The sequence below is a fragment of the Rhodococcus sp. NPDC054953 genome (assembly GCF_053609225.1).
On the sequence record NZ_JBSGXD010000026.1, the window covers coordinates 1 to 56,682 of the forward strand.

Here is a 56,682-nt window from a genome sequence, read left to right on the forward strand (position 1 = left end):
AAAAAAAAAAAGAATGGGGGGCCGCTGGTGTGGGCTGGTTCCCCCGCGTCGTGGGGCGCGTGCCTACTCGGCCGAGAGGCTGCTCAGCGAGCCGGTGCTGCTGCTGCCGCTGCCGCCGCCGTTGCTGGAGCCCGAGGAGATGTTGTCGAGAGCGTCGAACACCGTGGCCAGACCGCCGAACAGATCCGCGAAATCAGAGGACATGACTTTAACTCCTGGTTTGCTGGTACCTACATTTGTGGACGCCTGGACAAGCGTTCGCGCTATTTGTACACGATGTGACCAGGCTGTGACCAGACCTTCGTTTGGAGATAACGGGCAGCGTCCGCTGTTTGATCGACGTTCGCCCCGGTGCGCCCGGGATGGTGCGGGGTTCCGGATTTAGCCGAGGCCGATCGACCCGAGTCCCACCGAGGATCCGCCGGCGCCGAGGCCGAATTCGATCGAACCGACCCCGATGCCGAAGACCGGCTGCGGCGGGGGCAGTAGCGAGAGCAGGAGGCCGAGCGGGTCCGAGGGCATTTCGATGGACATGTGACTCCTTGGTGTGGGGGAAGTGGGCCCTGACGCGCGTCAGTTGTACAGCAACCCGGGTCGGTCCGGGGTGGAATCGCAGGGCGATCGTAGGGTTGAACATTATTGCGGCACAGCGATATTCGATGTCCGAAGCGGGTCGGGCTGCTGCGGCGGCGGAAAATAACAATCAGGCGTGCTTGATTTTTTCCCGCACCACGGTGATCCTGGACACATCACCGTGGAGGGAGAGGTATGGCGGAACTGGACGCCGTGGTCGCCGACCTGCTCGCCGAGGGGAGCGAGCTGGACGCGATGGTCGATGCACTGGGGGAGGACGGCTGGGCCACCCCGACCCCCGCACCCGGGTGGACCGTCGCGCACCAGATCGGGCACCTCGCCTGGACCGACCGCGCCGCGCTGCTCGCCGTCTCCGACCCGGCCGCCTTCGCTGAGTCGCTGACCGCGGCCTGGGCCGACCCGGCGGGCTTCGTCGATGCCGGGGCGGAGGCGCAGGCGCGGCGCAGGCCCGCCGACCTGCTCGCGGACTGGCGGACCGGACGCGCCGCGCTGGCGCGGGCGCTGACCGAGACGCCGCCCGGTACCAGGCTGCCGTGGTACGGGCCGCCGATGAGCGCAATGTCGATGGCCACCGCCCGACTGATGGAGACCTGGGCGCACGGGCAGGACGTCGCGGCCGCGCTCGGCGTCGAGACCGAACCGACGAGCCGCCTCCGGTCGATCGCGCATCTGGGGGTGCGCACCCGCGACTTCGCGTTCACGGTCCACGAACTGCCCCCGCCTGTCGAGGAGTTCCGGGTCGAGCTGACCGGCCCGGACGGTGCCCTCTGGGTGTGGGGTCCGGACCGCGCGTCGCAGCGGGTGACCGGCCCCGCGCACGACTTCTGCCTGCTGGTGACGCAGCGGGCGCATCCCGACGACCTCGCCCTCGCCGCGGTGGGACCCGACGCGCACACCTGGCTGGGCATCGCCCAGGCGTTCGCCGGCCTGCCCGGTGTCGGGCGCGAACGAAAGGCGCAGCAGTGACCAGCACCATCCGGATCGGCAACTGCTCCGGCTTCTACGGTGACCGGATCTCCGCAGTGCGCGAGATGCTCACCGGTGGCGACCTGGACTACCTGACCGGGGACTATCTCGCCGAGCTGACCATGCTGATCCTCGGCCGAGACCGGCTGAAGGACCCGGGCCTCGGCTACGCCAAGACGTTCCTGCGGCAAATGGAGGACGGTCTCGGTCTTGCGATGGACCGCGGCGTCAAGATCGTCGTCAACGCGGGCGGCCTCAACCCGGCCGGGCTGACCGACCGGCTCCGCGAGCTTGCGGACCGGGTCGGTGTCCCCGCCCGATTCGCGCACGTGGAGGGCGACGACCTGACCGCCCGGGCGGGCGAACTCGGGCTGGGGCAGCCGTTGACCGCCAACGCCTACCTCGGCGCGTGGGGCATCGCCGAGTGCCTCGGCGCGGGCGCCGACGTCGTGGTGACCGGGCGGGTCACCGACGCCTCCGTTGTCGTCGGTCCCGCGGCCCACCACTTCGGCTGGAGCCGAACCGACTACGACCGCCTCGCCGGGGCGGTCGTCGCGGGGCACGTGATCGAGTGCGGCACCCAGGCCACCGGCGGCAACTTCGCGTTCTTCACCGAGATCGCCGACCTGGGCCGACCCGGCTTCCCGATCGCCGAGGTCCGCGCGGACGGCACCTCGGTCATCACCAAGCACGAGGGCACCGGTGGCGCCGTCACGGTGGACACCGTCACCGCGCAGCTGATGTACGAGATCCAGGATGCCCGGTATGCGGGACCCGACGTCACCGCCCGGATCGACAGCGTTGCCCTCACCCAGGTCGGGCCCGACCGGGTCGAGATCTCGGGTGTGCGGGGCGAGGCGCCGCCGCCGCGGCTCAAGGTCTCCCTCAACACGCTCGGCGGGTTCCGCAACGAGATGGCGTTCGTTCTCACCGGACTCGACATCGACGCCAAGGCCGACCTCGCCCGGACCCAACTGGAGGCCTGGCTTCCGGAGCGCCCGGCCGAACTGACCTGGAACCTCGCCCGCCTGGACCGGGAGGACGCGGACACCGAGGAACGGGCGAGCGCGATCCTGCGCTGCGTGGTCCGGGATCCCGACCCGCACCGGGTCGGTCGCGCCTTCTCCAACGTGGCCGTCGAACTCGCGTTGGCCAGCTACCCGGGGTGCACGTTCCTGTCGATGCCCGGCAACGGCGCGCCGTACGGGGTGTACACGCCCGGATACGTCGACGCGCACCAGGTTCCGCACGTCGCGGTGCTTCCCGACGGAGCCCGGTCCGAGATGGCCCCGCCCGACGACACCCTGGCCCTCGCGCCGCTGCCCGACCCGGACCTGCCGCCGCCGCTGCCCGTCGGCGCGACCCGGACCCGGCCGCTCGGCGCCGTCGCGGCCGCCCGCAGCGGGGACAAGGGCGGCAACGCGAACATCGGCGTCTGGGTGCGCACGGACGACCAGTGGCGATGGCTTGCGCACACGCTCACCGTCGACGAGATCCGACGCCTGCTGCCGGAGACCGCGAACCTGACGATCACCCGCACCCTGCTGCCCCGGTTGCGGGCGGTGAACTTCGTGGTCGAAGGCATTCTCGGCATGGGTGTCGCCTATCAGGCCCGCTTCGATCCGCAGGCGAAGGGACTCGCCGAATGGCTGCGCTCGCGGCACGTGCCGATACCCACCGCACTGCTTGACCCGAACGACGCGCAGGAGGCCGCCTCGTGACCGACGCCTGGAACACCCCCGAACGACGTGAACTACGCGAGACCGTACGACGATTCGTCGAGAAGGACGTCCTCCCGCAGCAGGACGCGTGGGAACGCGCCGGGGAGTTGCCCCGGGACCTGCACCGCAGGGCCGCCGAACTCGGCCTGCTCGGGGTCGCGTTCCCCGAGTCGGTCGGCGGTGGCGGCGGCGACCCCGTCGACGCGATCGTGATCTGCGAGGAGATGCACTACGCGGGATGCTCGGGTGGGCTGTTCGCGTCCCTGTTCACCTCCGGGATCGCGCTGCCGCACCTGGTCGCGGCGGGGGACCCCGGTCAGGTCGAGCGGTGGGTGCGGCCCACCCTGGCCGGTGCGGCGATCGGTTCGCTCGCGATTACCGAACCCGGCGGCGGCTCCGATGTCGGCCACCTGACCACCCGGGCGGTCCGCGACGGCGACGACTTCATCGTCAACGGCGCGAAGACGTTCATCACGTCCGGGTGCCGTGCCGACTTCGTCGTGACCGCGGTCCGCACCGGAGGCGACGGCGCAGCCGGGGTGTCGCTGTTGGTGATCGAGAGGGGCACACCGGGATTCACCGTTGCCCGCAAGCTGGAGAAGATGGGCTGGCTCGCCTCGGACACCGCGGAACTGTCCTTCGTCGACTGCCGCGTCCCCTCGGCCAACCTGGTCGGCGCGGAGAACACCGGTTTCGCGCAGATCGCCAAGGCCTTCGTCGCCGAACGGGTCGCCCTCGCAGCGCAGGCGTATTCCAGCGCTCAGCGCTGCCTCGATCTGAGCCTGGACTGGTGCCGGGACCGCGAGACCTTCGGGCGGCCGCTGATCAGCCGCCAGTCGGTGCAGAACACCCTGGCCGAGATGGCACGGAAGGTGGACGTCTCGCGCGTCTACACCCGCTCGATCGTGGATCGCTACACGGCGGGCGACGAGAACGTCCTCGCCGAGGTGTGTTTCGCGAAGAACACCGCGGTCGAGGCGGGGGAGTGGGTCGCGCATCAGGCGGTGCAACTGTTCGGTGGTCTCGGCTACATGCGGGAGAGCGAGGTCGAACGGCAGTACCGCGACATGCGAATCCTCGGAATCGGCGGCGGGACCACCGAGATCATGACGTCCCTTGCCGCAAAGCTGCTCGGATTCCAAGCCTGACACTGAGGGGACAACTGATGACACTGATCGGATCGACGCTCGACACCGCGGGCGAGGGTTTCGTCGCCGCAGCGGAGTCGATGCGGACCAAGCTCGACGAGGTGCAGCGCGAGTTCGACAAGGCGCTCGCCGGCGGCGGAGCCAAGGCCGTGGACCGCCATCACACGCGGGGAAAGCTGTTGGCGCGGGAGCGGATCGAGCTGCTGATCGACGAGGATTCGCCGTTTCTCGAACTGTGCACCCTCGCCGCGTGGGGCAGCGAGTTCCCGGTGGGGGCGAACGTGGTCACCGGCATCGGGGTGATCGAGGGTGTCGAGTGCATGATCGTCGCCAACGACCCCACCTCCCGCGGTGGCGCCAGCAACCCGTGGACGATCAAGAAGAGCTTCCGGATCAACGAGATCGTCGAGCAGAACCGGCTGCCGGTGATTTCCCTTGTCGAGTCCGGGGGTGCCGACCTGCCGACGCAGAAGGAGGTCTTCATTCCCGGCGGGCGGATGTTCCGGGACCTCACCCGTGCGTCGGCAGCGGGAATCCCCACCGTGTCACTGGTGTTCGGCAATTCCACCGCCGGGGGCGCCTACATCCCCGGCATGTCCGACCACGTCGTGATGATCAAGGAACGTTCCAAGGTGTTCCTCGGCGGGCCCCCGCTGGTGAAGATGGCGACCGGCGAGGAGTCCGACGACGAGTCGCTCGGCGGTGCGGAGATGCACGCCCGCACCTCCGGACTCGCCGACCACTACGCACAGGACGAGTACGACGCGATCCGGATCGGCCGCAGCATCGTCCGGCGGCTCAACTGGCGCAAGCAGGGGCCTGCCCCCCGCCGCGAGGTCATCGAACCGCTCCTCGACGCCGAGGACCTGCTCGGCATCGTGCCCACCGACCTGAAGGTGCCGTTCGATCCGCGTGAGGTGATCGCCCGGATCGTCGACGGCTCGGACTTCGACGAGTTCAAGCCGCTGTACGGAAGTTCGCTGGTCACCGGATGGGCCGAACTGCACGGCTATCCGATCGGGATCCTCGCCAACGCGCGCGGGGTGCTGTTCTCGGAGGAGGCCAAGAAGGCCACCCAGTTCATTCAGCTCGCGAACCGGGCGAACACGCCGCTGCTGTTCCTGCACAACACCACCGGGTACATGGTCGGCAAGGAGTACGAGCAGGGCGGCATCATCAAGCACGGCGCGATGATGATCAACGCGGTGTCGAACTCGACCGTCCCGCACATCTCGGTCCTGATGGGCGCCTCCTACGGCGCAGGCCACTACGGCATGTGCGGCCGCGCCTACGATCCGCGCTTTCTGTTCGCCTGGCCGAGCGCGAAGTCCGCGGTGATGGGACCCGCGCAGCTCGCGGGGGTGGTGTCCATGGTGATGCGCGGAAGCGCGGAGGCCAAGGGCGTCCCGTTCGACGAGGACGCGGACAAGGGTATGCGGGCGATGATCGAGGCCCAGATCGAGGCGGAGTCGCTTCCGCTGTTCCTGTCCGGCCGCGTCTACGACGACGGCATCATCGACCCACGCGACACGCGCACCGTGCTGGGAATGTGTCTGTCGGCGATTGCCACCGCCCCGATCGAAGGCACCGCGAACTTCGGTGTCTTCAGAATGTGAGCCACCCGTGACCGTCACCTCCAACGCGATCACCGCCGTCCTCGTGGCGAACCGCGGCGAGATCGCCCGTCGGGTCTTTGCGAGTGCGCGGGCGGCCGGAATCGCCACCGTCGCCGTGTATTCCGACGCCGATGCCGACGCTCCGCACGTCCGGGAGGCGGACGTCGCCGTGCGCCTGCCCGGGAACACTCCCGCCGAGACCTACCTGCGGGCGGAGGCGCTCGTCGCCGCCGCCCTCGCCGCGGGCGCCGACGCGGTGCATCCCGGATACGGATTCCTCTCCGAGAACGCGGAATTCGCCAAGGCCGTCCAGGATGCCGGGCTGACGTGGATCGGACCGCCGGTCAAGGCGATCGAGCTGATGGGCTCGAAGGTGGAGTCGAAGAAGATGATGTCCGCCGCCGGTGTCCCGGTGCTGGCCGAACTCGATCCGGCGCAGGTCACCGACGCCGATCTGCCGGTGTTGGTCAAGGCGTCCGCTGGCGGCGGCGGACGCGGCATGCGGGTGGTGCGGACGCTCGCCGACCTGCCCGGACAGATCGAGGGCGCCCGGGCGGAGGCACGATCCGCGTTCGGCGATCCGACGGTGTTTTGCGAGCGGTATCTCGAGACCGGGCGGCACATCGAGGTGCAGGTGATGGCCGACGGCCACGGCACCGTCTGGGCCGTCGGCGAACGCGAGTGCTCGATCCAGCGTCGCCACCAGAAGGTCGTGGAGGAGGCGCCGTCCCCACTTGTCGAGCGCCTGGAATCGGCAGGAAAGGGCATGCGTGACAGCCTGTTTCAGGCCGCGGTCGACGCCGCATCCGCGATCGGCTATGAGGGCGCAGGCACGGTGGAGTTCCTCGCGGACGAGGCGGGCGGCTTCTACTTCCTCGAGATGAACACCCGGCTGCAGGTCGAGCACCCGGTCACCGAGCTGACCACCGGACTCGACCTGGTGGACCTGCAGTTCCAGGTGGCGTCCGGGACCGCCCTGGACGAGCGGCCCCCCGCCCCGCACGGGCATGCCATCGAGGTCCGGCTGTATGCCGAGGACCCGGCCCGCGACTGGCAGCCGCAGTCCGGGACGATCCACGCCATTGAGATCCCAGGCGTGGACACCGAATTCGGGGTTCCGTCGGATCGGAGGGGGCTGCGGCTGGACTCCGGCGTCGTCGACGGCTCGGTGGTCGGGGTGCACTACGACCCGATGCTCGCCAAGGTCATCGCCTGGGCGCCGACCCGCAGGGATGCGGCGAGCCGGCTGGCGGCGGCGCTGGCCCGGGCGAGGATCCACGGCCTGGTCACCAACCGGGACCTGCTGGTGAACGTGCTGCGGCATCCGGCCTTCCTGGCCGGTGACACCGACACCGCGTTCTTCGACCGGCAGGGTCTGGGCATGCTCGCCGCTCCGCTCGCGACGCAGGCCGCGGAACGGATTTCGGCTCTTGCCGCGGCGCTGGCGCAGGCAGCCGCCAATCGCGCATCGGCACGGGTGATCGGTGCGTTGCCGAGCGGATGGCGCAACGTCCCCTCGCAACGACAGCGCAAGGTGTTCGAGAGTGCAACGTGCACACATGAAGTCGAGTACCGGATCGGGCGGGACGGCGCCCTGGACACCGACGGCGTCGGCGCCGTCGACCTGGTGTCGGCGACCCCGGATCGGGTGGTGCTTGTGGTTGACGGGCTCGGTCGCGCCTTCGACGTGGCGCGCTACGGGGACCTCGTGTGCGTCGATTCGACGCTGGGCGGGTCCGCGTTCCGGGCGGTGCCGCGGTTCGTCGACCCCGCGACCGCGGTTGCCGCCGGGTCGCTGCTCGCCCCGATGCCGGGCACGGTGATCCGGCTCGGCGCCGCGGCCGGGGACCGGGTCACCGCGGGCACCCCGATTTTGTGGCTGGAGGCCATGAAGATGGAGCACACCATCACCGCGCCGGCGGACGGTGTGCTCACCGAACTGAACGTCACCGTCGGCCAGCAGGTCGACGTGGGTGCCGTTCTCGCGATCGTCGACGACACCACCGGGACAGGGGAGTGACGCACATGGGTTTCATCGAGACCGACGAGCAGAGGGAATTGCGGACGGCGGTCGCCAGCCTCGGCGAGCGCTACAACTACGTGGACTACGTGCTGCCGCGGGCCCGCAGGGGTGAGCCGCTCACCGAATTGTGGAACGAGGCGGGCAAACTCGGCTTCCTCGGGGTGAACCTGCCGGAGGAGTACGGCGGCGGGGGTGCGGGCATCTACGAGCTCGCGCTCGTCCAGGAGGAACTGGCCGCGCAGGGCGCGGGTCTGCTGCTCGTCGTCGTGTCCCCGGCGATCTGCGGCACCATCATCGGCAAGTACGGCACCGAGCAGCAGAAGCGGACGTGGCTGACCGCGCTCGCCGACGGCAGCAAGATCATGGCGTTCGGGATCACCGAACCAGATGCGGGCTCGAACTCGCACCAGATCAACACCACCGCACGGCGGGATGGTGACGGGGCGAGCGGAGCGACGGGGGATCAGCGGGACTGGATCCTGTCCGGGAACAAGATCTTCATTTCCGGGGTGGATCAGGCGGACGCCGTCCTGATCGTCGCCCGGACCGAGGACCACAAGACCGGCAAGCTCAAGCCAGCGCTGTTCATTGTTCCCACCGACGCCGCCGGATTCGAGCGGACGCGGATGGACATGGACATCGTCGCACCCGACCACCAGTTCGCCCTGTTTCTCGACGAGGTGCGGCTCCCGGCGGACGCGCTGGTCGGATCCGAGGACGCGGCGCTGATGCAGCTGTTCGCTGGCCTCAACCCGGAACGGATCCTTGGTGCGTCGATGGCGATCGGGATGGGGCGCTACGCCCTGAACGCGGCAACGACGTACGCGAACGAGCGGTCGGTCTGGAAGACGCCGATCGGCGCGCACCAGGGCATCGCGCATCCGCTCGCGCAGTGCAAGATCGAACTCGAGCTCGCGAAGCTGATGATGCAGAAGGCAGCGGTGTTGTACGACAGCGGCGACGACTTCGGTGCCGCGGAGGCCGCGAACATGGCGAAGTACGCGGCGGCGGAGGCGAGCATCAAGTGCCTGGACCAGGCCGTCCAGACGCACGGCGGTGGTGGCCTGACGAAGGAGTACGGGCTGGCCGCCATGCTCGGTGCGGCGCGCATCGCGCGGGTCGCCCCGGTGAGCAGGGAGATGATCCTCAACTTCGTTTCCCAGCATTCCCTCGGGCTGCCGAGGTCGTACTGACGATGGGGACCGAACCGAGCTCCGGGCCGTACATCCGCTACGAGGCGGCGGACGGCTTCGCGACCGTGACCCTGGACTCGCCGCACAACCGGAACGCGATCTCGTCGCGGTTGGTCGGGGAGCTCCGGGAGGCGCTGTCCCGTGCCGCCTCGGACGATTCGGTGCGGGCCGTCGTGCTGGCCCACACCGGGGGGACGTTCTGCGCGGGCGCGGACCTGTCGGAGGCGAGCGGCGCGGCGGAGGCGGCCGACCCGGCGGCGCTTGCCGCCAGGCGCACCACGCAGATGACCGACCTGCTGCGCGCGTTCCTTGAGCTGCCGAAACCGATCGTCGGCCGGATCGACGGCCACGTCCGGGCGGGCGGGATGGGGCTGGTCGGGGCCTGTGACCTGGTCGCGGCAGGCCCGTCTGCGACGTTCGCGCTCACCGAGGCCCGGCTCGGGCTTGCTGCGTCGATCATCTCGCTGACGGTGCTGCCGCGGATGTCGTCGCGTGCGGCGGGCCGCTACTTCCTGACGGGGGAGAAGTTCGGCTCGGCGGAGGCGGCGGCGATCGGGCTGATCACGGCTGCCGCCGAGGACGTCGACGTCGCGGTGGCGGGGTGGTTGGCGGAGTTGGCGCTGGCGTCGCCGCAGGGGCTGGCGGAGTCGAAGCGGTTGACGACGGCGGGGATGCTGGCGGGTTTCGATCGTGGTGCGGCCGGGCTGGCCGCACAGTCCGCGCGGCTGTTCGGCACCCCGGAGGCGATCGAGGGGATGACGGCGTTTCTGCAACGTCGGCCGCCCGCGTGGGCGCCGACCCGATGAGCTGGGGAGGTGGTGACAGCATCGAGCCCGTGCCCGCCGGGCGGCGGACACGGGCTCGATGCTGATTGTGTGGCTTGTCGCCTCAGGCCTTGCCGAAGGCCTCGTTCGCGGCGTCGGCCGAGCCAGCGAAGAAGCTGACGGCGCCGGCGAGGTCGCTGACCGCGCTCGCGAGGTCGGCAACGAAGTCGAGGCCGGGGATGATCTCAGCGGAACCCATGAGTACTCCTAAAGTCTGGATGTAACGGTCGTACAACGCTCGGCCCCCCTCTAGGAGCCGACTCATTCGTACCGCAGGGCAATTTGTGATTGCAATGTGATCTACATCCGGAAACGTGGAGTTTCCCTGTGTGTTACATAGGGCCGCTCGGAAGGGGCGAGGTAACCGATGCGTGAACCGCAACAGGACCGCAGCAGGCTGACGCGGCAGCGGTTGCTCGAAGCAGCGATCGACTGCCTCGCAGAACAGGGCTGGGCCGCAACCACCGTCGGCGTGGTCGCCGCGCGCGCCGGCGTCTCGCGCGGGGCCGCACAGCATCACTTCCCGACCCGTGAGGACCTCATCACCGGCGCGCTGGAGTTCATGTTCGATTCCCGGATGCAGCAGGCGCGCGACGAGGCGGTGGACCTGCCCGTCGGTGCGGGACGGACCGCCGCGGTGGTCGGCCGCCTGGTCGACTACTACACCGGCACCCTCTTCAAGGCGGCGCTGCAGGTGTGGACGGCGGCGTCGTCGGACCCGGCCCTGCGCGAGCGGGTGCTGCCGCTGGAGGAACGGTTCGGCCGCACCGCGCACCGGGTCGCGGTCGACCAGCTCGGCGTCGACGGCTCCGACCCACGCGTCCGGTCGCTGGTGCAGGCGACCCTTGACCTCGCGCGCGGGCTCGGGCTCGCCGACATCCTGACCGACGATTCGGGTCGCAGGCGGGACATCGTCCGCAGCTGGTCCGAGCAACTCGACGCCGCGCTGGCGGATGCGTCCACGACGCGCACCCCGCGCCCGAGCTGACCGCGGCACGTCGACCCGCGCGATCGGCCCGAGCCCCATAGGATGTCCATTTCGAGGGGTTCGCGTGTGTGTGCGCCGCACCGGCGCCGGCGAGGCGGAGGACACGGACCGATGGACCAGCTGACTCCCACCGATGCGACGCACATCCTGGTCGAGACGGGTGCGCACGTCTCACGGATCGTCGACGCGTACATCTTCGACCCCGACGGGCTGCCCGCGGATCTCGATCTCGACGCGGTGCTGGCGTGGGTCGGGCCCCGGATCCGTCACTCGCCGATGTTTCGCAGCCGGATCCGGCGCTACCCGGCCGACGTCGACCTCCCCTACTGGCAGCCGGATCCCAACTTCGATCTGCGTGCCCACGTCGCGGTCGAGGCGGCCCCCGGTCCCGGCTGGCCCGCGGTGCGGGACCGGATCGCCGAACTCTGCCGGACCCGGGTTCCACTGGAGCGTCCGCCGTGGTCACTGCTGGTGATCACCGGCGTCACCGGGGTCGATGGCGTGCCCGACGGTGCCTGCGTCGTGGTGTTCAAGGTCCACCACGCGGTGGGCGACGGGGTGGAGGTCGTCGCGCTGGCCCGCGACCTGTTCGCCCCCGAGCCGCCCGCGCCGGGCGCGTTGCCCGCGGCGGTGTCGCCCGGGGGCGCCGCCGCGCGGGCGGTGCTGCGGCTGCCGGTGGTCGTGTTCCGGTTCGCCCGCGGCGGCGTGCGGGCCCAGATCCTGACGCGGGCTGCCCAGCGGGCGGCGGCGCGCGGCGAGGTGAGCGCGCCGCGCTGGCGGTGGCCGTCGACCCGATTTAACCGCAGGCCCGGTCCGGGATTCGCGTTCGACGCGGTCAGCGTCGACCTCGACGAGATCGACCGGATCCGCTCCCGACTGCCCGGCGTCACCGTCACCGAGGTCGTGTCCGAGGTGATCGGGGACGCGATGGTCACCTATCTGCGCGAGCACGGCGAGCAGCCGCCCGCGTCCCTCGGCGGCAAGGTGGCGTTGTCGATGCGGGGGACGCTCGCGAGCCGGTCCCGCAACAACTTCGTGGTGCTGTCGGTGGACCTGCACACCGACCTCGCGGACCGCGTCCGGAGGGTGGCCGCGATCCACGAGTCGATGACGGCGGAGAAGGTCAGGTTCCGGCATCCGGCGATCGCGGAACTGTCCGCGGTGCTCGACTCCGCTCCCGCGCCCTACGTGCGCAGGCTGCAGGCGGTGGGGTCCCGACTGCCGATCGGGGAGGGGGACACCGTCGCGCTCGGCAACACGATGATCTCCAACGTCCCGCGCCGGGCGGAGGGGGTGCGGTTCTTCGGGAGTCGGGTGATCGGCGGGTTCGGGATCCTCGGGATCGGCGCAGGCTCGTGCCTGAACCACTACATCGTGTCCACCGGTCGGACGCTGACGGTGACCTTCGCCGTCGACCCGGACCGGATGCCCGACATCGACCGGTACGCGGCGCTGCTGCGCGGCTCGTTCCGGGAACTGGCCGCGGCGGCCGCCCGCGTGGAGACCCACCCGGTCGAGCCGCCGCTTTGACCTGTCGCGGCGGCGGCGGGTATCGTTGTGGGTCGTGCCTGGACGTATCGGGCCGATTTGTGTGCCTAGCGAGGCAATGCCGCGCGCGTAGCCGTGTCTCCCGAGACCGAGTTGCGAGCATCCGGCTGCCTGCGTGGGGGTATGCGACACGCCCGACCTCGTGGTCGAGGAACGGGTGAGGAGCAGCGTTTTCTTGCTCCAACTGCTGGATCCCTGAATACACAAACGCCAGGTTGCCTCCGGGTAAACGGCGAAGAAGAAGAAAGCCGGTATATGCCAACCATCAACCAGCTGGTCCGCAAGGGGCGGCGCGACAAGCCGTCGAAGCAGAAGACCGCTGCACTGAAGGGCAGCCCGCAGCGTCGTGGCGTGTGCACCCGCGTGTACACCACGACCCCGAAGAAGCCGAACTCCGCGCTGCGTAAGGTCGCCCGCGTGCGCCTGACCAGCTCCGTCGAGGTCACCGCGTACATCCCCGGTGAGGGTCACAACCTGCAGGAGCACTCGATGGTGCTCGTCCGCGGCGGTCGTGTGAAGGACCTCCCGGGTGTTCGCTACAAGATCATCCGCGGCTCGCTTGACACCCAGGGTGTCAAGAACCGCAAGCAGGCTCGTAGCCGCTACGGCGCGAAGAAGGAGAAGGGCTGATGCCTCGTAAGGGTCCCGCTCCCAAGCGGCCGCTCGTCGCGGATCCGGTCTACGGTTCGCCGCTGGTCACCCAGCTCGTCAACAAGATCCTGCTGGACGGCAAGAAGTCCACTGCGGAGCGCATCGTCTACGGTGCCCTCGAGCAGGCTCGGGAGAAGACCGGCACCGATCCGGTCGTCACCCTCAAGCGCGCGCTGGACAACGTCAAGCCCGCCCTCGAGGTCCGCAGCCGCCGCGTCGGTGGCGCCACCTACCAGGTGCCGGTCGAGGTTCGTCCGGGTCGGTCCACCACGCTGGCGCTGCGCTGGCTGGTGACCTTCTCCCGCGCGCGTCGCGAGAAGACGATGGTCGATCGCCTCGCCAACGAGCTCCTGGATGCCAGCAATGGCCTGGGTGCTGCCGTGAAGCGTCGCGAGGACACGCACAAGATGGCTGAAGCCAACAAGGCGTTCGCGCACTACCGCTGGTGATTCGACACCGGGCGGCACCTCAACGGGTGCCGCCCGGGCGTCGTCACTGCAGTGTCGGGTCCGATCAGGGCCGGCTGCGAATACAAGAAAACGTGGTCCGGTAGGGCCGACACGAGCTACGAGCGGGGAAGAATCCTGTGGCACAGGAAGTGCTGACCGACCTGAACAAGGTCCGCAACATCGGCATCATGGCGCACATCGACGCCGGCAAGACCACCACGACCGAGCGCATCCTCTTCTACACCGGTGTGAACTACAAGATCGGTGAGACCCACGACGGTGCGTCGACGACGGACTGGATGGAGCAGGAGAAGGAGCGTGGTATCACCATCACCTCCGCCGCCGTCACCTGCTTCTGGAACAAGAACCAGATCAACATCATCGACACCCCCGGCCACGTCGACTTCACGGTCGAGGTCGAGCGGTCGCTGCGCGTCCTCGACGGCGCCGTCGCGGTGTTCGACGGCAAGGAGGGCGTCGAGCCCCAGTCCGAGCAGGTCTGGCGCCAGGCTGCCAAGTACGACGTTCCGCGCATCTGCTTCGTCAACAAGATGGACAAGATGGGCGCGGACTTCTACTTCACCGTGCAGACCATCATCGACCGTCTCGGCGCGAAGCCGCTGGTCCTGCAGCTGCCGATCGGCGCCGAGGACGACTTCGACGGCGTCGTCGACCTCGTCGAGATGAAGGCCATCACCTGGCGCGGCGTTGTGCCGACCGGTACCGAGCCGACCATCGAGGAGATCCCCGCGGACCTGGCCGACAAGGCCGCCGAGTACCGCGAGAAGCTGCTCGAGACGGTCGCCGAGTCCGACGAAGCGCTCATGGAGAAGTACTTCGGCGGCGAGGAGCTCACCGTCGAGGAGATCAAGGGCGCCATCCGCAAGATGACGGTCAACTCCGAGCTGTACCCGGTGCTGTGTGGTTCCGCGTTCAAGAACAAGGGCGTTCAGCCCATGCTCGACGCGGTCATCGACTACCTGCCGAACCCCCTCGACATCGGCGAGGTGCACGGGCACGCGCTGAACAACGAGGAGGAGGAGCTTACCCGCAAGCCGAGCAAGGAGGAGCCGTTCTCGGCTCTCGCCTTCAAGATTGCGGCGCACCCGTTCTTCGGCAAGCTGACCTTCGTTCGCGTCTACTCCGGCCGGATCGATCCGGGCGCCCAGGTGCTCAACGCCACCAAGGGCAAGAAGGAGCGCATCGGCAAGCTCTTCCAGATGCACGCCAACAAGGAGAACCCGGTCGACGAGGCCGTCGCGGGCCACATCTACGCGATGATCGGCCTGAAGGACACCACCACCGGTGACACCCTGTGCGATCAGGCCAACCCGATCGTCCTCGAGTCGATGAGCTTCCCGGACCCGGTCATCCAGGTCTCCATCGAGCCCAAGACCAAGTCCGATCAGGAGAAGCTGGGCACCGCGATCCAGAAGCTCGCCGAAGAGGACCCGACCTTCTCCGTCGAGCTCGACGAGGAGACCGGCCAGACCGTCATCGGCGGCATGGGCGAGCTGCACCTCGACATCCTCGTCGACCGCATGCGTCGCGAGTTCAAGGTCGAGGCCAACGTCGGCAAGCCGCAGGTCGCGTACCGCGAGACCATCACCAAGACGGTCGAGAAGCACGAGTTCACCCACAAGAAGCAGACCGGTGGTTCCGGTCAGTTCGCGAAGGTGATCATCGCGCTCGAGCCGTACCTCGGCGAGGAGGGCGAGTCCTACGCCTTCGAGAACAAGGTCTCCGGTGGCCGCGTTCCGCGTGAGTACATCCCCTCCGTCGACCACGGTGCGCAGGACGCGATGCAGTACGGCGTGCTCGCCGGCTACCCGCTGGTGAACCTGAAGCTGACGCTGCTCGACGGCGCGTACCACGACGTCGACTCCTCGGAAATGGCCTTCAAGGTTGCCGGTTCGCAGGCGCTGAAGGAAGCCGCCCGCAAGGCAGGCCCGGTCATTCTCGAACCCATCATGGCTGTCGAGGTCACCACGCCCGAGGATTACATGGGCGACGTGATCGGCGACCTCAACTCCCGCCGTGGCCAGATCCAGGCCATGGAGGAACGCAGTGGTGCCCGTGTCGTCAAGGCGCTGGTTCCGCTCTCGGAGATGTTCGGCTACATCGGCGACCTGCGGTCGAAGACCCAGGGTCGCGCGAACTTCTCCATGGTGTTCGATTCCTACGCAGAGGTTCCCGCGAACGTCTCGAAGGAAATCATCGCCAAGGCGACCGGCGAGTAACCTCGGTCTCGTCGACCGCAGTACGACCAAAGTAATAACAACCGCACTGCTGCATACCGCAAGCACAATCAGTCCAGGAGGACACCAGTGGCGAAGGCGAAGTTCGAGCGGACCAAGCCGCACGTGAACATCGGCACCATCGGTCACGTCGACCACGGCAAGACCACCACCACGGCTGCGATCACCAAGGTGCTGGCCGACAAGTACCCGGACCTGAACGAGAGCTTCGCTTTCGATCAGATCGACAAGGCGCCTGAGGAGAAGGCTCGTGGTATCACGATCAACATCTCCCACGTCGAGTACCAGACGGAGAAGCGCCACTACGCTCACGTCGACGCTCCGGGTCACGCCGACTACATCAAGAACATGATCACCGGCGCTGCCCAGATGGACGGCGCGATCCTGGTCGTGGCCGCCACCGACGGCCCGATGCCGCAGACCCGCGAGCACGTGCTGCTCGCCCGCCAGGTCGGCGTGCCCTACATCCTCGTCGCCCTGAACAAGGCCGACATGGTCGACGACGAGGAAATCCTCGAGCTCGTCGAGATGGAGGTCCGCGAGCTGCTGGCAGGCCAGGAGTTCGACGAGAACGCTCCGGTCATCCCGATCTCGGCGCTCAAGGCGCTCGAGGGCGACGCCAAGTGGGTCAAGTCCATCGAGGACCTGATGGCTGCCGTCGACGAGTCCATCCCGGACCCGGTTCGTGAGACCGACAAGCCGTTCCTGATGCCGGTCGAGGACGTCTTCACGATCACCGGTCGTGGCACCGTCGTCACCGGCCGCATCGAGCGTGGCGTCGTCAACGTGAACGAGGAAGTCGAGATCGTCGGCATCCGCCCGGAGACCACCAAGACCACGGTCACCGGCATCGAGATGTTCCGCAAGCTGCTCGACCAGGGCCAGGCGGGCGACAACGTCGGCCTGCTCGTCCGCGGCATCAAGCGCGAGGACGTGGAGCGCGGCCAGGTCGTCATCAAGCCGGGCACCACCACCCCGCACACGGAGTTCGAGGGCCAGGCGTACATCCTGTCGAAGGACGAGGGCGGCCGCCACACCCCGTTCTTCAACAACTACCGCCCGCAGTTCTACTTCCGTACCACGGACGTGACGGGCGTCGTGACCCTGCCCGAGGGCACCGAGATGGTCATGCCCGGTGACAACACCGAGATGTCCGTCGTGCTGATCCAGCCGGTCGCCATGGACGAGGGCCTGCGCTTCGCGATCCGCGAGGGTGGCCGTACCGTCGGCGCCGGTCGCGTCACGAAGATTGTCAAGTAGGCACCGCCTACGGGATCGTCAAGTGATTTCACCCTTCACGGTGAACGCTTGCTGATCTGAGCAAGTACACGCCGAACGGCGTCCACCCCTCGGGGTGGGCGCCGTTCGGCGTTTCCGGGTATCGCGGCGCCGGGGTATCGCGGTCGTGGCGGGGGTCGCGATGGGGACCCTCCCCTCGATCCTCCCGAGTGAACGGAAGCGTTCAGTCGATGAGATCGAATGAATGTTCCGTTCGCTCGAGGGGGGACCGGGTCAGCGGTCGGTGGGGTCGAGGTGGAGCAGCACCTGCGTCGCGACCGGCGCGCCAGGCAGGGCGGCGGCCATCGACCGGGCCATCGCCTCCGCGCTGCGGGTGAAGTCGACGACGTCGACGGTGGGGTCGGCGACGACCGTCACCAGGAGCGTCGCGAGTCCGCGGTCGTCGACCGCGGTCGACCGGACGGTGCGCACCCCGTCGAGGGCGGCCAACTCGTCCGCCAACCCGACCGCGAGCGGGCCCAGGTCCACGGACAGGTCGGCTTCGGCCACCCCGCCGGGGAACACCGGCATCGTCTCCGGACGGCCCCGACGCAGGTTGACCACCAGCAGGACCAGCCCGCCGAGCAGCGCGATGACGGCGGTCGTGGCGAGCATGGTTGGCCACCACGACTCGTCCGGCACGGCCGCGAGTCGCGCCCGGTCGACGCGCCGCACCGCCGCGCGAGCCCAGTCGACATCGAATGCCCAGGCCAGGGTCAGCCCGCTGGCGGCGAGCAGCACACAGCCCGCGGCGAGCGCCACCAGTCGGTCGAGGACCGAGGTCCGGCGCCTCACGATCTCACCCGCCCGATCCTGACCCGCAGTTCACGCGGCGACGCGACCGCGTCGAGCGACGGTCCGACGGACTCCCGCACACACCGGTCAAGTTCGACGTCCGGCACCGCACCGTCCGGGGCGACGTGCACGGTGACCCGGCGACGGTCCACGATGGTCCGCACCGCGGCGACGCCGGCGACGGTCCCGGCGCGAGCGCTGCACATGCGCGCCACGTCCGTCGGGCGCAGCCACACCGTTCCACCCGCGCCCAGCGGAAGATGGGTCCGGGTCCGGGGCGTGAGCGACACGAAGACGAGCAGCGCCCCGAGGACGACGCCGAGCGCCGCCGCGGCGGCCATCCACGCCTGCCAGTGCAGATCCGCGACCCAGGACACCGAATTGCGCAGCCATGCGGCCGGGGCGATCACCTCCTTCGCGATGAGGAACTCCCGCCCGGCAACCACCGCCACCCCGATCAGCAGGACCGCGGCGATCACCGCAACGACCGCGGCGTCCGGGCGGGCCAACGGCTCCCTGGACGGCACCGGGGCGAGGAGGCCCGCGTGGTCGTCGGCCAGTTGGCGCGCGTCCACCCCGGTGTCGCGGTCGTCCGCGCCCCGCGGCACCGCCTCGGCGACCACGATGTGCAGGCGGTCGAGCATCAGCCCGGTCAGGGTCTCGACCCGCTCGGTGACCGCGTAGTGCACCTCCCGCGACAGCATCGCGACCGGACTCGGCCACGCCACCGCCAGGTACAGCGTCACCGCGACCGAGCCGCCCTCGGCGGTGACCTCGGCGCGGGGGAGGTCCCGCCCCGGCAACGTGAGCAGGCCGCCGGACCGGCGCACCACACCCGGCACCGACAGCGCGGCCGCGGCGGCGATCTTGGAGATCGCCCGGTCCTTGACGGTCAGTCGGCCCCGGACGCCGCGTTCGAGTTCGAGGTCGGTCGGTGCCCGATCCGGCGTCGCCGGGGGACGGCCGTCAGCCACGACCGCGGCTCCGCAGCAACGCACCGAGATCGAAGTGGCCGTCGCGGTGCGCGCCGACCGCCATCCCCAGTGCGCCGAGCATCACCGCGAACACGAATCCGGCGAAACCGCCGAGGATTCCGGCGAGGGCGAGCAGCAGCCCCGCGATCAGGCCGACGACCGTGCTGTTCATCGCGAGGTCCCTTCCGTGGTGGCGGACGCGGTGTCGTCGGCGACGTCGGCGACGGTGACCGTGACCGGGACGCCGACCAGCGGCCCGACCGTCCGGTGCACGGCGGCCGCGACATCGACGACGTTGTGCGGGTAGGCGACGACGACGTGCACCTCGCACCCGGTGTCGGTGATCCGCACCCCCAGCAGTCGCCTGCCGGGCAGGTAGGTGGCGATCTCACCGAACCGGCCGCCGTGCAGTGCCGCCACGCCGGGAACCGTACACACCTGGGCGGCAACGAATTCCGCGTCGTCGACGTCGTTCACTGCACCCTCGGGCGACTGTCGGTGTCGCCGGTCGCATCCTCGTCGAACAGCACCACGTCGTAGACGGTGATGTTGACCTCGGTGACCTCCAGTCCGGTCATCTGCTCGACCGCGGCGATCACATTGCGCCGGATCCCGGCCGCCAGTTCGTGCAGCGCGACGCCGTACTCGGCGACGATGCCGATGTCGATCGCGGCCTGCTTCTCACCGACCTCCACCGCGACGCCCTGCCCGTGATTGACCCGGGCGCCGGGGATCCGGTCGCGCAGCGCGCCGACGACCCGCGCGGTGCCACCGCCAACATCGAACACGCCGCTGATTTCCCTGGTCGCGATTCCCGCGATCTTCGCGACCACCGCGTCCGCGATGATCGTGCGCCCCTGGGACCCGACCAGCTCGGTCGAGGCCGCGGTAGCAAAGCGCGGCTCGGCCCGCGGCGCGTGGGCAGGGGGATCGGTGCGCCCGGATTCGCTCATCACACGTCAACACTAGGACGTGCAGGCCGGATCTGTCCGCAGGCGATCCGGCTCGGATGGGCGCCCACCGCGCTGTGAGTCCGATCACCTACGGTGGAGCGCACTGCCCAGGGCAGGCGACATGGACGGAGGACGGGGTAGATGGGGGACACACGGGCGGCGTGCCCGGGCAGGCAACGGCGTCGGCGTGGCGGTGTCACGGCGCTGACGATGCTGACGGTGCTGTGCCTGGCACTGGCGATCGCCTGCGGCGCTCTGGTGTGGCAGCATCGCGGCGTCGCCGCGGACGAGACGGCGCGACGGCAGGCGATGGCGGCGGCGGAGCGGACCGCGATGAACCTTGCCACCGTCGATCACACCCATGCCCGCAGCGATGTCGACCGGGTGCTGGCCGGGGCCACCGGCGACTTCCGCGACCAGTTCGCCGAGAGTGCGGACTCGTTCGTGTCGGTCGTCGAGGACACCGAGGTCACCACCGTCGCGGACCGCGCCGATGCGGCCGTCGAGTCCTGGCAGGGTGATCACGGCACGGTGCTCGTGCAGGTCGCCTCGACGGTGACGAACCGGACCGCACCGGAGCCGCAGTCCCGGGTGTGGCGGCTGCGGATGACGATGGACCGGGTCGGTGAGGGATACAAGACCGCACACCTGGAGTACGTCGCGTGAGGGGGCGGATGACCCGCGGGGTGTGGCTGCTCGCCGTCCTCGCCGTGATCCTCGCCGTGGCGGCGGTGGCCCTGTACGTCCGCCTCTACCGGGCGGATCAGCGGACCGGGGACGCGGTGCGGGCCGAGGTCGCGCAGGTTGCCGCCGACGGGGCGGCGGCGTTGCTGAGTTACACGCCCGAGACTGTCGCGGCCGACATGTACGCGGCGACGCAGCGACTGACCGGTGACTTCCGCGAGTACTACAGCCGCCTCACCGACGCCACGATCGTTCCCACCGCGCGGGCGGAGAAGATCACCACCACCGCGACCGCGGTCGATTCCGGGATCGGGTCGCTCAGCGCCGACCGGGCCGACGCGCTCGTGTTCCTGAAACAGGTCACCAGCACCGAGGCGACACCGGATCCGGTGACCGCGACGGTAGGTGCGCGGGTCAGCCTGACCAGCGTCGATGGGGAGTGGCTGATCTCGGGGCTGGAGATCTCCTGAGGACCTGGCACTACTGGAACGTGTTTCTGTTTGGTATGACTATGGGGACCGATGACGGTCGTGGAGAACGTGTCGAAGGGTGAGGACGCACCATGGGTGTCGGACGGATCGTGATCGTGGGGGCAGGACTGGCGGGTCTGCGGACCGCGGAGGAGCTGCGCCGGGCCGGCCACGAGGGGGCAATCACCCTGCTCGGTGAGGAGTCGCACCTGCCGTACGACCGCCCGCCGCTGTCCAAGGACGTGGTGCGCGGGGAGAACGACGACGTCACCCTCAAGCCGGCCGAGTACTACGACGAACTGGGCGTCGAGCTGCGGCTCGGGGCCCGCGCGGTGTCGGTCGACCCGTCCGCAAGGACGGTGACCCTCGAGGACGGCACCGGCGTCGACTACGACCGGTTGGTGATCGCGACCGGCCTGACCCCCCGGCGGATCCCCGGCCTTCCCGACCTGCAGGGCGTGCATGTGCTGCGGACCCTCGACGATTCCCTGGCGTTGCGCGCGGACCTGACCGCAGGCCGCACCGGTCTCGTCGTCGGTGCCGGATTCATTGGCTGCGAGGTCGCAGCCAGCATGCGCGCCCGCGGCCTGGACGTGGTGCTCGTCGAGCCGCAGCCGTCCCCCCTGGCATCCGTGCTCGGTGAGCAGGTCGGCGCGCTGGTGGCCCGGCTGCACACCGGTGAGGGCGTCGACGTTCGCACCGGGGTCGGGCTGGACTCGCTGCGCGGCGACACCCGGGTGACCGGCGCCGTGCTCGGGGACGGCACCGAGATCGCCGCCGACGTGGTCGTCGTCGGGATCGGTTCGCATCCGGTCACCGGCTGGCTGGAGGGGTCCGGGATCGACCTCGCCGACCGCACCGCCGGTGGCGGCGTCCTCGCCGACGAGGCCGGGCGCACCAGCGACCCGAACGTGTGGGTGGTCGGCGACGTCGCAGCGTGGCGGCACCCCGAGGGCGATCAGCGGCGCGTCGAGCACTGGAGCAATGTCGGCGAGCAGGCGAAGGTCCTCGCGCACACCCTCGTCACCGGCGCGGCCCCGGACGTCGCCGCCCAGGTGCCCTACTTCTGGAGCGACCAGTACGACGTCAAGATCCAGGCGCTCGGCGAGCCGTCCGGCACCGACACCGTGCACCTCGTCCGTGACGACGGCCGCAAGTTCCTCGCGTACTACGAACGGGACGGGCGGCTGGTCGCGGTGGTCGGCGGCGGGCTCGCGGGCGCCGTGATGAAGATGCGCGCGAAGGTCGCGGGCCGGGTCGCGATCGAGGACGTGCTCGCCGCGGCAACGGTCTGAGGATTTCGCAGCCGCCGCCCGCGCGGGCGGCTACCGTGAACTCATGGTGCACGGTCGACGTGCCCTCCCCGAGCTGACGGAGCTGACCGCGACGCACTGGACATCGGGTGCGTCCGGACGCCTGTCCGTGCAGCGCTGCCTGCGCTGCCTGCGCTGGTCGTTCCCGCCCGCTCCGTGCTGCCGCGGGTGCTGGGGCACCGACCTGGCATTCGAGCCGGTCTCGGGCAAGGGTGCGCTGCTGACCTGGGCGGTGGTCGTCGAGCCGGTCCGGGCCGTGCCCGCGCCGCCGTACCTGGTCGGTGTCGTCGACCTGGTGGAGGGGGTGCGCATCACCCTCGGCCTGCTCGGCGGCGGCCCGGACACCCCGCGGGTCGGCGCCCCGATGCGCCTGGTCTTTGAGCAGCTCGATGAGCGAATCTGGTTGCCACTGGCGGAGTTCGAGGACTCCGATGCGTTCGAGGACCGCATCGAGGCGGTGTCGTGAACGGGGCGATGCGGTGCGCGACATCCTGGTGACCGGGGCCGGCCGCGTCCGGGTCGGCGCAGGCGGGGTGGCCGGCGCGGCGGTCACCGCGGCCCTCGCCGCGCTCACCGATGCGGGTATGCCGCGCACCGAGGTCACGGGACTGCTTGCGATCGGCTGCGACGCGGTGGACGTCGCCGATGCGCTTGGGCTTGAATTGTTGTGGCGGGCACAGGAAAACGACACTTCCGTGGTCGGTGCCGGGTTGGTGCAGGCGGTGGATGCGGTGGCGGCTGGCCGGACCGGGACCGTGGTGTGCGTTGAGGCGCTCGCTCCGGACCCGGCGCGAGCGCGTGCCGTCGACCGGTTCGGACCAGCGGCGGCCGTCGCTGGCCGTGCGGGCTGGCACGCGCCGTACGGGGCGGACGGCGCACTCGTCGGGGTCGCACTCGCCGCCCGCGCCTACATCGAGCGCTACGGACTCACCCGCACCGAGTTGGCGCAGGTGGCGATGGTGGCCTCCGCGAACGTCGGTGGCGGGCTGCGCCTGCGTGACTACCTCGCCGCGCCGATGCTGGTGGACCCGCTGTGCCTGCACGACCGGGCCCGCCCGGCGGGGGGCGCGGCGGCGATCGTGTTGTCGACCCGCACCAGGGACGCATCGCCGCGGATCCGGGTCGACGGCGTCGGCGCCGCGTACGCGGCGGGCCCGCTACCGGAACAGGACGCCACCGACGGCGTCGCGGAGCGCGCGGCCGCGGCGATGTGGGCGGACCTGTCGGGCGCCCCCACCGACCCCGACGTCGCGCTGATCGGGGACGAATTCTCCGTGGCGGTGCTCTGGTGGCTGGAGGCCCTCGGCCGGTGCGACGCCGGTGCCGCCGGACGATTCGTCGCGACCGGCGCCGCGATCTCCCGGGGCGGCGTGCTGCCGGTGAACCCGCACGGCGGGCACCTCGGGACCGGTCGGCGACCCGACCTGGACCTGGTCGTCGAGGCCGTCGCGCAGCTGCGGGGCACCGCGGGCCGCGCCCAGGTGCGGGGCGGGCCCACGACCGCCGTCGTCGGGCTCGGTGGCCGCGCCGCGGCCGGGTGCCTGCTGCTGCGCAGGTGAGGGGGACCGGGATGACGCATCGGCGGGTGCGCGGACTACGTTGGTTCGGTGACCGTCGCGCTGATCGACTCCGGGCTCGGGCTGCTGCCCACCTCGGCCTGGCTGCGTCGGCTGCGCCCGGACCTCGACCTGCTGCTCTCCGTCGATCCCGACGGTGCGCCGTGGGGGCCGAAGCCCGCGCCGTGGGTGATCGACCGGGTGCTCGCCGCCGCCGACCAGGCCGTCGACCTCGGCGCACAGGTCGTGGTCCTGCCGTGCAACACGGCGAGCGTCACCGCGCTCGACGAGGTTCGCGCCCACCTCGGTGCCGCGGTCCCGGTGATCGGGACCGTCCCGGCGATCAAACCGGCCGCGGCCGCGTCCAGCTCGGTCGCGATCTGGGCGACCGCCGCGACGACGGCGAGCCGGTACCAGGCCGACCTGATCGCGCGGTTCGCGAACGGCAGCGACGTGGTCGGGGTCGCCTGCCACGGATTGGCCGATGCGATCGACGCAGGCGACCGGGACCGGATCCTCGCGGCCATCGACAGTGCCGCCGCCGCGACCCCGGTGGCCTGCGACGCCGTCGTCCTCGGCTGCACCCACTATCCGCTGGTCGCCGACGAGATCGCCGCGCGCCTGCCGTCAGGGGTGACGCTGTTCGACAGTGCGCAGGCCGTCGCCGCGCAGACGCTGCGCCGCATCGACGCCCTCGGCCGCGACCTCGGCGGCAGCGGCTCGGTGTCGGTCCTGCTCAGCGGTCGTCCCGGCGAGCTGCCCGCCGGCGCCCGCAGCTACGCCGCTGCCGCCCCACTCCTTCACCCGCACCCACACCCACACCCACACCCCGCCCCAACCCCCACCGACTGAACGGAAGCGTTCACTCGATCAGGTCGAATGAATGTGCCGTTCGCTCGGCTTGCGACGGGGCGCTCACCTCGCGACACCGCGCTCACGGGTGTGACAGCGCACCGAGCCCCGCCGTGACCACCCGGGCCACCGCCCGCAGGTCGTCGGCGCGTTCGTCGCGTTCCCGGAACCGGTCGAGGTGGGTCGCGGAGAACATCGCGGCGACCCACGCCGTCGCGCACGAGTCGAGCACCCGTGCGGGGGCGGTGAGGGGCGAGCTGAGCCGCAGGACCTCCACCGTCACGTCGTGCAGGTAGGTGCGCAACGCCCGCAGCTGCTCACGCACCAGCGGATGAGTGTCGGCCTCCCGCCAGACGATCTCGCGGATCGTGCGCCGACCCGTCAGGTCGAGCGCGGCGTCGAGGTTGACCAGCGCGACCTCGGGTTCACCGGTGACGGCGAGCCCGTCGATGTCGCCGATCGGGTCGGTGGGGAGGCGCTCGGCGATCAGCGTGGTGAGAATCGACTCCTTGGTGGGGAAGTAGTAGAAGATCAGGCCCTTGGGGACGCCGGCGCTGGTCGCGATCGCGGCGGTGGATGTGGCGTCGAATCCGCGCGCGGCGATGAGTTCTTCGGCGGCGTCGAGGATCCGCCGCCGAGTGTCACCGCCCGTGCCGGGGATGCGTCCCTGGCGCGGTACAGGCAAGTCGACCACCTCCGTCGCCGGGTCGGGGGATCCGGCCCGGCACGGTTGTCACGGTGTGTGGATTTTCGGACGGGTGGTCAGTGGTGCGGAGCCAGTCCGCCGCCGTGACCGGCATGCATCCGGGACCCTTCGGGAAGCGCTGCCAGCGCGGTCAGCACGGTGAGGACACCACCGACCCAGGATGTCCAGGCCGCGCCCGCCATGCCGGAGTAGCCGGTGACCCATGGTGCGATGAACATCAGGACACCGAGCACGCCCATCGCCCACACGACCATCTCGTTGGTGGGGGCCATCATGTTGGCGACGCCGGCGACGGCGACGAGCACACCGAGCACGATCATCGACCATCGGGCGGCGCTGTTTGTGTCGACCCAGATCGGTGAGAGTGCCACGACGACGCCGATCACCACGGCGGCCCAGTCCTGCCACCGCCTCATTGCTGCGTTCATGTCCAGCCTCCTCTGCCGGAGTTGTCGCGTATGCCGGGATTACCGGCATGCTTCCGGTATAGACCTGATCGACCGACCGATCAAGGGCCTCCCGGCCGCCGACGGCCGTAAGGTCGGCGGGGTGCACGAGGATGTGACGAGGGCGCTGGGCGCGATCGCCGACGCCGACGCCGCGGCGCAGCTGCGACGGTTCTTCAAGACCGGCCCCGGCGACTACGGGGAGGGGGACGTCTTCATCGGCGTCCGGGTCCCCGCGGTCCGCGCGGTCGTCAAGACCTTCGCGGACCTGCCATTGGCGGAGGTCGACGCGCTGCTCGACAGCCAGGTTCACGAGCACCGATTGGCGGGGCTGCTGATCGCGACCGGACGGTTCGAGCGGGCGAGCGCCGCCCGGACCAGGGACGACGACGAGCGGCAGCGGGTCGCCGAGCACTACCTCGCCGCGGTGCTGCGCGGCCGGGTGAACAACTGGGACCTCGTCGACGCGTCGGCGGAGCGGATCCTCGGTGGCTGGTTGTTCGACCGGCCCCGGGATCTGGTGTTCGAGCTCGGCGCGGACGAGGACCTGTGGCGGCGGCGGGTTGCGCTGCTGACCACCTTCGGCTTCATCCGGCGCGGTGACGCGTCGACGACCCTCGACCTGACCGCCCGGCTGCTCGGCGACCGCCGCGACCTCACCCAGAAGGCGCTGGGCTGGATGCTGCGCGAGGTCGGTGCGCGGGTGGACCGGCGGTTGCTGACCGACTTCCTCGACCGGCACGCCCCGGCGATGGGGGCGACGGCGCTGTCGTACGCCATCGAACACCTCGACGCCGACACCCGCGGGCACTACCGGCGGATGCGCCGCGGCGGGGCGGGCACGGATCCGTAGATCACCGTGCCCGCCCCGCCGCGGGAGGTGCTAGAACTCGATCTCGAGCCGGTCGGTGACCGGGCGGGCCTGGCAGCCGAGGATGTATCCGGCGGCAATGTCCTCGGGGTCGAGGATCTCGCTGTTCTCCATCTCCACCTCGCCCTTGAGGACGGTGCATGCGCAGGAGCCGCACTCGCCCTCCTGGCAGGAGTAGGGGACGTCCAGGCCCTTCGCGAGCATGATGTCGACCAGGGTCTGCTTGCGGGGCCAGCTCATCTCGTGGGTCTCGCCGTCGAGGGTGACCGCCACGGTCGCGGCGTCGGCGGCCTCCTCGGCGGTGACCTCCTCGACCTCGACGTCCTTGAAGGGGTCGCCCGCGAGGGAGTTGAACACCTCCGCGTGCACCTGGGTCCGCGGCACGCCCGCCTCGGCGAGCGCCTTGTGCACGGTGTCCATGAACGGGCCGGGCCCGCACATGAACGATTCGAAACCGGTGAACGGGGCCGCGAGGGTGGCGAACTGGTCGGGCGTCGGCAGGCCCTGCAGCGACTCGAGCCAGTGCACGACGGTCAGCCGGGTCGGGTACTGGGCGGCGAGGGCGCGCAGCTCGTCCCGGAAGATCACCGAGTTCTCGTCGCGGTTCGCGTAGATCAGGACGACCTTGCCGCTGCCCTGGCTCAGCGCCGACTTGAGGATCGAGATCACCGGGGTGATGCCGCTGCCCGCGCCCCAGAGCAGGAAGTCGTGGTCGAGGGACTTCGGGCTGAACACGCCGGACGGGGGCAGCACCTCGATGGTGTCGCCGACCGCGATGTTGTCGCACAGCCAGTTCGAGCCATAGCCGTCGAGGGTGCGCTTGACCGTGACCTTCGGGTCGCCGTCGGTGAACGGCGAGCTGGCCAGCGAGTAGCAGCGGGCGACCGAGCCGGTGCGATCGCTCGGGATGCGCAGGGTGAGGAACTGGCCCGGCTTGTACTCGAAGCGGCTGCGCTGCTCGTCCGGGACGGTGAACACCAGCGAACGTGCGTCTGCGGTTTCCTCGACGACGCCCGACACGGTGAGCACAACCGACCTGGAGCTGTGCGGCATGTCAACTGTGGTCATCGTGGTCGATCCTCTCGGGGCTCTGCGGATGCAGGGACGGCGGGGTGTGCGACTGGGCACATTCTGGAACGTGTTCTAGTTTTTAGCCTAGCAGACACCATCGAAGCAGCTGGATCGTAATTTGTGCCGCCCCATTCCCGATAATCGGGACCCGCTCAGGACGACGGCGAGTGTCCCTGCCGCTCCAGCTGCGCCTGCAGGCCGGAGATGATGGTCGCGACCCCGAACCGGTAGACGTCGCGGCCATGGATCTCGTCGAGGCGCCGGGTGGCGCGGGCGATCACCTCGGGCAGCCCCGTCCGGTCCGGCACCGGGGGATCCTGCGTGGAGACGCCGCTGCGGCCGAACAGGTAGGTGTGGATCGTCGCATACGCGCAGTAGACGCTGCGCTCGTCGAATCCGGCGTCGAACAGGATCTCCATGACCAGCGCGACCAGGTGACGCTGGGATCGCAGCATCCGCTCGAGCAGCACCTCTCCGAGCCCGGGATAGGTCGACAGGCGCTCGTCGATCTGGTCGATGAGGGTGCGCAGGCGTTCCGCCCAGTCCGGACCCGGCGGCGGGGCGGCGACGCCGTCGAGCGCGGCGGTCGCGACCAGCTCGAGCAATTCGTCCTTGTCGGAGACGTAGTAATAGGGCGCCATCGCGGACACGCCGAGCTCGCGGGACAGGCGCCGCATCGAGAGCTTGTCCAGCCCGTCCTGGTGGATCACGCGCAGGGCCGCCTCCACGATCTCCTGCTCGGACAGGTTGCCGTGTGTGGAGCCGGGTGTCCGTGAATCGGCGCCGGCGTTGCGACCGGACGGCCGACCCAAGATCACGGACTTCTCCGTCATCGTGTGCCTCATGACGATCGGTGGGACGGCTGGTGTCCATCCCGCGTCCAAGTTTAGGGCGTATCGGCGGTGCGGGGACCGGGTCGAGCGAAAAGGCGGTATCCGCGCGGTGCCCCCGATCAGACGACGGGCACCGCCGCCAGGCCTGCGCCCAGTGTTGCGCTGCCCGCGCGCAGCAGGTCGGGCAGCTCGAGGGACTCGTCGGTGAGCCACTGCTCGTACGCCGCGAGGGCGACCCCGAGGACGGTCCACCCGACGGTGCGCGGCAGGTGATCGGTCGCGTCCAGGCCGGTCCGTGCGGCGACATATTCCGCGATCACCGCGCGCCAGCCCGTGTACATGACCATCGAGTAGGCCTGCAGTGCGGGCACGTTGAGGATCACCTCCATGCGTTGGCGGTGAATCGGCGCCACGTCCGCTGGGAAGTCGTTGAACTCGAGCAATGCCCGGGTCAGGCCGTCGGCGAGGGGGACATCGCGCGGCAGGTTCGCCAGGTGGTCGCGCATCTCGGCCAGGTGGGTGTCGAAGTTGCCCCAGGGCACCGCGTTCTTGGAGGGGAAGTATCGGAAGAAGGTGCGCCGCGCGATCCCGGCCGCCTCCGCGATCTGGTCGACGCTGGTCTCGTCGAAGCCGTGCTCGGCGAACAAACCGATCGCGATGTTGCTGATCAGATCGGGGGTGGTGGACGGCCGACGGCCGATGCGTCCGGTCCCTGACCTGCGGGTACGCGTCAACTTCTACTCCCGCCTTTCTTTCTGCACTCGATGCCATTAATGTGGTGAGCCGAGTCACAGCGCTCCAGCTGCGACCGGAACAACCCTGACACAGGAGGCATGTCGATGTCCGACGCTCGCGAGTCCGCAGTCAACGAAACCGAGCTCGTCCAGGAGTCCCTGGTGGAAGAGGTGTCGATCGACGGCATGTGCGGCGTGTACTGATCGTGAATCTCGACACCGGGTGGCAGCTGCACCCGCAGGTGGCGCTTCGCCCCGAACCTTTCGGGGCGTTGCTCTACCACTTCGGGACCAGGAAGCTGTCCTTTCTCAAGAACGTGACCATCGTCGGCATCGTGAAGTCCCTGGCCGACCATCCCGACGCGCGCAGCGCGATCCGCGCCGCAGGCATCGAGGACGCCCGCATCGACATGTACGCCCGCGCCCTGGCAACCCTCGCGGAGTCGAAGATGATCGTCCCCGCTGCCGCGGCCCCCGCCGCCTGAACCGCCGCGCGTGAGCAGCCCCTCACGCCGCCGCCCCATCACTTCGTCTGACGAGGACCCGCGCCCATGACCTCTGTTTTGGAACCACCCGCACCCGCCCCGGTCGGCAGGCTGGTCGACCAGTTCGAACTCGGCCTCGATGCTCCGATCTGCCTGACCTGGGAGCTGACCTACGCGTGCAACCTGTCGTGCGTGCACTGCCTGTCCTCGTCCGGCCGCCGCGACCCGCGGGAGCTGTCCACCGAGCAGTGCAAGTCGATCATCGACGAGCTGCAGCGGATGCAGGTCTTCTACGTGAACATCGGCGGCGGTGAGCCAACCGTCCGCTCCGACTTCTGGGAACTGGTCGACTACGCGACCGCACACCAGGTCGGCGTGAAGTTCTCCACCAACGGCGTGAAGATCGACAAGAAGGTCGCCGCCCGCCTTGCCGCGTCCGACTATGTCGACGTGCAGATCTCCCTCGACGGCGCCACCGCGGAGGTCAACGACGCGGTCCGCGGTCCCGGCTCGTTCGCGATGGCGGTGCGGGCGCTGGAGAACCTGGCCGAGGCGGGGTTCAAGGACGCGAAGATCTCGGTGGTCGTCACCCGCCAGAATGTGAGCCAGCTCGACGAGTTCAAGGCACTCGCCGACACGTACGGTGCGACGCTGCGGATCACCCGCCTGCGCCCGTCCGGCCGCGGCGCGGACGTCTGGGACGAGCTGCACCCGACCCAGGCGCAGCAGCGTGAACTCTACGACTGGCTCGTCGCCAATGGCGAGGGCGTGCTGACCGGTGATTCGTTCTTCCACCTGTCCGCCTACGGTGACGCGCTGCCCGGACTGAACCTGTGCGGCGCGGGCCGGGTGGTGTGCCTGATCGACCCGATCGGTGACGTGTACGCCTGCCCGTTCGCGATCCACGACCAGTTCCTCGCCGGAAACATCGTGTCCGACGGCGGTTTCCAGCAGGTGTGGCAGCACTCCGAACTGTTCCAGGACCTCCGGTCACCGCAGACCGGCGGCGCCTGCTCGAAGTGCTCGCACTACGACGCCTGCCGCGGCGGTTGCATGGCGGCCAAGTTCTTCACCGGCCTGCCGATGGACGGCCCGGACCCCGAATGCGTTCAGGGATACGGTGAATCGGCCCTTGCTGCGGACCGTAGCGTCCCGAAGTCCAGCCAGGATCACTCCAGGACCGGGAAGCGCGCCGAGCGCCGCATCCCGCAGGCGCCGGTCCCGCTGACCCTGCTCACCACCCGGCCCCCGGCCAAGATCTGTGACGAAAACCCGCTCGCGGGAATGAAATAGAGGAATATCGATGGCAAAGAATGCCTGGTTCGAGACCGTTGCCGAGGCGCAGCGGCGGGCGAAGAAGCAGCTCCCGAAGCCGGTGTACATGGCGCTGGTCGCCGGTTCCGAGAAGGGCCTGACCACCAGCGACAACATCGACGCCTTCGGCGAGCTCGGGTTCGCTCCGCATGTCGCCGGCCTGTCGGACAAGCGCGAACTGTCCACCAGCGTGATGGGACAGCCGCTGTCGTTCCCGGTCATGATCTCCCCGACCGGTGTGCAGGCCGTGCACCCCGACGGTGAGGTCGCCGTTGCCAGGGCGGCCGCCGCGCGGGGCATCGCGATGGGCCTGTCCTCGTTCGCCAGCAAGTCCGTCGAGGAGGTGACGGCGGCGAACCCGCAGACCTTCTTCCAGATGTACTGGGTCGGCACCAGGGACGAACTGCTGCACCGGATGGAGCGCGCCAAGAAGGCGGGTGCCACCGGCCTGATCATGACGCTGGACTGGTCGTTCTCGATGGGCCGCGACTGGGGTTCCCCGTCGATCCCGGAGAAGATGGACTTCGCCGCGATGAAGGCGAACGCCCTGCAGGGCCTGCTGCACCCGAAGTGGCTGTCGCAGTTCGTCCGTTCCGGCGCCATCCCGGACCTGACCACCCCGAACCTCGCCCCGGCGGACGGCGGCCCCGCGCCGACGTTCTTCGGTGCCTACGGGGAGTGGATGGGGACCCCGCTGCCCACCTGGGAGGACGTCGCCTGGCTGCGTGAGCAGTGGGACGGTCCGTTCATGCTCAAGGGCGTCATGCGGGTCGACGACGCCAAGCGCGCCGTCGACGCGGGCTGCACCGCGATCTCCGTCTCGAACCACGGCGGCAACAACCTGGACGGCACCCCCGCCCCGATTCGGGCGCTGCCCGCGATCGCGGAGGCCGTCGGCGAGCAGCTCGAGGTGGTCCTCGACGGCGGCATCCGCCGCGGTTCCGACGTCGTCAAGGCCCTCGCCCTCGGCGCCCGGGCCGTGATGATCGGCCGCGCCTACCTGTGGGGCCTCGCCGCGAACGGGCAGGCCGGTGTCGAGAACGTTCTCGACATCCTGCGCGGTGGTGTCGACTCCGCCGTCCTCGGGCTCGGGCACTCCAGTGTCGCGGACCTGTCCCCGACGGACCTGGTCGTCCCCGACGGCTTCCGCCGCGACCTCGGGCTCTGACCTGACGGGCCCTGACCTGCCAACCGGATCAGGCCTGCTGACCTCGACGACCACCCTGGCCGGGCGCACCGCGTCCTCCAGGGTGGTCTTCGGTCCTCATGAGACGAACCTCGGTGTCGGGAGGGCGTTCTCGTCCCGGCACACGAACTACTACGAGGCGAGGGCGCGCGGCGGGTGCGGCCTGATCGTCACCGAGGTGGCGTCGGTGCGTGCCGACGACCACCCGTATGAGCGGGCACCACTGGCCGCGGAATCCGAATCCGGCTGGCGTGACATCGTTACCGCCTGCCGCCCGCACGGAACCCTGGTCCTCGCCGGGCTCGGCCACGCCGGTCTGCAGGGGACGAGCGCATACTCGCAGTCGGTGCTGTGGGGTCCCTCCCCGGTCGCGGACGTGGTGACCCGGGAGCTGCCCGCCGAGATGGGAGACCGGGAGATCGGCGAGGTGATCACCGGTTTCGCGGCCGCCGCGGCGCGGGCGGTCGCGGCGGACGTGGACGGTGTCGAGCTGGACGCGGGTCCGGCGGCCCTGCTGCGCCAGTTCCTCTCGCCGCTCACCAACCTCAGGGGGGACGGCTACGGTGAGGATCGCGCGCGCCTGCTGCACGAGGTGATCGCGGCGGTCCGGTCCGTGCTCGGCGCTGGCCGGATCCTCGCCCTCCGGCTGAGCTGCGATGAACTGACGTCATGGGGCGGGATCACCCTCGACGACGCGGTCGACCAGGTGGGCGCGCTCGGTGAGTCGATCGACCTGCTCACCGTGGTGCGCGGCGGTCCGACCACCGCGACCCGGTACCGGCCGGACGCGCACACCCCGCCGATGTTCACCGTGGAACCGACCCGCCGCATCCGGGCGGCCACCACCGTTCCGATCGTCCTGCAGGGCAGCGTCATCGACGCCGCGGCCGCGGAGAGCGCGCTCGGCGACGGGGTCGCCGACCTGGTCGAGATGACCCGCGCGCAGATCGCCGACCCCGACCTGGTCGCTGCCGTCCGCGGCGGCCGGGCCCCTCGTCCGTGCGTGCTGTGCAACCAGACTTGCCTGGTGCGCGACCCCCGCAACCCGATCGTCACCTGCATCGGCAACCCCACCACCCCGGGTGAAGGGCACCCTCACGCCGTTGGACCGGGCGAGGGGCACCGTCACCCCGGGACGCGGGAGGTGCTGGTCGTCGGTGGTGGTCCGGCAGGCCTGGAGGCGGCTCGGGTGCTCGCCGCGGCCGGGAATCGGGTCCGGCTGGTCGAGCGCCGAGATCGGCTCGGCGGCATGGTTGCCCGCGCCGCGACCGGAAACCTGACGCGGCTGGCCACGGTCACCGACTGGCTCGCCCGCGAGTGCCACCGCCTCGGGGTCCGCATCGAACTGGGCCGCGAGATCACCGAATCCGATGTCACGGACGCCGATGCGACGGTGCTCGCCACCGGCAGTGTTGCCGCGCCGTGGCCGGTGCCGGGGGACGGCAGCGTGCCGGTGCGCACCGCACCGGACGTCCTGGACGCCGCGCACGCCGTCACCGGGGCGGTGCTGGTGTGGGATCCGATCGGTGGCCCGGTGGGGGTCGCGGTGGCCGAGCATCTCGCGGCAGGCGGCCACCCGGTCGCGATCGCGACCCCGGATCCGGTGATCGGCACCGGCCTCGGGCGCACCGGCGACCTCGCCGACGCCAACGGCAGGCTGCAGCGGTCCGCGGTGACCCGCCACCTGCGGAGCAGGATCGTCGATATCGTCGGTGGCGCAGTTGAACTCGAACAGGTGCACACGGGGGAGCGGAGCACGGTCCGGGCGGCGGTCATTGTCGACTGTGGGCACCGGGTCCCCGACGAGGCACTGGGCAGGCACCTCGAGCGGCGCGGCGCACAGTCGTGCGGCGACCGCGTCGCACCGCGCACCATCGCCGAGGCGGTCCGGGAGGGCCGCGGCGCCGCCGCGCGCCTGATGTCCGGGTGGGCGCGGTGAGCTTCCCGAGGCTGCTGGCGCCGCTGACCCTCGGCCCCCGGACGGTGCGCAACCGGGTGGTGTTCACCGCACACCTGACCAACGCCGCCGTCGATGGCCTGCCCACCGGGCAGCACGCCGACTACTACGCAGCCCGGGCGCGGGGCGGTGCCGGGCTGATCATCACCGAGGAGCAGTGCGTCCATCCGACCGACTGGCCGTACGAGAAGGTGATCCACGGTCACCGCCCTGAGGTGATCGCCGGATACCGCCGGATCACCGATGCCGTCCACGAGCACGGGGCGGTGATTCTCGCGCAGCTCAACCACAACGGTGGCCAGGGGTCGGGAATGTACTCCGGCCTTCCGCTGTTGGCGCCGAGCCCCGTCCCCGATCCACTGTTCCGCGAGGTCCCCCGACAGGTGGACGCCGCCGACCTCGCCGACCTCGTCGACGGCTATGCGCGTGTCGCAACCCACTGTCGTGCTGGCGGATTCGACGGCGTCGAGATTCAAGCGTCGCAGTCCTCGATCCTGCGCGCGTTCCTGTCCCCGCAGACGAACCTGCGTTCCGACGGCTACGGCGGGCCGCTCGCGCATCGGGCCCGACTGCTGCTCGAGGTGATCGCCGCGGTCCGGGCGGCGTTGGGACCGGACCTGGTCCTCGGCGTGCGACTGACCGGGGAGGAGTCGATCGCGAACGGCATCCATCTCGACGAGGCGGTCGCGGTGGCGACGATGATCGAGGCGACCGGCGCGGTGAACTATCTGAACACATCCATCGGGATGGCCACCGAGACGCTGCACCTGATCGAGGGGTCGATGGCGGTGCCGAACGGCTACGCCCTCTTCATTCCCAACGCGATTCGCCGCGCCGTGTCCCTCCCCGTCGTGGGGGTCGGGCGGTTCACCGGTCCCGCCCAGGCCGAGCAGGCCCTGACCGAGGGGCAGTGCGACCTGGTCGGTGTGGTGCGCGGCCAGATCGCGGACCCCGACTTCGCCGTGAAGGCGGCGACCGGGCACCCCGAGGACATTCGGGCGTGCCTGGGATGCAATCAGGAGTGCATCGGCAGGGTCGGGTTGAACCGGTGGCTCGGCTGCATCGAAAACCCGGCGGCGGGACGGGAATCGGTGCCGCTGCCGATGCCGCGGCGCCGCGGCCGCGCGGTGGTCGTGGTCGGGGGCGGACCCGCCGGGCTGCAGGCCGCCGCCACCGCCGCCCAGCGCGGCCATGCCGTCACCCTGTACGAACGCGCGCCCCGTCTCGGTGGGCAGGTGCGTACCGCAGCGGCGGCCGCGGGTCGAGCCGAGTTCGGGGAGTTGACAGCGAATCTGGAACGCGAGTGCCTGCGATCCGGCGTCACGATGCGCACCGGCGTTGCCGTCGACGCCGCGCTGGTGCTGGCGCTGGCCCCGGAGGTGGTGATCGTCGCGACGGGGGCCCGGCCGTCGCGTCCGGCGTGGTCGGGCGGCAGCGACCGGGTCGTCGACGTGCGGGACGTTCTCGATGGCGGCGTCCACCCGGCAGGCCGGGTCCTGGTGTTCGACGAGTTGGGATTCCATCAGGGCACGTCGGTCGCCGAGACACTCGCCGCTCGCGGTGCCAGGGTCACGATCGCGACTCCGGGGATGATTGTCGGGCAGGACCTCGGACTGACCCTGGACATGGAGGGCTGGCAGCGCCGCGCGCACGCGGCGGGCGTCGTCGAACGAACCGACACCGTCCCGACCGGGATCGCCGACACCGGGACGGGGATCCGCGTGCACCTGCTCCATCACCCCACCGGTGTGGTGGAGCAGATCGAGTTTGACGCGGTCGTGTGCGCGGTGCACCAGCGTCCGGTGGACGAGTTGTGGAAAGAACTGTCCGGCAGCGGATTCGAGGTGTATCGGATCGGGGATGCGCTGTCGCCCCGTCGTGCCGACGCCGCGGTCCGGGAGGGGTATCGGGTTGCTCTCTCCCTCTGACCCGGCCGCCAGCACGCGGCGGTGTGCCGGGGGTGGAGGCGGCGGCAGGACGCGGCCTACCCTGGCAGGCATGCCCACCTCCCTGGCCGACGCCACCTGGCCCGAGATCGCGGACGGCAGGCCCGCGCTGGCGGTCCCGGTCGGGTCGCTCGAACAGCACGGCCCGCACCTTCCCCTCGACACCGACACCAGGATCGCGTCGGCGGTTGCCGGGGCATTGCCGGGCCTGCGGCTCGCACCCGCGATCGCGTACGGCGCCAGTGGCGAGCACGAGGGGTTCGCCGGGACCGTGTCGCTGGGTGCCGAGGTGCTGCGCACTCTGATCGTCGAATACGGACGGTCGGCGTGTCGCTGGTCGCCGCGCGTGTTGTTCGTCAACGGGCACGGCGGCAACGCACCCGCGCTCGCGGAGGCGGTGACGCTGCTCCGGTACGAGGGCCGCGACGCGGCCTGGCTGCCGTGCGCGGTACCGGGCGCCGACGCCCACGCAGGGCGAACCGAAACCGCACTGTTGCTGCATCTTTCGCCGGACGAGGTGCGGATGGACCGGGTCGAGGCGGGTGATCCACGGCCGATCGCGGAGCTGATGCCGCGGCTGCGGGCCGGCGGTGTCGCCGCCGTCAGCGCGAACGGGATTCTCGGCGATCCGACGGGTGCCGATGCCGTCGAGGGGGCACTGCTGTTCGATCAGATGTGCGGCCGCGCGGTCGCGGCGGCCGGGCGGTGGCAGCCGGATGAGCACGGGATGTTGCGGTGAGAGCAGATCCGAATACGATCGCCTGATGCGCCAAGCTCGACTACCCGATGGATTCGGTGTGCGACTCGATCCGACGGTGCGCACGTTCTCCGATGGACGGGTGCTGATTGGGGGGTCCCCCACCCGGATGCTCAAACTGGCTCCCACCGCGGCCGCGATGATCGGCGACGGCTACCTGAAGGTCGTCGATCCCCAGTCGGCGGAGGTCGCGCGGCACCTGCTCGACTCCGGGGTCGCGAACCCGCGGCCGATGAGCTCACCGCCCAACCACGACGTCACCGTCGTCGTCCCGGTCCGGGACAACATTGCCGGGCTCAACCGGCTCCTCCCCGCCCTGCGTGGGCTGAACGTCGTCGTCGTCGACGACGGATCCGCGGAGCCGGTGATCTCCCCCCCGGTGCAGGGCGGGCGCGGGGAGATCACTGTGGTGCGGCATTCCGAGGCGCGCGGACCGGCCGCCGCGCGGAACACCGGGATGGCCCTGGCCACAACGGGGTTCGTTGCGTTCCTGGACTCCGACGTGGTGCCCCGGACCGGCTGGCTCGAGGCGATGCTCGGCCACTTCAGCGACCCCGCGGTCGCGATGGTCGCGCCGCGGATCGTGGCACTCGAACCGGCGGGGGGAGCGTTGGCGCGCTACGAGCACGCACGCTCCTCGCTCGACCTTGGGCGCAAGGAGGGGCCGGTCCGGGCGGGGAGCGCGGTGTCGTACGTGCCGAGCGCGGCGATGCTGGTGCGCCGACGCGCGCTGGACGAGTGCGGTGGTTTCGACGAGTCGATGCGCGTCGCCGAGGATGTTGACCTCTGCTGGCGCCTGCACGACGCGGGCTGGCGGTTGCGGTACGAGCCGATCTCCCACGTCGCGCACGACCACCGGGTGTCGTTCCGGAAATGGTTCGGGCGCAAGATGTTCTACGGGACGGGTGCGGCACCGTTGGCGGCCCGTCATCATGGGCTGGTGCCGCCACTGGCGATGTCGTGGTGGACCCTCGTCGCCTGGGTGTTCGCGGCGACCGGAACCCGGTTCGGGGTGGTCGCCGCCGCGGTCACCCAGGCGGCGACGGTGGTCCGGCTGCGCCGGACCTTCGGGGAACTCGACAGGCCGACGCGGATCGCGACGGTGCTCGCGATCCAGGGGATGGCCGGCGGGGCGTGGCAGCTCGCGTCCGCGGTGTGCAGGCATTACTGGCCGGTCACGGTGCTCGCCGCCGTCTGTTCCCGGCGGGTCCGCCGGGCGGTGGTGGCCGTCGCGGTGGCGGAGGGGGCCGCCGACTGGTGGACGCACCGCGAACCGGAAGGGCTCGGTCCGGTTCGGCACATTGCCTACAAGCGTCTCGACGACCTTGCCTACGGGGCGGGGCTGTGGCGCGGTGCCGTCACCCACCGCAGCCTCGCCGCACTGAAGCCACGCCTGACCCGGTGACGAGCGGCGCATCCGGTGCCCGGAACTGTGCGTGATTTTCCCCCCGATGGGGGTGAAAATCACGCACGGGCGGCGGAGCCGCTGGCGGCGGACGTGATCGTGGTTGGCGCCGGATCGGCGGGGTGCGTCGTTGCCGCGCGGCTCAGCGAGAATCCCGAGCGCACGGTGATCCTGATCGAGGCGGGACCGGGCGTCGTCGGGCCGGGCCCGCTCGGGGTGTTGCCGGTCGGGGCGCACAGCGACGTGGTCGGGAAATACCCGGCGCGGCTGCGGGACGGCGCGCCGGAGACGGTGCTGGCGAGGGGCCGGATGCTCGGCGGGTCCGGCGCCGTCAACGGCGGCTACTTCCTTCGCGGCACCGCAGCGGACTTCGAGCGGTGGCCGCCGTCGTGGTCGTACGCGTCGGTGTTGCCGTACTTTCGCCGGCTCGAGACCGATCCGTTCGGGGACCGGCGCTGGCACGGCGATACCGGTCCGGTTCCCGTCACCAGAACCGCTCCGGCCGAGCGGCACCCGATCAGTACGGCCTTCCTCGACGCTGCCGACCGGGCGGGCTTCGGCTACCGGGCGGACCTGAACGAACCCGACGCCGACGGCGCAGGCCCGGTGCCGCTCAACGCGCGCGCCGGTCTGCGGATCGGCACCGCGACCGCCTACCTGGCCCCGCACACCGGCCGACCGAACCTGCGGGTGCTCACCGACACCGCCGCCCGGCGGGTGGAGATGTCCGGGCACCGGGCCACCGGCGTCGAGGTCGAGTCGGGTGGCGTTCGCCGGGTGCTGCTGGCGTCGACGGTGGTGCTGTGCGCGGGTGCCGTCGGAACGCCGCACCTGCTAATGCATTCCGGAGTCGGCTCCGCACAACAACTTTCGGCGCACGACATCCCGGTGCGCGTCGATCTCCCCGGCGTCGGTCGGACGTTCGAGGACCACCCCGAGGTCACCGTCGGCTACCGCAGGACCGCCGCACTGCCGCACCGTGCGGACCGGGCGATCCTTGAGGTGGTCCTCGAGGCCGAGCTCGACGGGGAGCCGGTCGAGGTGCGGCCCTACACCGCCACGTTCGGCGAGGCGATCCCCGGCGTGGACGACCCGCTTGCCCGGATCGGGGTGGCGTTGATGCGCCCGCGCAGCCGCGGTGAGATCGTGCTGACGGCCGCCGACCCCGCCGCCCCGCCGCTGGTGCGGTACCGATACGTGGAGGCGGCCGCGGACCGGGCGGCGCTGCGCGCGGGAGTCTCGCTCGCCGAGGATCTGCTCCGCGGTCCGGCGTTCACCGGGCTGCTCGACCCACGAAGCCTGACCGATGCGTCCGCGACCTTCGGCACCTCGATGCACCTGTCGGGCAGCTGCTCGATCGGTCCGCCCGACGATCCGGACGCCGTCGTCGACGACCGCTGCCGGGTGCACGGCGTCGACGGGCTGTGGATCGCGGACGGCTCGGTGATGCCGTCCCTCCCGTCCCGCGGCCCGCACGCGACGACGGTGATGATCGGGGAACGGGTCGCGGAGTTCATCGCGCTGCTGGACGTCTGACCAGCAGATCCGGTGTCGGAGCGACGGCCGTGCCGGTGTGACTGGCGTTACAGTAGTGGGACGACGCCGAGAGGAATCTCCTTGACCACTACCGCACGGGCCGGTGCCCGCGGCAACCCCTGGGTGGCCGTTCGGCCGGGTGACGATGTCGCGGAACTCGCCCGCACGGTCTCCTCCGCGCACCGCTCGTTCGTCGAGGGTGCCGACACCCGGACCGGTGGCCCCGGCGCCGGGGCGTCGGTCCGGCCGGTGGTGTTCGACTCGTGGGTGCGCAGCCGGGACCGGGGCGTGAACCCGCGGTCCGTCGGCGACGGAGACCCGCTGGGCGGGGTGGAACTCGGCGGCTACCGCGCCGCCCACCCGATGGCGTTGGTGCGGCCGGTGGTCCGCAGGCTGCTGGTCGAGGACGTCGCGGACACCGGGCTGCTGGTCGCGATCAGCGATGCCGCCGGGCGGCTGCTGTGGGTCGAGGGGGATTCCGGGGCGAAGGACCGCGCGGTCGCGATGCACTTCGTCGAGGGCGCGGACTGGAGCGAGGATCGCGTCGGCACCAACGCGCCGGGCACCGCCCTCGCGGTCGACCAGTGCGTGCAGATCTTCGGGGCCGAGCACTTCAGCGCCGCCGTCCACGACTGGAGCTGTTCGGCGGCCCCGGTGCACGACCCGACGAGTGGGCGGATCCTCGGCGCCATCGACATCACCGGCGGCCCCGAGGTGGCGCAGCCGCAGGTGCTTGCGTTGGTTCGGGCGACGGTTGCGGCGGCGGAGGCCGAGCTGCGGCTGCACCTGCTGAACTCGCCACGGCTGCTCGGGGCGCAAACACCCGGCCTCGCGACGCCGGGTTCGGCAGCACCCCGGCTGGCGGTCCTCGGTTCCGGTCGACCGACGCTGATCCGCGGCGGCGATCGTATTCCGTTGTCGCGCAGGCACGCGGAGATCCTGCTGCTGCTCGCGCAGCACGCCGAGGGGCTGTCCGGTGACCAGTTGTCGGTCCTGCTCGACGAGGCCGAACTCGACGCCGTCACGATCCGCGCCGAGATGTCGCGGCTGCGGAAGGTCTTCGGGGCCGACGGGCTCGGGTCCCGCCCGTATCGATTGCTCGTCGATCTCGACACCGATGTCGACGAGGTGCGCCGCGCCCTCGAGGCCGGTGATGCGGCCGCGGCGCTCGCCGCGTACCGCGGCCCGGTGCTGCCCGGGTCGGACGCGCCGGGCGTCGAGGAGATCCGCGAACAGGTCCGGGCCCGCATGCAGGCGGCGCTGTTGCGGTCCGGCGAGCAACCCCTGCTCGCGCGGTGGACGGCAACCCCGGACGGGCGCGGGGACTCGGCGGCCTGGGCGGCGTACCTGTCCTCGATCGATCCGCGGTCACCGATGTACGACCAGGTCAGGGCCAGGATCGCGATCCTCGACGAACAGCTGGGCGGGTGACGGCTCCCGACCGCAACCCCGTTGCAACCCCCCGGCTCGTAGTGTTCCGCTCGTAGTGTTCCGGATCACACCGCGGGACCGACCGCAGCAGAGGAGTTCGACGATGACCGTGTACGCCCGCCCGGGTTCGCCCGACGCGCTCATGTCCTTCCAGTCCCGCTACGAGAACTACATCGGCGGGCAGTGGGTGGCCCCCGTCAAGGGCCAGTACTTCGAGAACACCACCCCGATCACTGGTCAGCCGTTCTGTGAGATCGCCCGCGGCACCGCCGAGGACGTCGACCTGGCGCTCGACGCCGCCCACGCCGCCGCTCCCGCCTGGGGCAAGACCCCCGTCGCCGAGCGGGCCGTGATCCTGAACCGGATCGCCGACCGCATCGAGGAGAATCTCGAGTCGATCGCGCTCGCCGAATCCTGGGACAACGGCAAGCCGATCCGCGAGACGCTGAACGCCGACATTCCGCTCGCCGTCGACCACTTCCGCTACTTCGCTGGCGCCATCCGCGCGCAGGAGGGGTCGCTGTCGGAGATCAACGGTGACACGGTTGCCTACCACTTCCACGAGCCGCTCGGCGTGGTCGGGCAGATCATCCCGTGGAACTTCCCGATCCTGATGGCGACCTGGAAGTTGGCGCCCGCGCTGGCCGCGGGCAACGCCGTGGTGCTCAAGCCGGCCGAGCAGACCCCCGCGTCGATCCTCTACCTGTTCTCCCTCATCGGGGACCTGCTGCCGCCCGGTGTGGTCAACATCGTGAACGGGTTCGGCACCGAGGCGGGCAAGCCGCTCGCGTCCAGCCCGCGGATCAAGAAGATCGCCTTCACCGGCGAGACCACCACCGGCAGGCTGATCATGCAGTACGCCTCGCAGAACCTGATCCCGGTCACCCTCGAACTCGGCGGCAAGAGCCCGAACATCTTCTTTTCCGACGTGCTCGCCGCGAACGACGACTACCAGGACAAGGCCCTGGAGGGGTTCACGATGTTCGCCCTGAACCAGGGCGAGGTGTGCACCTGCCCGTCCCGGTCGCTGATCCAGGAGGACATCTTCGACGAGTTCCTGGCGATGGCCGCGATCCGCACCAAGGCCGTCCGGCAGGGCGACCCGCTCGACACCGACACGATGATCGGCGCGCAGGCGTCCAACGATCAGTTCGAGAAGATCCTCTCGTACATCGAGATCGGGAAGTCCGAGGGGGCGAAGCTGATCACCGGCGGTGAGCGGGCCGAGCTCGGCGGCGACCTGTCCGGTGGCTACTACATCCAGCCGACCGTCTTCACCGGCAACAACAGGATGCGGATCTTCCAGGAGGAGATCTTCGGCCCGGTGGTGTCGGTGACCTCGTTCAAGGACTACGACGAGGCCATCTCGATCGCCAACGACACCCTGTACGGGCTCGGGGCCGGGGTGTGGTCCCGGGACGGTGGCGTCGCCTACCGCGCCGGTCGCGACATCCAGGCCGGTCGGGTGTGGACGAACACGTACCACCAGTACCCCGCGCACGCGGCGTTCGGCGGATACAAGCAGTCCGGCATCGGACGCGAGAACCACCACATGATGCTCGACCACTACCAGCAGACCAAGAACCTGTTGGTGAGCTACGCACCCAAGGCGCAGGGCTTCTTCTGATGCCCCGCTTCCTCCGGCTCCCTCGGCCGGCGGAATGACGCGGCGCCCGCCGATACCCCCTCGTCGGCGGGCGCCGCCCCTCCGTTTCCGCACGGGCACAGCAGAAGTCCGCTCCCGGGACCCACCACACGAACGGATGGAACGCACCATGGTCGATACGACGAAGGCAGCGGCCGACCCGCCGCCGAGGATCGTCGCCACCGAGGCGGCCGCGGACCTGCTGCGCCTGCTGGTCGCCGCGCACGGCGGGGTGATGATGCACCAGTCCGGCGGGTGCTGCGACGGTTCCGCACCGATGTGCTATCCGGTCGGGGAGTTCATCGTGGGGGACCGGGACGTCCTCGTCGGGCTGCTCGACCTTCGGCTGCGGGTGGGGGAGCGGGCGGTGGACCTGCCGGACGGTGCCGACGCGGTACCGGTGTGGATCTCCGGGCCGCAGTTCGAGCTGTGGAAGCACACCCAGTTGGTGATCGACGTGGTCCCCGGCCGGGGCTCCGGGTTCAGTCTCGAATCGCCCGAGGGGCTGCGTTTTCTCAGCCGCGGACGCGCCTTCGATGCGGCGGAGATCGGGGTGCTTGCCGTCGCCGACCCGATCACCGGTCAGCAGTGGGAGGCCGGACGGCGACCCGGGCCCGCGGTCGTCCCGCAGATCGTCGCGGAGGCCGCCGACGCCTGCCCCGTCCAACGCCGTCCGTGACGGCTGGGCGGCGGGTCACCGTCGGACCATGCGCACCAGATCGCCGCCGGGTCCCTCCAGTTGCCGGGGCGGGCGCCACACCGCGCGCAGGATCCGGTCGAGGTGCAGCTCCGCGACCTCGACGACCTTGAGGTCCCCGGCCGCCACCTGGTCGGCGACGGCGAGGGTGCTCAGCACCGCGGGGCCGACGCCGCCGAGCACGCTCGTCCGGATCGCTGCCGCGCTGCCGAGTTCCAGAAGTGGTGCGGCGCGGTCGTATTCGTGTAGCGCGACGTCGAGGGTGGTGCGGGTGCCCGATCCGGGTTCCCGGACCACGAGGGGGGTTCGTGCGAGTTCGCCGATCGTGAGCGGCTTCCTGCGCCGGGCCAACGGATGTCCGGGGTCGACCACGACCACCAGTCGGTCGCGGGCGACCGCGACGGTGTGCAGTCCGAGGGGCACCGTTGGCGACTCGACGAAGCCGACATCGCAGGCGCCGCCGATGACGTCGTCGAACACCAGGGTGGAGTTGCGAACCTGCAGGTGCACCGTGACGTCCGGGTTCTGCTGCCGGAACCGGCCGAGCCAGCCGGGCAGCAGGTGTTCGGCCACCGTCATGCTCGCGCTGATCGTCAGTTCAGCGGCACGTCTCTCCCGCATGCCCGCCGCGACGTCGATCAGGTGCCTCGCGTCGGCGAGCACCTTCCTCGACCAGTGCGCGAGCACGGTGCCCTCCGCGGTCAGCGTGGAACCGGTCGGCCTGCGGAGCAGGAGCGGCGCGCCAACCTGCGCCTCGAGACGCTTCATCGCCCGGCTCGCGTTCGGTTGCGCGACGCCAGCTACTTTTGCTGCCGCGCTGAGGCTCCCGTGATCGTCGACGCCAACCAGCAGTTCCAGGACGTCCAGGTCGGGCCACCGCATCTGCATATCGGAAGTGTATGCCCAGAGTGGGCTCCCATATCGAAGTGATATGTAGCCATGGCGGATCGAGGGCTACCGGAACGACCTGGCGTGCGCCAGTGTTCATGGCATGTCCAGCGATGTCGGTGCACCCCCCACCCCGCCCGCCGTCCCCTCGGCGAAACCCCGGTCCCGCGCCGTTGGCACGGTCGTCGGCGTCGCGGTGTGCGCGTTCGGTGCCGCGCTCGCGATGGGCATCGGCAGGTTGATCCCCGCGGTCAGCCCCCTCCTCATCGCGATCGTGGCGGGTGCCCTGCTGGCGAACCTGGTGGCGCTGCCCGCCAGGATTCGTCCCGGCCTCGACTTCTCCGCGAAGCGACTCCTCCGGGTGGGGGTGGCCCTGCTCGGCCTGCAACTGATGTTCAGCGACGTGGCCGACCTTGGCTGGGGGGTGATCGCGGTCGTGGTGGTGGTCGTCGCCGCCGGCATCGCGGGCACGATGTGGGTGGGTGCGCTGCTCGGGTTGTCGTGGACGCAGCGGATCCTGATCGCGTGCGGCTTCTCGATCTGTGGTGCCGCGGCGGTCGCCGCGACCGACGGCGTCGTCAACGCGAAGGAGGAGGAACTGCTCACCGCGGTGGCGCTCGTTGCGGTCTTCGGGACCGTGATGATCCCGGCGATCCCCCTCCTCGCGCGGATGCTCGGGCTCACCGACCGGCAGTCCGGGATGTGGGCGGGCGCGTCGATCCACGAAGTCGCGCAGGTCGTCGCCGCGGGCGGCGTCATCGGCGGTGGCGCGCTCGCCGTCGCGACCGTCGTCAAGCTGGCCCGGGTCCTGATGCTCGCGCCGGTCATGGCGTATCTCGGAGCCCGGCAGCGTCGAATGGTCACCGGCGGTCGAATGGCGAGGGGCGAAGGAACGCAGCCGCCGCTGGTGCCGATGTTCGTCGTCGGCTTCCTCGCATGCGTGACACTGCGCTCGACCGGACTGCTCCCGCAGCAGGTCCTCGACATCGCCGGGCCGGTGCAGACCGCGCTGCTGGCCGCCGCGATGTTCGCGCTCGGCCTCGGCGTTCGGCTGAGCCTGCTCAGGTCGATGGGCCCGCGCCCGGTCGTTCTCGCCGCGCTGTCCACGGTGTGGGTCGCCGTCGTCGCGCTGATCGGTGTGCTGGTGGTGGCGTGACGACGGCTTCCTCACCGGGCTGTAGCCCCGGGGTCGGGTCGGGTAGCTGCCGCCGCCGCGCCGGGGCGCGAGATGATGAAGCCCCACCGCCGCGGCGAACGCGCGGCGACACGACAGAGGAGATGCGCAATGGCCTTCGCAGGCAACGTGGATGAGCTGGCCCTACTGCAGTCGGTGCGGCTCAAGGGCGCGGTGACGCCGCCGGTGCTCGCCGTGCAGCTTGGGGTGGGGGAGTCCTCCGCGCAGGCAGCGCTCACCGCCCTGGTCGAGATGGGCCGGGCCGTCGCCGACGACGCAGGCTCGGTCACCCTCACCGCGGAGGGAGTCACCGAGCTCGACACCCAGCTCGACGCCGAACGGGTGTCGATCGACGAGTTCCTGTTCGCGGAGGTCGTCGAGCGGTTCGAGCCGCTGGACGCCGAGTTCTCCGACGCGAGCGGCGACCCCGACAAGCTCGCGGACCTGGACCGCCGCGCCGCCGACGTGTTCGACGACGTCTCCGCCTACGTGCCGCGGCTCGCGCGCTACCAGGAACTGCTCGCCGACACCGTCGCCGACGCTGGCGCGTACGCGGTCGTGTGGTCGGAGCTGCGCACGGAGATCCTCAGCGCAGCGGGCCGCTGACCTAGACCGTGTGACGCGGCTCACCCCTCCCCCCTTTCGGGGGTGGTTCGGGGGTGAGCCGCGTCACTACCTTTCTCGCAACCCCGGCGATCTGAGCCGGGGACCCCGCACGCGAGAAGAGGGCCCATGACCACAGTCTCGTCCGACCCGGCACCCCCGGGAGTGTCCGCCGACCCGGCACCTCCTGCGAAGCCCGCGACCGCGCCCGCGACGCGGACGAGCGTGCGCCGGGTGGCGGTCGCCAGCTGCATCGGCACGACCATCGAGTTCTACGACTTCTTCATCTACGGGACGGCAGCGGCACTCGTCTTCCCGACCGTGTTCTTCCCCGCGCTCGGATCCACCGCGGGAACCGTGGCCTCGTTCGCCACCTTCGCGGTCGCGTTCGTCGCGCGGCCGGTCGGTGCCATGCTGTTCGGGCACTACGGTGACCGGATCGGGCGCAAGAAGACCCTGGTTTCCACCCTGCTGTTGATGGGCATCTCCACGCTGCTGATCGGCGTGCTGCCCAGCGCGGCGACGATCGGTGTCGCGGCCCCGGTGATTCTGGTGCTGCTGCGCTTCGCGCAGGGGTTCGCCGTCGGCGGCGAATGGGCGGGCGCGACCCTGCTCACCGCCGAGTACGCGCCGCCCGGCAAACGCGGCCTGTACGCGATGTTCCCGCAACTGGGCCCCGCAATCGCGTTCATCCTCTCGTCGGGGACGTTCCTCGCCACCGGTGCGGTGCTCGGCGACACCAACGAGGCGTTCCTGACCTGGGGCTGGCGGGTGCCGTTCCTCTTCTCGATCGTGCTCGTCGGCATTGGCCTGTACATGCGGCTCGCGATCGAGGAGACGCCGGTGTTCCGGGCCAACCAGGCCAACCAGGCCAACCGGGCCGACACATCGAGCGCCCGGCTACCGTTCGCCGACGCCTGGCGGCATCAGAGCAAGGAGATCCTGCTGTCCGCGGGCGCCCTTGCCACCCTGTTTGCGTTCTTCTACATGGGCACCGCGTTCCTCACCAGTTACGGCACAACGACCCTCGGCTTCTCGCGACCGTTCGTGCTGTCGGTCGGCATCGCATCGGCGGTCGTATTCGGCGCCGCCATCGTGGTGTCCGCCCTGTACTCCGATCGGATCGGCCGCCGCAGGGTGATCATGGCGTCCTGTGTCGCCGCGTTCGTCTGGGCGTTGGCGCTGTTCCCGATCCTCGACTCGGGCAGCCCGGCGGCGTTCGCGATCGGCATGTTCGGAACCCTCGCGATCTTCGGGATCGCCTATGGTCCGTGCGGAGCGCTGCTCCCGGAGATGTTCGCGACCCGCTACCGCTACACCGGCGCCGGGCTCGGCTACAACCTGGCGGGGGTGCTCGGCGGCGCGATCCCGCCGCTGCTCGCGGCGCCGCTCGCGGCCTCGTTCGGGGGCATCGCGATCGGTGTGCTGCTTGCCGCGCTGGCGGTGCTCAGCTTCGTCTGCACCCGTGCGCTGGTCGAGACCAAGGACCTGGCGCTGTAGGACGACGTCCGTCGGGTCGGATGTCCTGTTCTCGGACAGTTGCCGGCAGCCGATCCGACGGACTATGTCGTGGATCACACCCATGCGAGTAGTTTCGATTGCACCCCGTCCGGCGGCCTCGGTGGCCGGACGTGAAGGAGGACCAGCAATGACCGGGACCGTGTCGGATGCCGCAGCAGTGGACGGGTCGGGCTCACCCACGCTGCCCAGTTACGCGTCGGGAGTGTGGGACGCCCCGATGCTGGGGGACACCATCGGCGACAACCTGGACCGGACCGTCGCCGCCCACGGCGACCGGGACGCGCTCGTCGACCACGCCGGCGGTCGCCGCTGGACGTACACGCAGTTCGCCGCCGACGTGGACGCCATTGCGGCGGGTCTGCTGGACCGCGGGGTCGCGAAGGGTGACCGGGTGGGGATCTGGGCGCCGAACTGCCCGGAATGGGCGATCGTGCAGTACGCGACGGCAAAGGTCGGCGCGATCCTGGTCACCATCAACCCCGCCTACCGGGCGCACGAACTGCGGTACGTCCTCGAACAGGCGGGCATCGTGATGCTGATCTCCGCGGCCCAGTTCCGAACCTCCGACTACGCGGCGATGATCGAGGAGGTGCGGCCGTCTTGCCCCGCCCTCGACTCGGTGATCCTGCTCGGCAGTCCCGACTGGCTGGCGCTGCTCGACGAGGGCCGGGCGTCGCACGCCGCCGACCCGTCCACACTGCGGACGGCCCAGGCCGGGTTGTCCGCGGACGATCCCATCAACATTCAGTACACCTCGGGGACAACGGGTTTCCCGAAGGGTGCGACACTCAGTCACCACAACATCCTGAACAATGGCTACTTCGTCGGCGAGCTCTGCCACTACACCGAACTGGACCGAGTGTGCATCCCGGTGCCGTTCTATCACTGCTTCGGGATGGTGATGGGCAACCTCGCCTGCACCAGTCACGGTGCGGCGATGGTGATCCCGGCGCCCGCCTTCGACCCGGCGGCGACGCTCGCCGCGGTGCAGGCCGAGCGTTGCACGTCGCTGTACGGGGTGCCGACGATGTTCATCGCGGAACTCGCCGACCCCGGCTTCGCCGACTACAACCTATCCAGCCTGCGCACCGGCATCATGGCGGGCTCGCCGTGCCCGGTCGAGGTGATGAAGCAGGTGATGGAACAGATGGGCATGACCGAGGTATCCATCTGCTACGGGATGACCGAGACCTCGCCGGTGTCGCTGCAGACCCGCGCCGACGACACCGTCGACCAGCGGGTGTCCACGGTCGGCCGGGTCGGACCGCACCTCGAGGTGAAGATCGTCGACCCGGCAACGGGATTGACGGCGGCCCGGGGTGAGCCCGGTGAGCTGTGCACCCGCGGGTACTCGGTGATGCTCGGGTACTGGAACGACCCGGAGAAGAGTGCCGAGGCGATTGACAGTGCCCGGTGGATGCACACGGGCGACGTCGGGGTGATGGACCCCGACGGGTACGTCGCGATCACCGGACGGATCAAGGACATGGTGATCCGCGGCGGTGAGAACATCTATCCCCGCGAGATCGAGGAGTTTCTCTACACCCACCCCGACGTCCTCGACGCGCAGGTGATCGGGGTCCCGGACACCAAGTACGGCGAGGAACTGATGGTGTGGGTGCGGATGCGGGACGGCGCAACCCCCCTCGACGCGGACACCCTGCGCGCCTACTGCACCGGGCAGCTCGCGCACTACAAGATTCCGCGGTACGTCCACGTCGTCGACGAATTCCCGATGACCGTCACCGGCAAGGTGCGCAAGATCGAGATGCGGGAAATGTCCGTCCGCCTGATCGGGCGGACGTAGGGGCCCGGCATGGGTGGCGTCGGTGGGTGCGGTGGTCCGGTGATTCGCCCGGAGATCGCCCTGTCGTGGAAGCGATCGGAACTCAGTGGTGTCGACCCGGCAGGAAGCTTCGACGCGCGTCCGTCCGGGGACGTCGACCCGGCGTCACGGCTGCTGCGGGCGGCGCGTCCCGTCCTCGACGAGATCGGGGTGCAGATCGCGGGCACCGAACTGTGCGTGCTGCTTGCCGACCCGGGCTGCCGGATCGTGGCCCGGGTCTTCGACAATCCCGCCGTCGAGCGCCAGCTGGAACTGCTGGGGGTGACCGTCGGGTCCCGATTCGGTGAGGATCATGCCGGCACCAACGCGCTCGGCACACCGCTGGAGGTGCGCCGCGGCGTCGTGGTCAACGGGCCGGAGCACTACCTGGAGCAGTTCAAGAACCTCAGCTGCTACGGGCACCCCATCATCCACCCGGTGACCAGGAGGGTCGAGGGCATTCTCGACCTGACGTGTATCGGGCCGCAGGTGAATTCGCTGTTCGCGCCGTTCCTGCAACGCGCGGCGGGCGACATCGAGCACCGGCTGCTCGAGGGGGCCCGCGCCTCGCAGCGCAGGCTGGTCGACGCCTTCCAACGGGTCTCGCCGCAGCGGCAGGTCGCGGTCGCCGCGGTCGCCGACGACCTGCTGCTGTCCAACCACGCGGCGCAGGAGATGCTCGACGCCGCCGACCACGCCGCCCTGCGGGGACTGGCGGCGGACCTGAGACCGGATCAGTCCCGCACGGCCCGTGTCGAACTCGTGTCGGGGGAGGCGGTGTCGGTGCGGGTGGAGCGGATCGCCGGAGCCGACGGCGGGACGCTGTTCCAGGTGGAGCCGGTGCACCGTGACACGATCCCGGTGCCACGGACCGCGACACCGACGGCGGGCGGTCGTATTCGCTCCGAGCTGGAGCGGGCCCGCAGACGCGACGTTCCGGTGGCGATCCTGGGTGAACCGGGGTCGGGCCGCACCTCCGCCGCCCGCGACGTGCTCGGCTCCGGGGATGCGCGGTGGTTCGACGCGTCGCGGATCGCGGTGCAGGGCGCCGAGTCCTGGATCGCTGGCCTCGCCCGGTGCCTGCAGGCATGCACACCGGTGGTGATCGAGCAGGTGCAGTTGCTGCCGGAGTCGGCGCACCCGCTGGTCGCGGACGCCCTCACCGGGACCGGGCCCCGGGTGGTCGTCACCGCCTGCCCCGACGCCGACCTGCCCCGCCCGGTGGCCGCCCTGATTGCCCGTTGTCCCGAACGGATCACACTGCCGCCGTTACGGAACCGCCGCGCCGAGGTGCCGGACATCGCCCGGTCGATGCTCGCCGGGATCGCGTCAGGGAGCCAGCTGACGGCCTCGGCGCTCGCCGCCCTCGGCGCGGCGCCGTGGCCGGGGAACCTCGCCGAGTTGAGGGTCGTGCTGACCGCGGCAGCGGACCGGATGCCGCGTTCCGGTGGCCGAATCACGTTGTCGGACCTGCCGGAGCAGTACCGGTCATCCGGCCGGGTATCCCGACTCGGTGGGCGCGAGCGCGCCGAGCGGCAGGCGATCGTCGACGCCCTCGCCGAGTGCAGCGGAAACAAGGTGCACGCGGCCGCCCAGCTCGGGATCAGCCGGAGCACCCTCTACACCCGGATGCGCGCCCTCGAGATCACCACCTGACGCGGGCGCCGACTGTCCGAAGCCCGGACAGTTGCGGGCCGTCCGGACAGGGAAATGTGGTTTGCGGCACATCGTTTCCGTCCGAACGGCCCGCACCGCGGGCAGCTCGACCCCCTCGCACCGAAGGAGCTCCGATGACCGCGATCGCCGACCACCCCCTCGCCGCCCGGGTACGGGACTTCCTCGCAGGCGGCCCGAAAAGGCTCCTGATCGGAGGAGAATGGATCGAGGCGGCCTCGGGCCGTACGTTCGCCACCAACGACCCGGCGACCGGGAATCCGCTCACCGAGGTCGCGCACGGGCAGGCCGAGGACGTCGACCGGGCGGTGCGGGCGGCCCGTCGGGCCTTCGATGAGGGCCCGTGGGCGTCCATGAAACCCAATGAGCGCGAACGGTTGATCTGGCGGGTGGGTGACATTCTCACCGAACGGGCCGAGGAGTTCGGGCAGCTCGAGGCCCTCGACAACGGCAAGTCCGCCGCGATCGCGACCGCCGTCGACATGGCATGGGCGGCCGACGTGTTCCGGTACTACGCCGGGTGGGCCACCAAGATCGAGGGCAGCACGGTCAACGTGTCGATGCCGTTCGCCCCCGACGCGCAGTTCCATGCGTACACCCTGCGGGAGCCGGTCGGGGTGTGTGGACTGATCGTGCCGTGGAACTTTCCGCTGCTGATGGCATCGTGGAAGTTGGCGCCCGCACTCGCCGCGGGCAACACGGTGATCCTCAAGCCTGCGGAGCAGACACCGCTGACGGCGCTGCTGCTCGGCGAGGTGTTCCAGGAGGCCGGGTTCCCGCCCGGTGTGGTGAACATCGTCAGCGGCTTCGGTGATGCGGGCGCGGCGCTGGCCGCGCACGACGATGTCGACAAGGTCGCGTTCACCGGGTCGACGGAGGTCGGCAAGAAGATCGTCGACGCGTCGAGAGGCAACCTGAAGAAGGTGACCCTCGAACTCGGTGGCAAGAGCCCGAACATCGTGTTTGCCGACGCGGACTTCGATGCGGCGGTGCAGGGTTCGCTGAACGCCTGGCTGTTCAACCACGGCCAGTGCTGCGTCGCAGGAACCCGACTGTTCGTGGAGGACACCATCTTCGAGGAGTTCACCCAGGCGGTCGCGGACGCGGCCAGTCGGGTGACGATCGGTCCCGGCCTCGACCCGACCACCCAACTCGGACCGCTGGTGTCGCAGGAACAGTTTGACAAGGTCACCGGCTACCTCGCGGCGGGCCTCGCGGACGGGGCCCGCGCGCTCACCGGCGGCAAGCGGTGGGGCGAGACCGGCTACTTCGTCGAACCCACCGTCTTCGTCGACGTCAAGCCCGAGTTCTCCATCGTCCGCGAGGAGATCTTCGGCCCCGTCGTCGCTGCGCTCCCGTTCAACGCCGAGGACGGGGTCGCGGCCGCGGCCAACGACTCGATCTACGGGCTCGCGGCGGGCATCTGGACCAGGGACATCTCCAGGGCACACCGCACCGCGCGGCAGATCAAGGCCGGCTCGGTGTGGATCAACCAGTACAACGGCTTCGACACCGCGATGCCGTTCGGCGGCTACAAGCAGTCCGGGTGGGGACGCGAACTCGGCGCCGCCGGACTCGACGCCTACACGACCACCAAGTCCGTCAACGTCGCACTGTGACAGTACGACCCGACCCTCCCGCCCCCGACCGGTTCGCTCGCAGAAGGAGAATCAGATGAAGACCACCGCAGCAGTCCTGCTCGAGGCGGGCAGGCCGTTCGAGATCATGGAACTCGATCTGGACGGTCCCGGCCCCGGTGAGGTGCTGATCAAGTACACCGCGGCGGGCCTGTGCCATTCGGACCTGCATCTCACCGACGGTGACCTGCCGCCGCGGTACCCGATCGTCGGCGGCCACGAGGGCTCCGGGATCGTCGAGGAGGTCGGTCCCGGCGTCACCAAGGTCAAGCCCGGCGATCACGTGGTGTGCAGCTTCATCCCGAACTGCGGTACCTGCCGCTACTGCTCGACCGGCCGCCAGAACCTGTGCGACATGGGCGCCACCATCCTCGAAGGGTCGATGCCGGACGGTTCGTTCCGATTCCACGGCAGGGGAATGGATTTCGGCGCCATGTGCATGCTCGGCACCTTCGCCGAGCGCGCCACCATCTCCCAGCATTCGGTGGTCAAGGTCGACGACTGGCTGCCGCTGGAGACGGCCGTCCTCGTCGGCTGCGGCGTCCCGTCCGGGTGGGGGACCGCGGTCAACGCCGGCAACCTGCGGGCCGGGGACACCGCCGTCGTCTACGGGGTCGGCGGTCTCGGCATCAACGCCATCCAGGGTGCGGTGAGCGCGGGGTGCAAGTACGTGGTCGCGGTGGATCCGGTACCGCTTAAGCGGGAGACCGCGCTGAAATTCGGTGCCACCCATGCCTTCCCGGACGCCGCCTCCGCCGCAGCGAAGGTGTCGGAGCTGACCTGGGGGCAGGGCGCGGACGCCGCCCTGATCCTGGTCGGCACGGTGGACGAGGAGGTCGTCGGCGCGGCGACCGCGGTGGTCGGCAAGGGCGGAACCGTCGTCATCACCGGCCTGGCGAACCCGGAGAAGCTGACCGTCCACGTGTCGGGCTGCGACCTGACCCTGAACCAGAAGACGATCAAGGGTTCGCTGTTCGGTTCGATGAATCCGCAGTACGACATCGTCAAGCTGCTGCGCCTCTACGACGCCGGGCAGTTGAAGCTCGACGAGCTCGTCACCACCAGGTACCGCCTCGAGGACGTCAACCAGGGCTACGAGGACCTGCGGAACGGCAAGAACATTCGCGGCGTGATCGTCCACGGTTCCTGACCCGGGCGGGCGGCGCCGCACGGCCGGTCATCGGTCGTGCGGCGCCGTGCGTGGGGCTGTTAGGTTGACGCCGTCAACCAGAATACCCATTCGGAGGTGCGATGACGTCGGCAGCGCGAACCAGTCCAATCGACCTGCTCGGCACGGACGTGGCCGCATGGAATGCGTATCGGTCCAGCGACGACGGAGCGGTCGACCTGGGCGATGCGGACCTCGCAGGCGCGATGCTGGCCGGCGCGAACCTGGCGGGGGTCGACCTCACCGGCGCGGACCTGTCGGGGGCCGTCCTCGTCGACGCCACCCTGGCGGGCGCGCGTCTCGTCTCCGCGGACCTCGTCGGTGCCGACCTGACGCGAGCCGATCTCAGCGGCGTGCGGGCGCACGACGCCAACCTCACCGGCGCGTACCTCACCCGGTCCCGACTCCGGGACGCCGACCTGACGATGGCGTATCTGACGTCGACCTACCTCGGGCACGCCGACCTGGCCGGTGCCGACCTGTCCGACGCCTATCTGACCGGCGCCTACCTCGGCGATGCCGACCTGACCGGCGTCATCCTGACCGGCGCCTACCTGGGGAAGGTCAACCTGACCGGGGCGGTCCTCGACGCGACCGACCTGACGGGTGCGGACCTGACCGACGCCGTCCTGCCGGACGGCACCACCGCGGACTGACGCGTCGTCGGCGCCGTTGCGCGGCAATGGGGTTCCGCTCGGCGTTGGACTGTGCCACCATCGAGGGGTTACAGACTTCTCGTCCCGCTCGGTGTCCGAGAGGAGAATCGCAATGTTCTGGAACATCGTCGGCACCATCGTCTTCGGTGCCGTGATCGGCGTGCTCGCCCGCCTGATCATCCCCGGTAAGCAGGCGATGGGGTGGATCATCACCGTGGTGCTCGGCATCGCAGGCGCTCTCATCGGATATTGGGTGTGGGACGGGTTGCTCGGCCAGGGCGACACCGGCGGCGTCGACTGGATCCGCTGGGTCATCAGCATCGCGGCAGCGGCCGTCCTCGCCCTCGGCTACCAGGCGATCGCTCGGGGAATGGACCATTCCGGTCCCGCCAGGCACGCGTAGTCCTTGGGGGGTGCCGCCCGGCGTCGCCCCGCGCCCGGTCAACGAGATCCTGGTGCTTCGCGCGGCGTTCGCGGCGCGGCTACCGGGGTGAGTACATGATGACGGCGACGCCGGCGAGGCAGATCAGCGCGCCGAGAAGGTCCCAGCGGTCGGGCCGGAATCCGTCGAGGGCCATCGCCCACACCAGCGATCCCGCGACGAACACGCCCCCGTACGCGGCGAGGATCCGGCCGAAGTTCGCGTCCGGTTGCAGTGTCGCGACGAACCCGTAGACGCCGAGGGCGAGCACCCCGAGACCGGCGACCAGCCAGCCACGGTGTTCCCGCACGCCCTGCCACACCAACCAGGCGCCGCCGATCTCAAACACGGCTGCGATGGCGAACAGGGCAATGGACTTGGCGACGGTCATGTCAGCACGGTATCGGGGGCGTGCTGCCTGGCCGCGACCTACGGTGGGGGTGTGTCCGCGTTCGGCGTCGACGATGGCGCGTGGAAACGTCCGCGCGCCTGGCGGGTCACGCGGTCAGACGCCGGGGGCGAGCGCCGCCGTCGTCATCCGGCGCAGCACGTCGCGGGTGTGGCTGGGGGTGGTCCGCGCCGCGCTGTGCGGCGTCGAGTTGATCAGGCCGAACGTCGCGTGCGCCTTGGTGCGGGCCTCCGTCTCGGTCAGCGCGGGGTCGGTCTCGCGCAGCACCTGAACCCACAGTTCGACGTACCGCCGCTGGAACTGTCGTACCTGCCGCCGCGCCGCGTCGGGCAGCGAGGCGAGGTCGCGGTCCTGCACCCGGATCAGGTCGGATTCGCCGAGCGCGAAGTCCAGGTGGAATTCGACCAGGCCCGCGAGCGCGGCGTCCGGGTCCCGCGCCCCCTCGACCACGTCGGTGCCGCCGTCGAACAGGCGCGCGCTGATGTCGACGAGCAGTTCGACCAGCAGGGCCTCCTTGTTCGGGAAGTGCCGGTACACGGCGGGACCGCTGATCCCGACCGCGGACCCGAGGTCCTCCAGGCGGACGCCCGCGTAGCCGCGTTCGGCGATCAGCCGTGCGGCCGCGTGCAGCAGTTGACGGCGGCGGTCGGCCTTGGCCTGGCTCCGCCGCGTCGGGGCGGACACGTCGTCCGTCACGCCGTCACCTCCTGTACTTCCCGGGGTATGGACAACTCAGTTAAGCACGGTTATCTTGAATTCGGTTATTGACCGTTAACCGAATTGACCGGACAGGTGGCGGAATGGGCTTCGACGGGGATCTGAACAGGGCCGA

At 70.2% G+C, this 56,682-nt stretch carries 58 protein-coding genes (1 of these 58 only partly in view); 42 read left to right on the plus strand and 16 right to left on the minus strand.

Annotated features, from left to right (window positions below; genetic code table 11):
• Positions 1–63: 63 nt before the first annotated feature.
• Positions 64–204, minus strand: a complete 141-nt coding sequence (locus tag ACWF62_RS16735) for a hypothetical protein (RefSeq protein ID WP_378508160.1) — start codon at positions 202–204, stop codon at positions 64–66.
• Between the two features lie 177 nt (positions 205–381).
• Complete coding sequence (locus tag ACWF62_RS16740; RefSeq protein ID WP_378508159.1) at positions 382–534, minus strand: hypothetical protein; 153 nt, start codon at positions 532–534, stop codon at positions 382–384.
• Between the two features lie 234 nt (positions 535–768).
• Between ACWF62_RS16740 and ACWF62_RS16745 the strand changes: the two genes are divergently transcribed.
• From ACWF62_RS16745 to ACWF62_RS16775, 7 genes are all read left to right on the plus strand, one after another.
• Positions 769–1,560, plus strand: a complete 792-nt coding sequence (locus ACWF62_RS16745; protein WP_378508158.1) for a TIGR03084 family metal-binding protein — start codon at positions 769–771, stop codon at positions 1,558–1,560.
• A gap of 65 nt (positions 1,561–1,625) precedes the next feature.
• Positions 1,626–3,281 (plus strand): acyclic terpene utilization AtuA family protein, encoded by a 1,656-nt coding sequence (locus tag ACWF62_RS16750; RefSeq protein WP_378508270.1) that lies wholly within the window; start codon positions 1,626–1,628, stop codon positions 3,279–3,281.
• Positions 3,278–4,429 carry an acyl-CoA dehydrogenase family protein gene (locus tag ACWF62_RS16755; protein WP_378508157.1) on the plus strand — a complete coding sequence of 384 codons (1,152 nt, stop codon included), beginning with the start codon at positions 3,278–3,280 and terminating at the stop codon, positions 4,427–4,429. Before ACWF62_RS16750 ends, ACWF62_RS16755 begins: the two co-directional genes overlap by 4 nt.
• A 17-nt stretch (positions 4,430–4,446) precedes the next feature.
• A complete protein-coding gene (locus ACWF62_RS16760) occupies positions 4,447–6,045 on the plus strand; it encodes an acyl-CoA carboxylase subunit beta (protein WP_378508156.1) in 1,599 nt (532 codons plus the stop codon).
• A gap of 7 nt (positions 6,046–6,052) precedes the next feature.
• Positions 6,053–8,065 carry an ATP-binding protein gene (locus ACWF62_RS16765; protein WP_378508155.1) on the plus strand — a complete coding sequence of 671 codons (2,013 nt, stop codon included), beginning with the start codon at positions 6,053–6,055 and terminating at the stop codon, positions 8,063–8,065.
• Between the two features lie 5 nt (positions 8,066–8,070).
• Entirely contained in the window at positions 8,071–9,261 is a 1,191-nt protein-coding gene (locus tag ACWF62_RS16770; protein WP_452630670.1) for an acyl-CoA dehydrogenase family protein, read from the plus strand.
• A 2-nt stretch (positions 9,262–9,263) separates the two neighbouring features.
• A complete protein-coding gene (locus ACWF62_RS16775; RefSeq protein ID WP_452630672.1) occupies positions 9,264–10,067 on the plus strand; it encodes an enoyl-CoA hydratase family protein in 804 nt (267 codons plus the stop codon).
• 82 nt (positions 10,068–10,149) lie between these two features.
• Here ACWF62_RS16775 and ACWF62_RS16780 read toward each other — a convergent pair whose 3' ends face one another.
• Entirely contained in the window at positions 10,150–10,284 is a 135-nt protein-coding gene (locus ACWF62_RS16780) for a hypothetical protein (protein ID WP_452630674.1), read from the minus strand.
• Between the two features lie 168 nt (positions 10,285–10,452).
• Between ACWF62_RS16780 and ACWF62_RS16785 the strand changes: the two genes are divergently transcribed.
• From ACWF62_RS16785 to tuf, 6 genes are all read left to right on the plus strand, one after another.
• Positions 10,453–11,073 carry a TetR/AcrR family transcriptional regulator gene (locus ACWF62_RS16785; protein ID WP_378508151.1) on the plus strand — a complete coding sequence of 207 codons (621 nt, stop codon included), beginning with the start codon at positions 10,453–10,455 and terminating at the stop codon, positions 11,071–11,073.
• A gap of 111 nt (positions 11,074–11,184) precedes the next feature.
• Positions 11,185–12,603 carry a wax ester/triacylglycerol synthase domain-containing protein gene (locus tag ACWF62_RS16790; RefSeq protein ID WP_452630675.1) on the plus strand — a complete coding sequence of 473 codons (1,419 nt, stop codon included), beginning with the start codon at positions 11,185–11,187 and terminating at the stop codon, positions 12,601–12,603.
• Positions 12,604–12,876: 273 nt separating this feature from the next.
• Positions 12,877–13,251: a 30S ribosomal protein S12 gene (gene rpsL, locus ACWF62_RS16795; protein ID WP_345349761.1), complete on the plus strand. Its 375-nt coding sequence runs from the start codon at positions 12,877–12,879 to the stop codon at positions 13,249–13,251.
• Complete coding sequence (rpsG, locus tag ACWF62_RS16800) at positions 13,251–13,721, plus strand: 30S ribosomal protein S7 (RefSeq protein ID WP_378508149.1); 471 nt, start codon at positions 13,251–13,253, stop codon at positions 13,719–13,721. The genes rpsL and rpsG overlap by 1 nt, the downstream gene beginning before the upstream one ends.
• A gap of 137 nt (positions 13,722–13,858) precedes the next feature.
• Positions 13,859–15,961, plus strand: a complete 2,103-nt coding sequence (gene fusA, locus ACWF62_RS16805) for an elongation factor G (protein ID WP_378508148.1) — start codon at positions 13,859–13,861, stop codon at positions 15,959–15,961.
• A gap of 87 nt (positions 15,962–16,048) precedes the next feature.
• Positions 16,049–17,239, plus strand: a complete 1,191-nt coding sequence (gene tuf, locus ACWF62_RS16810) for an elongation factor Tu (RefSeq protein WP_378508147.1) — start codon at positions 16,049–16,051, stop codon at positions 17,237–17,239.
• 252 nt (positions 17,240–17,491) lie between these two features.
• On the opposite strand, the gene ACWF62_RS16815 is transcribed toward tuf, so the two are convergent.
• From ACWF62_RS16815 to ACWF62_RS16835, 5 genes are read right to left on the minus strand one after another with little or no spacing between them, the layout of a single operon-like run.
• Positions 17,492–18,052 (minus strand): hypothetical protein, encoded by a 561-nt coding sequence (locus ACWF62_RS16815; RefSeq protein WP_452630676.1) that lies wholly within the window; start codon positions 18,050–18,052, stop codon positions 17,492–17,494.
• Positions 18,049–19,026, minus strand: a complete 978-nt coding sequence (locus ACWF62_RS16820; RefSeq protein WP_452630677.1) for an Asp23/Gls24 family envelope stress response protein — start codon at positions 19,024–19,026, stop codon at positions 18,049–18,051. The genes ACWF62_RS16815 and ACWF62_RS16820 overlap by 4 nt, the downstream gene beginning before the upstream one ends.
• Positions 19,019–19,198 (minus strand): DUF2273 domain-containing protein, encoded by a 180-nt coding sequence (locus ACWF62_RS16825; protein ID WP_378508144.1) that lies wholly within the window; start codon positions 19,196–19,198, stop codon positions 19,019–19,021. Before ACWF62_RS16825 ends, ACWF62_RS16820 begins: the two co-directional genes overlap by 8 nt.
• On the minus strand, positions 19,195–19,503 hold the full coding sequence (locus ACWF62_RS16830; protein WP_378508143.1) for an Asp23/Gls24 family envelope stress response protein: 309 nt from the start codon (positions 19,501–19,503) through the stop codon (positions 19,195–19,197). The genes ACWF62_RS16825 and ACWF62_RS16830 overlap by 4 nt, the downstream gene beginning before the upstream one ends.
• Positions 19,500–19,979, minus strand: coding sequence for an Asp23/Gls24 family envelope stress response protein (locus ACWF62_RS16835; protein WP_378508142.1), 480 nt, complete (start codon positions 19,977–19,979; stop codon positions 19,500–19,502). Before ACWF62_RS16835 ends, ACWF62_RS16830 begins: the two co-directional genes overlap by 4 nt.
• Positions 19,980–20,120: 141 nt before the next feature.
• On the opposite strand from ACWF62_RS16835, the gene ACWF62_RS16840 reads away from it, so the two are divergent.
• The 6 genes from ACWF62_RS16840 to ACWF62_RS16865 all read left to right on the plus strand — a co-directional run bounded on the left by ACWF62_RS16840 (position 20,121) and on the right by ACWF62_RS16865 (position 24,854).
• Complete coding sequence (locus ACWF62_RS16840; RefSeq protein ID WP_452630678.1) at positions 20,121–20,645, plus strand: hypothetical protein; 525 nt, start codon at positions 20,121–20,123, stop codon at positions 20,643–20,645.
• Between the two features lie 8 nt (positions 20,646–20,653).
• Positions 20,654–21,133, plus strand: a complete 480-nt coding sequence (locus tag ACWF62_RS16845) for a twin-arginine translocation pathway signal (RefSeq protein ID WP_378508140.1) — start codon at positions 20,654–20,656, stop codon at positions 21,131–21,133.
• 92 nt (positions 21,134–21,225) lie between these two features.
• A complete protein-coding gene (locus ACWF62_RS16850; protein ID WP_378508139.1) occupies positions 21,226–22,428 on the plus strand; it encodes an NAD(P)/FAD-dependent oxidoreductase in 1,203 nt (400 codons plus the stop codon).
• 43 nt (positions 22,429–22,471) lie between these two features.
• Complete coding sequence (locus ACWF62_RS16855; RefSeq protein WP_378508138.1) at positions 22,472–22,912, plus strand: Zn-ribbon domain-containing OB-fold protein; 441 nt, start codon at positions 22,472–22,474, stop codon at positions 22,910–22,912.
• A gap of 13 nt (positions 22,913–22,925) precedes the next feature.
• Entirely contained in the window at positions 22,926–24,005 is a 1,080-nt protein-coding gene (locus tag ACWF62_RS16860; RefSeq protein ID WP_452630679.1) for a thiolase C-terminal domain-containing protein, read from the plus strand.
• A 48-nt stretch (positions 24,006–24,053) separates the two neighbouring features.
• Complete coding sequence (locus ACWF62_RS16865; RefSeq protein ID WP_452630681.1) at positions 24,054–24,854, plus strand: glutamate racemase; 801 nt, start codon at positions 24,054–24,056, stop codon at positions 24,852–24,854.
• Between the two features lie 82 nt (positions 24,855–24,936).
• On the opposite strand, the gene ACWF62_RS16870 is transcribed toward ACWF62_RS16865, so the two are convergent.
• Together ACWF62_RS16870 and ACWF62_RS16875 are read right to left on the minus strand one after the other, a co-directional pair.
• Positions 24,937–25,539, minus strand: a complete 603-nt coding sequence (locus ACWF62_RS16870; protein WP_378571051.1) for a TetR/AcrR family transcriptional regulator — start codon at positions 25,537–25,539, stop codon at positions 24,937–24,939.
• A 77-nt stretch (positions 25,540–25,616) separates the two neighbouring features.
• Complete coding sequence (locus tag ACWF62_RS16875) at positions 25,617–25,988, minus strand: SPW repeat protein (protein WP_378571053.1); 372 nt, start codon at positions 25,986–25,988, stop codon at positions 25,617–25,619.
• 121 nt (positions 25,989–26,109) lie between these two features.
• On the opposite strand from ACWF62_RS16875, the gene ACWF62_RS16880 reads away from it, so the two are divergent.
• Positions 26,110–26,859 (plus strand): DNA alkylation repair protein, encoded by a 750-nt coding sequence (locus tag ACWF62_RS16880; RefSeq protein WP_378571055.1) that lies wholly within the window; start codon positions 26,110–26,112, stop codon positions 26,857–26,859.
• A 30-nt stretch (positions 26,860–26,889) separates the two neighbouring features.
• Here ACWF62_RS16880 and ACWF62_RS16885 read toward each other — a convergent pair whose 3' ends face one another.
• The 3 genes from ACWF62_RS16885 to mftR form a co-directional block, all read right to left on the minus strand.
• Complete coding sequence (locus ACWF62_RS16885) at positions 26,890–27,945, minus strand: 2Fe-2S iron-sulfur cluster-binding protein (RefSeq protein WP_378571057.1); 1,056 nt, start codon at positions 27,943–27,945, stop codon at positions 26,890–26,892.
• A 155-nt stretch (positions 27,946–28,100) separates the two neighbouring features.
• Positions 28,101–28,781 (minus strand): mycofactocin system transcriptional regulator MftR2, encoded by a 681-nt coding sequence (gene mftR2, locus ACWF62_RS16890; protein WP_378508131.1) that lies wholly within the window; start codon positions 28,779–28,781, stop codon positions 28,101–28,103.
• Between the two features lie 119 nt (positions 28,782–28,900).
• Complete coding sequence (gene mftR, locus ACWF62_RS16895) at positions 28,901–29,515, minus strand: mycofactocin system transcriptional regulator (RefSeq protein WP_452630683.1); 615 nt, start codon at positions 29,513–29,515, stop codon at positions 28,901–28,903.
• Between the two features lie 105 nt (positions 29,516–29,620).
• Between mftR and mftA the strand changes: the two genes are divergently transcribed.
• The 12 genes from mftA to ACWF62_RS16955 all read left to right on the plus strand — a co-directional run bounded on the left by mftA (position 29,621) and on the right by ACWF62_RS16955 (position 43,856).
• Complete coding sequence (gene mftA / locus ACWF62_RS16900; protein WP_378508129.1) at positions 29,621–29,719, plus strand: mycofactocin precursor MftA; 99 nt, start codon at positions 29,621–29,623, stop codon at positions 29,717–29,719.
• A complete protein-coding gene (gene mftB / locus ACWF62_RS16905) occupies positions 29,704–30,000 on the plus strand; it encodes a mycofactocin biosynthesis chaperone MftB (RefSeq protein WP_378508128.1) in 297 nt (98 codons plus the stop codon). The genes mftA and mftB overlap by 16 nt, the downstream gene beginning before the upstream one ends.
• A 66-nt stretch (positions 30,001–30,066) precedes the next feature.
• On the plus strand, positions 30,067–31,293 hold the full coding sequence (gene mftC, locus ACWF62_RS16910; protein WP_378508127.1) for a mycofactocin radical SAM maturase: 1,227 nt from the start codon (positions 30,067–30,069) through the stop codon (positions 31,291–31,293).
• A gap of 10 nt (positions 31,294–31,303) precedes the next feature.
• A complete protein-coding gene (gene mftD / locus ACWF62_RS16915) occupies positions 31,304–32,482 on the plus strand; it encodes a pre-mycofactocin synthase MftD (protein ID WP_378571062.1) in 1,179 nt (392 codons plus the stop codon).
• A gap of 16 nt (positions 32,483–32,498) precedes the next feature.
• The gene (locus tag ACWF62_RS16920; RefSeq protein WP_378571111.1) at positions 32,499–34,439 is read left to right on the plus strand and encodes a mycofactocin system FadH/OYE family oxidoreductase 1; all 1,941 of its coding nucleotides are present in this window, start codon (positions 32,499–32,501) and stop codon (positions 34,437–34,439) included.
• On the plus strand, positions 34,436–36,385 hold the full coding sequence (locus ACWF62_RS16925) for a mycofactocin system FadH/OYE family oxidoreductase 2 (RefSeq protein ID WP_452630685.1): 1,950 nt from the start codon (positions 34,436–34,438) through the stop codon (positions 36,383–36,385). Before ACWF62_RS16920 ends, ACWF62_RS16925 begins: the two co-directional genes overlap by 4 nt.
• Positions 36,386–36,455: 70 nt before the next feature.
• A complete protein-coding gene (mftE, locus tag ACWF62_RS16930; protein WP_378571067.1) occupies positions 36,456–37,142 on the plus strand; it encodes a mycofactocin biosynthesis peptidyl-dipeptidase MftE in 687 nt (228 codons plus the stop codon).
• Positions 37,143–37,167: 25 nt separating this feature from the next.
• A complete protein-coding gene (gene mftF / locus ACWF62_RS16935; RefSeq protein ID WP_378571069.1) occupies positions 37,168–38,565 on the plus strand; it encodes a mycofactocin biosynthesis glycosyltransferase MftF in 1,398 nt (465 codons plus the stop codon).
• Positions 38,566–38,658: 93 nt separating this feature from the next.
• The gene (gene mftG / locus ACWF62_RS16940; protein ID WP_378571071.1) at positions 38,659–40,101 is read left to right on the plus strand and encodes a mycofactocin dehydrogenase MftG; all 1,443 of its coding nucleotides are present in this window, start codon (positions 38,659–38,661) and stop codon (positions 40,099–40,101) included.
• 81 nt (positions 40,102–40,182) lie between these two features.
• Positions 40,183–41,532 (plus strand): transcriptional regulator, encoded by a 1,350-nt coding sequence (locus ACWF62_RS16945; RefSeq protein ID WP_452630686.1) that lies wholly within the window; start codon positions 40,183–40,185, stop codon positions 41,530–41,532.
• Positions 41,533–41,635: 103 nt separating this feature from the next.
• Entirely contained in the window at positions 41,636–43,159 is a 1,524-nt protein-coding gene (adh, locus tag ACWF62_RS16950) for an aldehyde dehydrogenase (protein ID WP_378571075.1), read from the plus strand.
• Positions 43,160–43,307: 148 nt separating this feature from the next.
• Entirely contained in the window at positions 43,308–43,856 is a 549-nt protein-coding gene (locus tag ACWF62_RS16955; RefSeq protein WP_452630687.1) for a DUF779 domain-containing protein, read from the plus strand.
• A gap of 15 nt (positions 43,857–43,871) precedes the next feature.
• Here ACWF62_RS16955 and ACWF62_RS16960 read toward each other — a convergent pair whose 3' ends face one another.
• Positions 43,872–44,762 (minus strand): LysR family transcriptional regulator, encoded by an 891-nt coding sequence (locus tag ACWF62_RS16960; protein ID WP_452630688.1) that lies wholly within the window; start codon positions 44,760–44,762, stop codon positions 43,872–43,874.
• Positions 44,763–44,865: 103 nt separating this feature from the next.
• On the opposite strand from ACWF62_RS16960, the gene ACWF62_RS16965 reads away from it, so the two are divergent.
• From ACWF62_RS16965 to ACWF62_RS17005, 9 genes are all read left to right on the plus strand, one after another.
• Complete coding sequence (locus ACWF62_RS16965) at positions 44,866–45,918, plus strand: YeiH family protein (RefSeq protein ID WP_452630690.1); 1,053 nt, start codon at positions 44,866–44,868, stop codon at positions 45,916–45,918.
• 129 nt (positions 45,919–46,047) lie between these two features.
• The gene (locus ACWF62_RS16970; protein ID WP_378508116.1) at positions 46,048–46,542 is read left to right on the plus strand and encodes a hypothetical protein; all 495 of its coding nucleotides are present in this window, start codon (positions 46,048–46,050) and stop codon (positions 46,540–46,542) included.
• Positions 46,543–46,668: 126 nt separating this feature from the next.
• On the plus strand, positions 46,669–48,039 hold the full coding sequence (locus tag ACWF62_RS16975) for an MFS transporter (protein WP_452630692.1): 1,371 nt from the start codon (positions 46,669–46,671) through the stop codon (positions 48,037–48,039).
• A gap of 148 nt (positions 48,040–48,187) precedes the next feature.
• On the plus strand, positions 48,188–49,867 hold the full coding sequence (locus ACWF62_RS16980; RefSeq protein WP_452630693.1) for an AMP-binding protein: 1,680 nt from the start codon (positions 48,188–48,190) through the stop codon (positions 49,865–49,867).
• Positions 49,868–49,876: 9 nt separating this feature from the next.
• Positions 49,877–51,541: a sigma-54-dependent Fis family transcriptional regulator gene (locus tag ACWF62_RS16985; protein ID WP_452630694.1), complete on the plus strand. Its 1,665-nt coding sequence runs from the start codon at positions 49,877–49,879 to the stop codon at positions 51,539–51,541.
• A 134-nt stretch (positions 51,542–51,675) separates the two neighbouring features.
• Complete coding sequence (locus tag ACWF62_RS16990; protein ID WP_378571089.1) at positions 51,676–53,178, plus strand: aldehyde dehydrogenase family protein; 1,503 nt, start codon at positions 51,676–51,678, stop codon at positions 53,176–53,178.
• Positions 53,179–53,233: 55 nt separating this feature from the next.
• Positions 53,234–54,346 (plus strand): NDMA-dependent alcohol dehydrogenase, encoded by a 1,113-nt coding sequence (locus tag ACWF62_RS16995; protein ID WP_378508111.1) that lies wholly within the window; start codon positions 53,234–53,236, stop codon positions 54,344–54,346.
• 101 nt (positions 54,347–54,447) lie between these two features.
• The gene (locus ACWF62_RS17000) at positions 54,448–55,020 is read left to right on the plus strand and encodes a pentapeptide repeat-containing protein (RefSeq protein WP_378571091.1); all 573 of its coding nucleotides are present in this window, start codon (positions 54,448–54,450) and stop codon (positions 55,018–55,020) included.
• A 112-nt stretch (positions 55,021–55,132) separates the two neighbouring features.
• Positions 55,133–55,423: a GlsB/YeaQ/YmgE family stress response membrane protein gene (locus tag ACWF62_RS17005; protein ID WP_378571093.1), complete on the plus strand. Its 291-nt coding sequence runs from the start codon at positions 55,133–55,135 to the stop codon at positions 55,421–55,423.
• 79 nt (positions 55,424–55,502) lie between these two features.
• On the opposite strand, the gene ACWF62_RS17010 is transcribed toward ACWF62_RS17005, so the two are convergent.
• Positions 55,503–55,832: a YnfA family protein gene (locus tag ACWF62_RS17010; RefSeq protein WP_378508108.1), complete on the minus strand. Its 330-nt coding sequence runs from the start codon at positions 55,830–55,832 to the stop codon at positions 55,503–55,505.
• Between the two features lie 114 nt (positions 55,833–55,946).
• Complete coding sequence (locus ACWF62_RS17015; RefSeq protein ID WP_378571095.1) at positions 55,947–56,546, minus strand: SACE_7040 family transcriptional regulator; 600 nt, start codon at positions 56,544–56,546, stop codon at positions 55,947–55,949.
• 104 nt (positions 56,547–56,650) lie between these two features.
• Here ACWF62_RS17015 and ACWF62_RS17020 point away from each other — a divergent pair, with 104 nt between their 5' ends.
• A protein-coding gene (locus ACWF62_RS17020) for a carboxyl transferase domain-containing protein (protein ID WP_378571097.1) crosses the window boundary here: on the plus strand, positions 56,651–56,682 show its 5' portion. 1,528 nt of this gene lie beyond the right edge of the window; the window shows 32 of its 1,560 coding nt (coding positions 1–32); it begins with the start codon at positions 56,651–56,653; the stop codon falls past the right edge of the window.

Bases quoted from the DNA above. Each gene is read 5' to 3' on its own strand.
- ACWF62_RS16955 (WP_452630687.1), top strand. From the start codon at position 43,308: ATGGTCGATACGACGAAGGCAGCGGCCGACCCGCCGCCGAGGATCGTC.
- ACWF62_RS16840 (WP_452630678.1), top strand. From the start codon at position 20,121: ATGGGGGACACACGGGCGGCGTGCCCGGGCAGGCAACGGCGTCGGCGT.
- ACWF62_RS16850 (WP_378508139.1), top strand. From the start codon at position 21,226: ATGGGTGTCGGACGGATCGTGATCGTGGGGGCAGGACTGGCGGGTCTG.
- ACWF62_RS16975 (WP_452630692.1), top strand. From the start codon at position 46,669: ATGACCACAGTCTCGTCCGACCCGGCACCCCCGGGAGTGTCCGCCGAC.
- ACWF62_RS16855 (WP_378508138.1), top strand. From the start codon at position 22,472: ATGGTGCACGGTCGACGTGCCCTCCCCGAGCTGACGGAGCTGACCGCG.
- ACWF62_RS17010 (WP_378508108.1), bottom strand. From the start codon at position 55,832: ATGACCGTCGCCAAGTCCATTGCCCTGTTCGCCATCGCAGCCGTGTTT.
- ACWF62_RS16990 (WP_378571089.1), top strand. From the start codon at position 51,676: ATGACCGCGATCGCCGACCACCCCCTCGCCGCCCGGGTACGGGACTTC.
- ACWF62_RS16980 (WP_452630693.1), top strand. From the start codon at position 48,188: ATGACCGGGACCGTGTCGGATGCCGCAGCAGTGGACGGGTCGGGCTCA.
- rpsL (WP_345349761.1), top strand. From the start codon at position 12,877: ATGCCAACCATCAACCAGCTGGTCCGCAAGGGGCGGCGCGACAAGCCG.
- ACWF62_RS16780 (WP_452630674.1), bottom strand. From the start codon at position 10,284: ATGGGTTCCGCTGAGATCATCCCCGGCCTCGACTTCGTTGCCGACCTC.
- mftF (WP_378571069.1), top strand. From the start codon at position 37,168: ATGCGCCAAGCTCGACTACCCGATGGATTCGGTGTGCGACTCGATCCG.
- ACWF62_RS16885 (WP_378571057.1), bottom strand. From the start codon at position 27,945: ATGACCACAGTTGACATGCCGCACAGCTCCAGGTCGGTTGTGCTCACC.
- ACWF62_RS16760 (WP_378508156.1), top strand. From the start codon at position 4,447: ATGACACTGATCGGATCGACGCTCGACACCGCGGGCGAGGGTTTCGTC.
- ACWF62_RS16835 (WP_378508142.1), bottom strand. From the start codon at position 19,979: ATGAGCGAATCCGGGCGCACCGATCCCCCTGCCCACGCGCCGCGGGCC.
- ACWF62_RS16750 (WP_378508270.1), top strand. From the start codon at position 1,626: ATGCTCACCGGTGGCGACCTGGACTACCTGACCGGGGACTATCTCGCC.
- ACWF62_RS16825 (WP_378508144.1), bottom strand. From the start codon at position 19,198: ATGAACAGCACGGTCGTCGGCCTGATCGCGGGGCTGCTGCTCGCCCTC.
- mftA (WP_378508129.1), top strand. From the start codon at position 29,621: ATGTCCGACGCTCGCGAGTCCGCAGTCAACGAAACCGAGCTCGTCCAG.
- ACWF62_RS16960 (WP_452630688.1), bottom strand. From the start codon at position 44,762: ATGCAGATGCGGTGGCCCGACCTGGACGTCCTGGAACTGCTGGTTGGC.
- mftE (WP_378571067.1), top strand. From the start codon at position 36,456: ATGCCCACCTCCCTGGCCGACGCCACCTGGCCCGAGATCGCGGACGGC.
- ACWF62_RS16735 (WP_378508160.1), bottom strand. From the start codon at position 204: ATGTCCTCTGATTTCGCGGATCTGTTCGGCGGTCTGGCCACGGTGTTC.
- ACWF62_RS16985 (WP_452630694.1), top strand. From the start codon at position 49,877: ATGGGTGGCGTCGGTGGGTGCGGTGGTCCGGTGATTCGCCCGGAGATC.
- adh (WP_378571075.1), top strand. From the start codon at position 41,636: ATGACCGTGTACGCCCGCCCGGGTTCGCCCGACGCGCTCATGTCCTTC.
- mftD (WP_378571062.1), top strand. From the start codon at position 31,304: ATGGCAAAGAATGCCTGGTTCGAGACCGTTGCCGAGGCGCAGCGGCGG.
- rpsG (WP_378508149.1), top strand. From the start codon at position 13,251: ATGCCTCGTAAGGGTCCCGCTCCCAAGCGGCCGCTCGTCGCGGATCCG.
- ACWF62_RS16875 (WP_378571053.1), bottom strand. From the start codon at position 25,988: ATGAACGCAGCAATGAGGCGGTGGCAGGACTGGGCCGCCGTGGTGATC.
- mftR2 (WP_378508131.1), bottom strand. From the start codon at position 28,781: ATGACGGAGAAGTCCGTGATCTTGGGTCGGCCGTCCGGTCGCAACGCC.
- ACWF62_RS16740 (WP_378508159.1), bottom strand. From the start codon at position 534: ATGTCCATCGAAATGCCCTCGGACCCGCTCGGCCTCCTGCTCTCGCTA.
- ACWF62_RS16775 (WP_452630672.1), top strand. From the start codon at position 9,264: ATGGGGACCGAACCGAGCTCCGGGCCGTACATCCGCTACGAGGCGGCG.
- mftC (WP_378508127.1), top strand. From the start codon at position 30,067: ATGACCTCTGTTTTGGAACCACCCGCACCCGCCCCGGTCGGCAGGCTG.
- ACWF62_RS17000 (WP_378571091.1), top strand. From the start codon at position 54,448: ATGACGTCGGCAGCGCGAACCAGTCCAATCGACCTGCTCGGCACGGAC.
- ACWF62_RS16785 (WP_378508151.1), top strand. From the start codon at position 10,453: ATGCGTGAACCGCAACAGGACCGCAGCAGGCTGACGCGGCAGCGGTTG.
- ACWF62_RS16970 (WP_378508116.1), top strand. From the start codon at position 46,048: ATGGCCTTCGCAGGCAACGTGGATGAGCTGGCCCTACTGCAGTCGGTG.
- ACWF62_RS16745 (WP_378508158.1), top strand. From the start codon at position 769: ATGGCGGAACTGGACGCCGTGGTCGCCGACCTGCTCGCCGAGGGGAGC.
- ACWF62_RS16790 (WP_452630675.1), top strand. From the start codon at position 11,185: ATGGACCAGCTGACTCCCACCGATGCGACGCACATCCTGGTCGAGACG.
- ACWF62_RS16995 (WP_378508111.1), top strand. From the start codon at position 53,234: ATGAAGACCACCGCAGCAGTCCTGCTCGAGGCGGGCAGGCCGTTCGAG.
- ACWF62_RS16770 (WP_452630670.1), top strand. From the start codon at position 8,071: ATGGGTTTCATCGAGACCGACGAGCAGAGGGAATTGCGGACGGCGGTC.
- ACWF62_RS16845 (WP_378508140.1), top strand. From the start codon at position 20,654: ATGACCCGCGGGGTGTGGCTGCTCGCCGTCCTCGCCGTGATCCTCGCC.
- ACWF62_RS16965 (WP_452630690.1), top strand. From the start codon at position 44,866: ATGTCCAGCGATGTCGGTGCACCCCCCACCCCGCCCGCCGTCCCCTCG.
- ACWF62_RS17005 (WP_378571093.1), top strand. From the start codon at position 55,133: ATGTTCTGGAACATCGTCGGCACCATCGTCTTCGGTGCCGTGATCGGC.